At 62.3% G+C, this 56,824-nt stretch carries 49 protein-coding genes and 1 pseudogene; 22 read left to right on the forward strand and 28 right to left on the reverse strand.

The annotated features are described in order from the left end of the window. Window positions 1–3,240: non-ribosomal peptide synthetase (locus BLP82_RS25125; RefSeq protein WP_256576676.1), on the reverse strand; the 3,240-nt coding region annotated here is incomplete at its 3' end. Between the two features lie 361 nt (window positions 3,241–3,601). Between BLP82_RS25125 and BLP82_RS25130 the strand changes: the two genes are divergently transcribed. The 6 genes from BLP82_RS25130 to BLP82_RS25155 all read left to right on the forward strand — a co-directional run bounded on the left by BLP82_RS25130 (window position 3,602) and on the right by BLP82_RS25155 (window position 10,065). Next, window positions 3,602–4,606: a cupin-like domain-containing protein gene (locus BLP82_RS25130; RefSeq protein WP_092174508.1), complete on the forward strand. Its 1,005-nt coding sequence runs from the start codon at window positions 3,602–3,604 to the stop codon at window positions 4,604–4,606. Continuing rightward, window positions 4,603–5,973: an MFS transporter gene (locus BLP82_RS25135; RefSeq protein ID WP_092174513.1), complete on the forward strand. Its 1,371-nt coding sequence runs from the start codon at window positions 4,603–4,605 to the stop codon at window positions 5,971–5,973. The genes BLP82_RS25130 and BLP82_RS25135 overlap by 4 nt, the downstream gene beginning before the upstream one ends. A gap of 155 nt (window positions 5,974–6,128) precedes the next feature. Next, window positions 6,129–6,740 (forward strand): aspartyl/asparaginyl beta-hydroxylase domain-containing protein, encoded by a 612-nt coding sequence (locus BLP82_RS25140; protein WP_060742635.1) that lies wholly within the window; start codon window positions 6,129–6,131, stop codon window positions 6,738–6,740. Window positions 6,741–7,164: 424 nt separating this feature from the next. After that, complete coding sequence (locus BLP82_RS25145; protein ID WP_092174517.1) at window positions 7,165–9,180, forward strand: ribonucleoside triphosphate reductase; 2,016 nt, start codon at window positions 7,165–7,167, stop codon at window positions 9,178–9,180. A gap of 31 nt (window positions 9,181–9,211) precedes the next feature. Further along, on the forward strand, window positions 9,212–9,373 hold the full coding sequence (gene nrdD / locus BLP82_RS25150) for an anaerobic ribonucleoside-triphosphate reductase (RefSeq protein WP_092174522.1): 162 nt from the start codon (window positions 9,212–9,214) through the stop codon (window positions 9,371–9,373). Continuing rightward, a complete protein-coding gene (locus tag BLP82_RS25155) occupies window positions 9,370–10,065 on the forward strand; it encodes an anaerobic ribonucleoside-triphosphate reductase activating protein (RefSeq protein ID WP_256576677.1) in 696 nt (231 codons plus the stop codon). The genes nrdD and BLP82_RS25155 overlap by 4 nt, the downstream gene beginning before the upstream one ends. A 182-nt stretch (window positions 10,066–10,247) precedes the next feature. Here BLP82_RS25155 and BLP82_RS25160 read toward each other — a convergent pair whose 3' ends face one another. From BLP82_RS25160 to BLP82_RS25175, 4 genes are read right to left on the reverse strand one after another with little or no spacing between them, the layout of a single operon-like run. Beyond that, window positions 10,248–11,615, reverse strand: coding sequence for a 4Fe-4S binding protein (locus tag BLP82_RS25160; protein WP_092174531.1), 1,368 nt, complete (start codon window positions 11,613–11,615; stop codon window positions 10,248–10,250). Next, entirely contained in the window at window positions 11,603–12,457 is an 855-nt protein-coding gene (locus tag BLP82_RS25165) for an FTR1 family iron permease (protein ID WP_092174535.1), read from the reverse strand. Before BLP82_RS25165 ends, BLP82_RS25160 begins: the two co-directional genes overlap by 13 nt. Window positions 12,458–12,479: 22 nt before the next feature. Beyond that, window positions 12,480–12,785, reverse strand: coding sequence for a cupredoxin domain-containing protein (locus BLP82_RS25170; RefSeq protein WP_371914152.1), 306 nt, complete (start codon window positions 12,783–12,785; stop codon window positions 12,480–12,482). Window positions 12,786–12,826: 41 nt separating this feature from the next. Further along, entirely contained in the window at window positions 12,827–13,357 is a 531-nt protein-coding gene (locus BLP82_RS25175) for an iron transporter (RefSeq protein WP_092174544.1), read from the reverse strand. Window positions 13,358–13,560: 203 nt separating this feature from the next. Between BLP82_RS25175 and BLP82_RS25180 the strand changes: the two genes are divergently transcribed. Next, window positions 13,561–13,788 carry a DUF3079 domain-containing protein gene (locus BLP82_RS25180; RefSeq protein ID WP_060742110.1) on the forward strand — a complete coding sequence of 76 codons (228 nt, stop codon included), beginning with the start codon at window positions 13,561–13,563 and terminating at the stop codon, window positions 13,786–13,788. A gap of 144 nt (window positions 13,789–13,932) precedes the next feature. On the opposite strand, the gene BLP82_RS25185 is transcribed toward BLP82_RS25180, so the two are convergent. From BLP82_RS25185 to BLP82_RS25195, 3 genes are all read right to left on the reverse strand, one after another. Continuing rightward, a complete protein-coding gene (locus BLP82_RS25185; RefSeq protein WP_092174548.1) occupies window positions 13,933–15,672 on the reverse strand; it encodes a dipeptidase in 1,740 nt (579 codons plus the stop codon). Window positions 15,673–15,975: 303 nt separating this feature from the next. Next, window positions 15,976–17,976: a peptidase U32 family protein gene (locus tag BLP82_RS25190; RefSeq protein WP_092174553.1), complete on the reverse strand. Its 2,001-nt coding sequence runs from the start codon at window positions 17,974–17,976 to the stop codon at window positions 15,976–15,978. Between the two features lie 117 nt (window positions 17,977–18,093). Then, complete coding sequence (locus BLP82_RS25195) at window positions 18,094–19,662, reverse strand: sensor domain-containing diguanylate cyclase (protein ID WP_092174558.1); 1,569 nt, start codon at window positions 19,660–19,662, stop codon at window positions 18,094–18,096. Window positions 19,663–19,789: 127 nt separating this feature from the next. On the opposite strand from BLP82_RS25195, the gene BLP82_RS25200 reads away from it, so the two are divergent. The 4 genes from BLP82_RS25200 (at window position 19,790) to BLP82_RS25215 (ending at window position 21,756) form a co-directional block, all read left to right on the forward strand. Next, window positions 19,790–20,248, forward strand: a complete 459-nt coding sequence (locus BLP82_RS25200; protein ID WP_092174563.1) for a metallophosphoesterase family protein — start codon at window positions 19,790–19,792, stop codon at window positions 20,246–20,248. 103 nt (window positions 20,249–20,351) lie between these two features. Next, window positions 20,352–20,918, forward strand: a complete 567-nt coding sequence (locus BLP82_RS25205) for a chalcone isomerase family protein (protein WP_092174567.1) — start codon at window positions 20,352–20,354, stop codon at window positions 20,916–20,918. After that, window positions 20,915–21,454: a DUF3833 domain-containing protein gene (locus BLP82_RS25210; RefSeq protein ID WP_092174570.1), complete on the forward strand. Its 540-nt coding sequence runs from the start codon at window positions 20,915–20,917 to the stop codon at window positions 21,452–21,454. Before BLP82_RS25205 ends, BLP82_RS25210 begins: the two co-directional genes overlap by 4 nt. Next, window positions 21,451–21,756, forward strand: coding sequence for a DUF6482 family protein (locus BLP82_RS25215; protein ID WP_092174575.1), 306 nt, complete (start codon window positions 21,451–21,453; stop codon window positions 21,754–21,756). The genes BLP82_RS25210 and BLP82_RS25215 overlap by 4 nt, the downstream gene beginning before the upstream one ends. A 21-nt stretch (window positions 21,757–21,777) precedes the next feature. On the opposite strand, the gene BLP82_RS25220 is transcribed toward BLP82_RS25215, so the two are convergent. The 8 genes and pseudogenes from BLP82_RS25220 to BLP82_RS25255 all read right to left on the reverse strand — a co-directional run bounded on the left by BLP82_RS25220 (window position 21,778) and on the right by BLP82_RS25255 (window position 28,913). After that, complete coding sequence (locus tag BLP82_RS25220; RefSeq protein ID WP_092174579.1) at window positions 21,778–22,266, reverse strand: DUF2878 domain-containing protein; 489 nt, start codon at window positions 22,264–22,266, stop codon at window positions 21,778–21,780. Between the two features lie 5 nt (window positions 22,267–22,271). After that, window positions 22,272–23,534 (reverse strand): SAM-dependent methyltransferase, encoded by a 1,263-nt coding sequence (locus BLP82_RS25225; protein WP_092174583.1) that lies wholly within the window; start codon window positions 23,532–23,534, stop codon window positions 22,272–22,274. After that, window positions 23,506–24,321: a DUF1365 domain-containing protein gene (locus BLP82_RS25230; protein ID WP_092174587.1), complete on the reverse strand. Its 816-nt coding sequence runs from the start codon at window positions 24,319–24,321 to the stop codon at window positions 23,506–23,508. Before BLP82_RS25230 ends, BLP82_RS25225 begins: the two co-directional genes overlap by 29 nt. Then, window positions 24,318–25,565: an NAD(P)/FAD-dependent oxidoreductase gene (locus BLP82_RS25235; protein WP_092174592.1), complete on the reverse strand. Its 1,248-nt coding sequence runs from the start codon at window positions 25,563–25,565 to the stop codon at window positions 24,318–24,320. The genes BLP82_RS25230 and BLP82_RS25235 overlap by 4 nt, the downstream gene beginning before the upstream one ends. A gap of 3 nt (window positions 25,566–25,568) precedes the next feature. Beyond that, window positions 25,569–26,324, reverse strand: a complete 756-nt coding sequence (locus tag BLP82_RS25240; protein WP_092174596.1) for an SDR family NAD(P)-dependent oxidoreductase — start codon at window positions 26,322–26,324, stop codon at window positions 25,569–25,571. Further along, window positions 26,321–26,743 carry a nuclear transport factor 2 family protein gene (locus tag BLP82_RS25245; RefSeq protein ID WP_092174601.1) on the reverse strand — a complete coding sequence of 141 codons (423 nt, stop codon included), beginning with the start codon at window positions 26,741–26,743 and terminating at the stop codon, window positions 26,321–26,323. Before BLP82_RS25245 ends, BLP82_RS25240 begins: the two co-directional genes overlap by 4 nt. 179 nt (window positions 26,744–26,922) lie before the next feature. Next, window positions 26,923–28,008, reverse strand: coding sequence for an alkene reductase (locus BLP82_RS25250; RefSeq protein ID WP_092174604.1), 1,086 nt, complete (start codon window positions 28,006–28,008; stop codon window positions 26,923–26,925). 55 nt (window positions 28,009–28,063) lie between these two features. Further along, window positions 28,064–28,913 (reverse strand): annotated as a pseudogene (locus BLP82_RS25255) (pirin family protein). A gap of 120 nt (window positions 28,914–29,033) precedes the next feature. On the opposite strand from BLP82_RS25255, the gene BLP82_RS25260 reads away from it, so the two are divergent. The 6 genes from BLP82_RS25260 to BLP82_RS25285 all read left to right on the forward strand — a co-directional run bounded on the left by BLP82_RS25260 (window position 29,034) and on the right by BLP82_RS25285 (window position 34,998). Next, window positions 29,034–29,948: a LysR family transcriptional regulator gene (locus BLP82_RS25260; protein WP_092174609.1), complete on the forward strand. Its 915-nt coding sequence runs from the start codon at window positions 29,034–29,036 to the stop codon at window positions 29,946–29,948. 245 nt (window positions 29,949–30,193) lie between these two features. Then, on the forward strand, window positions 30,194–31,519 hold the full coding sequence (locus BLP82_RS25265) for a flavin-containing monooxygenase (RefSeq protein ID WP_092174613.1): 1,326 nt from the start codon (window positions 30,194–30,196) through the stop codon (window positions 31,517–31,519). Beyond that, entirely contained in the window at window positions 31,519–31,929 is a 411-nt protein-coding gene (locus tag BLP82_RS25270; RefSeq protein ID WP_003201555.1) for a RidA family protein, read from the forward strand. Before BLP82_RS25265 ends, BLP82_RS25270 begins: the two co-directional genes overlap by 1 nt. Window positions 31,930–31,939: 10 nt before the next feature. Then, window positions 31,940–32,614: a DUF1028 domain-containing protein gene (locus BLP82_RS25275; RefSeq protein ID WP_092174616.1), complete on the forward strand. Its 675-nt coding sequence runs from the start codon at window positions 31,940–31,942 to the stop codon at window positions 32,612–32,614. Then, the gene (gene argE, locus BLP82_RS25280; RefSeq protein WP_092174619.1) at window positions 32,607–33,776 is read left to right on the forward strand and encodes an acetylornithine deacetylase; all 1,170 of its coding nucleotides are present in this window, start codon (window positions 32,607–32,609) and stop codon (window positions 33,774–33,776) included. Before BLP82_RS25275 ends, argE begins: the two co-directional genes overlap by 8 nt. Before the next feature lie 181 nt (window positions 33,777–33,957). Then, window positions 33,958–34,998 (forward strand): ABC transporter substrate-binding protein, encoded by a 1,041-nt coding sequence (locus BLP82_RS25285; RefSeq protein WP_092174623.1) that lies wholly within the window; start codon window positions 33,958–33,960, stop codon window positions 34,996–34,998. 170 nt (window positions 34,999–35,168) lie between these two features. Here BLP82_RS25285 and BLP82_RS25290 read toward each other — a convergent pair whose 3' ends face one another. The 5 genes from BLP82_RS25290 to BLP82_RS25310 form a co-directional block, all read right to left on the reverse strand. Then, window positions 35,169–36,080, reverse strand: a complete 912-nt coding sequence (locus BLP82_RS25290; protein ID WP_092174627.1) for a LysR substrate-binding domain-containing protein — start codon at window positions 36,078–36,080, stop codon at window positions 35,169–35,171. 211 nt (window positions 36,081–36,291) lie between these two features. Beyond that, entirely contained in the window at window positions 36,292–37,494 is a 1,203-nt protein-coding gene (locus tag BLP82_RS25295; protein ID WP_092174631.1) for an NAD(P)/FAD-dependent oxidoreductase, read from the reverse strand. Between the two features lie 236 nt (window positions 37,495–37,730). Further along, window positions 37,731–38,105 (reverse strand): response regulator transcription factor, encoded by a 375-nt coding sequence (locus BLP82_RS25300; RefSeq protein ID WP_092174635.1) that lies wholly within the window; start codon window positions 38,103–38,105, stop codon window positions 37,731–37,733. 126 nt (window positions 38,106–38,231) lie between these two features. Next, window positions 38,232–38,891: a response regulator transcription factor gene (locus BLP82_RS25305; RefSeq protein WP_092174639.1), complete on the reverse strand. Its 660-nt coding sequence runs from the start codon at window positions 38,889–38,891 to the stop codon at window positions 38,232–38,234. Then, window positions 38,888–40,339, reverse strand: coding sequence for a sensor histidine kinase (locus BLP82_RS25310; protein ID WP_092174643.1), 1,452 nt, complete (start codon window positions 40,337–40,339; stop codon window positions 38,888–38,890). The genes BLP82_RS25305 and BLP82_RS25310 overlap by 4 nt, the downstream gene beginning before the upstream one ends. Window positions 40,340–40,753: 414 nt before the next feature. Between BLP82_RS25310 and BLP82_RS25315 the strand changes: the two genes are divergently transcribed. Then, window positions 40,754–41,695, forward strand: coding sequence for a LysR family transcriptional regulator (locus tag BLP82_RS25315; RefSeq protein WP_072404240.1), 942 nt, complete (start codon window positions 40,754–40,756; stop codon window positions 41,693–41,695). A 26-nt stretch (window positions 41,696–41,721) separates the two neighbouring features. Here BLP82_RS25315 and BLP82_RS25320 read toward each other — a convergent pair whose 3' ends face one another. Further along, the gene (locus tag BLP82_RS25320; protein ID WP_092174648.1) at window positions 41,722–42,741 is read right to left on the reverse strand and encodes a GlxA family transcriptional regulator; all 1,020 of its coding nucleotides are present in this window, start codon (window positions 42,739–42,741) and stop codon (window positions 41,722–41,724) included. A gap of 197 nt (window positions 42,742–42,938) precedes the next feature. Between BLP82_RS25320 and BLP82_RS25325 the strand changes: the two genes are divergently transcribed. Beyond that, the gene (locus tag BLP82_RS25325) at window positions 42,939–43,946 is read left to right on the forward strand and encodes an ABC transporter substrate-binding protein (protein ID WP_092174652.1); all 1,008 of its coding nucleotides are present in this window, start codon (window positions 42,939–42,941) and stop codon (window positions 43,944–43,946) included. Between the two features lie 187 nt (window positions 43,947–44,133). Here the strand turns inward: BLP82_RS25325 and BLP82_RS25330 are convergent, their stop codons facing one another. The 6 genes from BLP82_RS25330 to wecB form a co-directional block, all read right to left on the reverse strand. Further along, on the reverse strand, window positions 44,134–44,382 hold the full coding sequence (locus tag BLP82_RS25330) for a phage infection protein (RefSeq protein WP_092174656.1): 249 nt from the start codon (window positions 44,380–44,382) through the stop codon (window positions 44,134–44,136). Between the two features lie 201 nt (window positions 44,383–44,583). Further along, window positions 44,584–45,366 (reverse strand): alpha-amylase family protein, encoded by a 783-nt coding sequence (locus BLP82_RS25335; protein ID WP_092174710.1) that lies wholly within the window; start codon window positions 45,364–45,366, stop codon window positions 44,584–44,586. A 177-nt stretch (window positions 45,367–45,543) separates the two neighbouring features. Continuing rightward, window positions 45,544–47,349: a bacteriophage N4 adsorption protein A gene (locus BLP82_RS25340; RefSeq protein ID WP_092174660.1), complete on the reverse strand. Its 1,806-nt coding sequence runs from the start codon at window positions 47,347–47,349 to the stop codon at window positions 45,544–45,546. Further along, window positions 47,346–49,460 carry a glycosyl transferase family protein gene (locus BLP82_RS25345; RefSeq protein ID WP_092174666.1) on the reverse strand — a complete coding sequence of 705 codons (2,115 nt, stop codon included), beginning with the start codon at window positions 49,458–49,460 and terminating at the stop codon, window positions 47,346–47,348. Before BLP82_RS25345 ends, BLP82_RS25340 begins: the two co-directional genes overlap by 4 nt. Window positions 49,461–49,472: 12 nt before the next feature. Next, window positions 49,473–51,686, reverse strand: a complete 2,214-nt coding sequence (locus tag BLP82_RS25350) for a hypothetical protein (protein WP_092174670.1) — start codon at window positions 51,684–51,686, stop codon at window positions 49,473–49,475. A gap of 36 nt (window positions 51,687–51,722) precedes the next feature. Beyond that, window positions 51,723–52,955, reverse strand: coding sequence for a non-hydrolyzing UDP-N-acetylglucosamine 2-epimerase (gene wecB / locus BLP82_RS25355; protein WP_092174714.1), 1,233 nt, complete (start codon window positions 52,953–52,955; stop codon window positions 51,723–51,725). A 900-nt stretch (window positions 52,956–53,855) separates the two neighbouring features. Between wecB and BLP82_RS25360 the strand changes: the two genes are divergently transcribed. The 3 genes from BLP82_RS25360 to BLP82_RS25370 are packed head-to-tail and all read left to right on the forward strand — an operon-like array spanning window position 53,856 to window position 56,763. Next, the gene (locus tag BLP82_RS25360) at window positions 53,856–54,416 is read left to right on the forward strand and encodes a TRAP transporter small permease (RefSeq protein ID WP_092174675.1); all 561 of its coding nucleotides are present in this window, start codon (window positions 53,856–53,858) and stop codon (window positions 54,414–54,416) included. Beyond that, complete coding sequence (locus BLP82_RS25365) at window positions 54,413–55,693, forward strand: TRAP transporter large permease subunit (RefSeq protein ID WP_092174679.1); 1,281 nt, start codon at window positions 54,413–54,415, stop codon at window positions 55,691–55,693. The genes BLP82_RS25360 and BLP82_RS25365 overlap by 4 nt, the downstream gene beginning before the upstream one ends. Before the next feature lie 50 nt (window positions 55,694–55,743). Next, window positions 55,744–56,763: a TRAP transporter substrate-binding protein gene (locus BLP82_RS25370; RefSeq protein ID WP_092174683.1), complete on the forward strand. Its 1,020-nt coding sequence runs from the start codon at window positions 55,744–55,746 to the stop codon at window positions 56,761–56,763. Window positions 56,764–56,824 lie beyond the last annotated feature (61 nt).

Genomic DNA, 56,824 nt, shown 5'->3' on the forward strand with positions numbered 1-56,824 from the left:
CAGGGACAGCGGCAACGCTTGCTCGCGGGACACCACGTCGATGGGCTGGACGTGGGAGTGACCGGCCTGTTCCACCCGCTGGGCCAGTTCGCTCAGCGAGGTCTGGGCGAAGAGGGTGCGCAGGTCGATCTCGACACCGAGGTCCTGGTGCAGGCGGGCCTGCAACTGCACAGTCAGCAGGGAATGGCCGCCGAGTTCGAGGAAGCCGTCGTGACGGCCGACCCGATCCAGTTGCAGCAGGTCTTTCCAGATCTCGGCGAGGGCGATTTCAGTGTCGCCCTGGGGCGCCTCGTAGGTTTTGCTGGCCAGGGCTTCCAGGCCGGGGGCCGGCAGGGCGCGGCGGTCGAGCTTGCCGTTGGCGGTCAGGGGCAGGGCATCGAGGTGGACGAAGGCGCTGGGCACCATGTATTCGGGCAGGTGCTTGAGCAAGGTGCTGCGCAGTTGTTCGGCCGGGATCGGCTCGCCGCAGACGTAGGCGACCAGGCGCTTGCTTTCCGACTGCCCGGGGTGGTCTTCCCGGGCAATGACCACCACTTCACGGACACCCGGGCACAACGCCAGGGCCGCTTCGACTTCACCGATTTCGATGCGCAAACCACGGATCTTCACTTGGAAGTCGTTGCGGCCCAAGTACTCCAGGGCACCATTGGCGAGCCAGCGGCCGAGGTCGCCGGTCTTGTACAGACGCGCGTTCGGCTCGGTGCTGAACGGATCGGCGATAAAGCGCTCGGCGCTCAATTGCGGTTGGTTCAGGTAACCCCTTGCCACGCCGATACCACCAATGTGGATTTCCCCGGCAACACCCAGCGGTTGTGGTGCGCCACGGCCATCGAGCACGTACATCTGGATATTGGCGATCGGCCGGCCGATGGGCACGCTTTCGCCAGGATCACTGGCGCGGCACTGCCAGGCCGTCACGTCGATGGCCGCTTCGGTCGGGCCATAGAGGTTATGCAGTTCGATCTCTGGCAGCTGCCGTTCGAAACGCCTTTGCAGGCTGCGGGGCAGGGCTTCGCCGCTGCACAACACGCGTCGCAGGTCAGGGAATGCCTGCCCGTCATGGTGTTCGAGGAACAGGTCGAGCATCGACGGCACGAAGTGCAACATCGTGACGCTGGCCTGGCGCATCAGCCGGGCCAGGTAGTCCGGTTCCTGATGGCCGCCCGGGCGCGCCATGACCAGTTCGGCCCCGGCCAGCAGCGGCAGGAAGAATTCCCAGACCGACACATCGAAACCGAACGGGGTCTTTTGCAGCACGCGGTCGGTGGCATCGACGCCGTATTCATCCCGGGCCCACAACAGTCGGTTGACCACGCCGAGGTGTTCATTCATCACCCCCTTGGGGGTACCGGTGGAGCCGGAGGTGTAGAGCACGTAGGCCAAGTGAGTGGGGCTCAGGCCGAGGACTTGCGGGTCCGGGTTGTGTTCGGGTTGAGCGGCCAGTTGTGCATGATCATCGAGGGCCAGCAGCGGCGCACTCGAGGCTGGCAGCAGGCCTTGCAACGCCTGGCTGGTCAGTATGGCCCGAGGGCTGCTGTCGTCGAGCATGAATGCCTGGCGAGCATTCGGCAGGTCCGGGTCGATGGGCACGTAGGCCGCCCCGGCCTTGAGAACCCCCAGCAGGGCGACGACCATGTCCGGTCCCCGCCTCAGGCTCACGGCCACTCGGTCATCCGGTTTCACGCCCAGCTCGATCAGGCGATGGGCCAACCGATTGGCCTGGCGGTTGAGTTGTTCATAGCTGAGCAACGGCCCGGTATCGCCGCGCACGGCACAGGCGTGCGGACGCTGCCGGGCTTGCTGTTCGAACAATTGATGGATCAACACATCCTGCGGATAGTCGCGGGCCGTGGCGTTGAATTCGACTTGCACGCGTTGCCGCTCGACCTGGCTCATGAGCGGGTACTGCCCCACGGGCGTTGCATGCTGCTCCAGCACTGCCTCGAGCATCGAGACGATGCGTTGTTGCAGGTGCCGGGCTTCTTCCAGGCTGAAGTAGGCGGTGTTGAAGTTGAAGTCCAGGTGGACGTCTTCGAACGGATGATAATCGCGCACGAAGATCGCCATGGGCGTCTGCTCGTAGCCGTTGTCCATGGTGATGACCGTGGACGAGGTGCCGCCGAACTGATCGTCGCCGTCCAGGCTTTCGAACGACAGTGACACGTCGAACAGCTGTCGACGCCCGGTCTGTGCCAGGCGCAGGGTGCGGTTGAGTTCGGCGATGGGGAAGCGCTGATGGCGGTAGCAGCGGCGCAGTTGCCCGCCAGCGGCGTGCATCAAGTCCAGCAGCGAGGCGTCGAAGTCGACGGGCAGGCGGATCGGACTGACCGAGGAAAACATGCCCGCGGTTTCTTTCGCCCGGGCAGTGGTGCGGTTATGCACGGGCATGCCGATGACGATTTCATCGACGCCCACGGTGCGGCAGAAATAGGTGGCGACCACGCTGATCAGCACATGGGCGACCGACAAGCTGCGTTCGCTGGAAAATTGCGTCAACGCGTTGTACAGCGCCCGGGGCAGCATCGCCTGGACCTGGGCACTGGGGGCCAGCTCATTGGCCTGGCCTGTCTTGAAATCGGCCCGGCGCTGCAGCAGCGACGGCGGCATCTGTGCGTAGGTTTCCTGCCAGAACTGGCGGTCGCGCTCATAGCGGGACGAGGCCAGGTAGGCCCGGTCATCCTCCAGGAACGACAGGTAGGAGTGCCCTTGGGCGACTTCATCGTTGCCGGCCAGCAGGGCATTGTAGGCCGTCCCCACGGCATGGCCGATCAGGGCTACGCCAATGCCGTCGGTGACCAGGTGGTGGTAGCGGGCGAGCCAGTAATGGCGGTTCGGGCCGCAGCGGACCATGCGTGCCTCCCAGAGTCGGCCCGTCAAGGATTCGAAGGGCTGCCGAAAGGCATTGCGCAGGTAGTCCATGGCCAGGCCGGCCTCGGCGTCGGCCTCGGAGAACTCCACTACCTCCATGTTTACCTTGACCTCGGGCAGCACGCGCTGGCGGCCGGTGCCGCCTTCATGACTGAAGCTCAGGCGCAGGGTGTCGTGCCGGTTGGCGACCAGCTCGATGGCTTTCTCGAACAATGCAATGTCGATCTGGCCCTTGATCTCCAAGGACATGCCGATGTTGTAGTAGGGCAGGTCCGGGTGTGCGAGCTGATCCAGCCAGATGCCCTGCTGGACGGACGCCAGCTCGTGGGACGCGGAGTCTTGGGTAGGCAACATATCGGTCGACGAATCCATTTCGGAGCACCTGCTTGCAGAATCGATTGAGGTTTGTCTCCGTTCGAATGGCAGTGGTGAAGGCCTGGACGACTGCCAGTCGGCGGAATCAATAGCCGTGGAGAAGGACATCGGGGGCGGTGCAAAGCGCTGGGGACGACGGGGCGGCGAGGGCTGCGTTGCGAGCCGTCGAGGGTCCCGTCCTGCCGTTCGGCTGCGCCTGATATCCCTTCACAAAGTGAGAAAAAATTAGAGCATCCGCCTTGGGATGTCTGTCATGGGAAGCAGGGACAACGGCGCGGAACGTGGCTTTGCGGCGCTTGGGCGTGGTCGCGCGAGTCTGTTATACCAACGGCCCTGAGTGTGCTTGCGAGGGTCGAACATGCCATTAACCGCCGAATCGGACCGCCCAGCGACGAAGTTCTGGAGCTTGTCCCGCTTTCCCAATCACCCACAGGCAGGCGCGGTCGACGTGATCGATGCGCTGGCGATTTCCAAAGAGGATTTCACCCGCCGCTACGTCAACCGCAACCGTCCCTGCCTGGTCAAGAATGCGGTACGGCATTGGCCGGCTTTCCAGAAATGGCAACGCCTGGACTACCTCAAGGCGCACTCGCGCAACAGTGCGGTGGTGGTGCGCTCGCAGATCGTTTCCGAGGTCATCGGTTGGTCCAACCCGAAGGTCAAGGCCGAGCTGACCGAGTATGCCAACACGGTCTATCGGGAAATGCCGTTCCACCAGTTTCTCGACGACCTGAACGTGGGTGATTCGCCGTTGGTGGCCGACAGCTGCCGGTTCTCCGAAGGCTCGGCCATCGAGCCGATGAAGGAGGATGTCGGTGGGTTGCCTTTCATGCCGCAGTTGGGCAAGTCCCGGCACTACCCGCCCCATCGCAGTTTCCTGTACCGCAACTCCTATACCGATTGGCACTTCCATGTCGTCGATGAAACGTTCATGGCCCAGGTCGTCGGTGCCAAGGAAGTGTTGCTGTTACCGCCGGACGAAACCAGCTGGCGGGCCTTGCGCCCGGTGATCGAAGAGGCGGGCTACCTGTACGACATCGACACCGGGCGCTTCCCTGGCACTCAAGCATTGCGAGCGCTGCGCACGGTGGTGGAGCCGGGGGATGCGCTGTACATCCCGGTCTACTGGTGGCACGCCGTGCAATCGATGGACGATGAATTCGGCGCAACCGTCGCGGCGACGTTCCCGACGCCCTTGCACGTCAGCGGCAACATCAGTTCGCCCATCGCCAGGCGGGTGTTGCGGACCTATCTGTTTTCCCGTTTTGCGCCGTTGATATTGGGCGCGGTGCTTTATTCCCTGGCCTATCGTCTGCTGGACACGTTGATCGGTGTGGTCACGCCTCGCGATGTGCGCCCATGAGCGTGGGGAGCGGCCGCCGGGGTTTTGACCTGGGGCGCGGTTTCTATTTCCTCTGGTGCGGCGAGTCGCTGGCGGTGGTGGGCACGGCGCTGATGGAATTCGCCCTGGGTGTCTGGGTGTACAACCATACCGGCTCGGCGGTGGCCTTCGCCAACGTGGTACTGGCGGCGACATTGCCGGCGGTGTTGTTCTTGCCCTTGGCGGGTGGGCTGGCCGACCGGATCAGCCACCGGGTGATCATTGTCTGTTGCGATGTGACCCTGGCGGTGCTGCTCCTTGGGGTCATGGCGCTGCTCTGGTTCGAACGCCTGGAGCCGTTGCACCTGTACATTTTCAATTGTCTGGCGTCGATTGTCGGCGCCTTTCGCAAACCGGCCTATCAGGCCGCTGTCAGTACGATTGTCGCCCCTGACAAGTTCACCCGGGCCTCGGGATTGATCAGTATCAGCAAGAACGCGTCGGCCCTGGTGGCACCGTTGTTGGCGGGGGCGATCATGGCCAGTGCCGGGTTGGTGACGATCCTGGCGGTGGACCTGCTGACCTTCTGCTCCGGCACCTTGCTGGTGATCAAGGCGTTCTCCCATGTGCGAGGGGCGCCGGGTCGTCAGGACGGCGGGCCCAAAGGCACGGTGTTTGGCGGGGCGCTGGGAAATGTCGCCGCGGCGCTGAAGTTCTTTGTCGCCGAGCGGCTGATGGCCGGCCTGCTGGTCTACACCATGATGCGCACGGCGCTGCTGTCACTGGCCACCCTGATGATGACGCCGTTGCTGCTGTCGACCCTGGGCAGCCAGGCCTTGGGCATGGCCTACACCTGGGCGGCCCTGGGTGGGCTGGCGGGCGCGGGGCTGCTGATCTCGATGGGCAATCCACGTCGGTTGATGGCGCTGGTGGCGGTGGCCGATCTGTTGTTGGCGGGCTGTGTCGTCGCCTTGGGGCTGGTCTCGCAGACCTTCGCCTACTGCGCACTGGCCTTTGTCGCGATCACCATGGCGAGCATCGCCGACGCCAGCGTGAACTCGCTGTGGATGCGCAGGATCCCCGCTGGCAGCCGTGCCAGCGTGTTTGCATTGATCAGCATGTTGACCATCGCCACCACCAGCCTGGCGGTGATCGTCGGCGGTTTCCTGGTGGACCACTGGTTCCAGCCAGCGCTGATGCCCGGCGGTCTTTATGCCGACTCGATCGGACGTTGGCTGGGCGTGGGGCCGGGGCGTGGAGTGGGGTTGCTGTTCGTGGTGGCCGGCGGGTTGTTCGCGTTCCTGCCATTGAGCGTCTTGCTGTATGGACCGATGCGTCGACTGGACGAGCCCCCGGCGCCGGCGGCGGGGGCGCGGATGATCGAAACACCCCAGGTCGAGCCCCTGTAATGCCGGTCGGCCCCGGTGTACCTGATTCCCGTGACAGACAGGCCAAGCCCGGTGGGTCAACCTTGGCAGGCTCTCCTGCCGCGCCTCTTTCACCCGGCGGACAGGACTATCTGGCATCGCCAGCGGAATCGACAACCTCAATAAAAGGAGTACCTATGCGCCCGTCGTTTTATGACCCCAGCCGTTTTCCGCAACTGAAGAACCTGGCCGACAACTGGGAAGTGATCCGCGAGGAATTTCTGGCCCTCGATGCGCCAACCCTGACGATCAACCGCGTGGGCAAGCAGATCGCCGAGATCGTCGAGGAGATCGACGCTCACATGGCGGCTGGGGGAGAGTATGGCTGGCTCTGGGGATGGGGCGACGACATGGATATCATGCCGGAGTGGACCCAGTACGGCCTGGTGGCCTACGACACCCCGATCCCCTACGCCCGCGACGCCATGCCCGGGACCATCGAGCTGCTGAGCAAGATTCCCGGCATCAAGCTTTGCGCCTTGTTGCGCATGGAACCCAACGTGTTCCTCGGTACGCATTCTCATACCGGCACTTGGGAAGAAGGTCTGCTGCACATGCAATTGACCATCGACGCGCCTACCACGCAGAACTATGCCTACCTTAATGTCAATGGCAGCTTCAACCAGAGCACCAACGGTAATCTGGTGATTTTCGATGGATCCTTGGACCACTTTGCGGTCAATGCGTCCAGGGCTCACCGGACTGTGCTGTACCTTGAGTTTCATCGTGAGAAGCACATGGTGGCTTGATGTGGAACCCTGTCACCGGAAAGATTGTGGGCGGACGTTGAATCATTGGGCACCCAAGTACTCGTGTGGGAGCTGAGCTTGCTCGCGATGACGTTGGCACATTCAATCCCGATGCAAGCTGACCCACCGCTATCGCGAGCAAGCTCAACTCCCACAAGGGATTGTGGGCGGATGCAAAATCTATGGGGCTCCAAGAACCCAGGTGGAGCGAGCTTGCTCGCGAAGGCGGCCTGCCAGCCAACCTGATTCTTCCAGCCATACTCCAATCCCCTTGTGCGAGGCCCATTGCTCCCTTCCAGGCAGGTTGGTCGCCGCCCACGATTCTTGATATCGATCAATTGCAACTCGATCATTTGGCCGTACTCTCCACTGCATATTGTGTTTTCACAAATTAAAAAGCCTATATGTAGTGTCTGGAGCCAAAATGCAGAGCACGTTGATCTCAGTAGGGTGTAACCGCTTGCACAAGCGCGATGGCAGTGTGGTCGCCTTTGATGCGGACAAGATCCGCCAGGCGCTGATCGCCGCCGGCAAGGCCACCGGTGAGTACGCCGAAGCCGAGGCCAAAGGGTTGCTCGAGGCGGTATTGGCGCGGCTGGAAGGGCAGACGCGGTTGAGCGTCGAGCAGATCCAGGACCGCGTCGAGCGGGTTCTGATGGACGCCGGGTATTTCCTGTCCATGCGCGCCTACATCGTCTATCGCGAGCAACACGGACGCCTGCGTCGGGATCGTCGTACGCTGGTGGAAGTCGCCACTTCGATGAACGAATACCTGGATCGCGAAGACTGGCGTGTGCAGGCCAACGCCAACCAGGGCTATTCCCTCGGCGGCCTGATCCTCAATGTATCGGGCAAGGTCACCGCCAATTACTGGCTCGACGAAGTCTACAGCCAGGCCATCGGCGAGGCGCACCGCGAGGCGGACCTGCATATCCACGACCTGGACATGCTCGCCGGCTATTGTGCCGGCTGGTCCTTGCGCACCCTCTTGCACGAAGGCCTCAACGGCGTGCCAGGGCGGGTAGAGGCCGGGCCGCCCAAGCACTTGAGCAGCGCCCTGGGACAGATGGTGAATTTCCTCGGCACCCTGCAAAACGAATGGGCCGGCGCCCAGGCGTTCAGCTCGTTCGATACCTACCTGGCGCCCTATGTGCGCAAGGACCGGCTCAGCTACGACCAGGTTCGCCAGTCGTTGCAGGAGTTCATCTACAACCTCAACGTGCCGTCGCGCTGGGGCACGCAAACCCCGTTCACCAACCTGACGTTCGACTGGGTCTGCCCCCAGGACCTGCGCGAACAGATCCCGGTGATCGGCGGTGAAGAAATGCCGTTCGCCTACGGTGACCTGCAAGCGGAAATGGAACTGATCAACCGCGCCTACATCGAGGTGATGCAGGCCGGCGATGCGAAAGGCCGGGTCTTCACGTTCCCGATCCCGACCTACAACATCACCCATGACTTCCCGTGGGACAGCGAGAACGCCGACCGGCTTTTCGAAATGACCGCCTGCTACGGCTTGCCGTATTTCCAGAACTTCCTCAACTCGGACATGCAACCCAACCAAGTGCGGTCGATGTGCTGCCGCCTGCAACTGGACGTGCGCGAGCTGCTCAAGCGCGGCGGCGGCCTGTTCGGTTCGGCGGAACAGACCGGTTCCCTGGGCGTGGTGACGATCAACTGCGCGCGCCTGGGCTACCTGTACAAAGGCAACACCAGCGGGCTACTGCAACGCATCGATACCCTGATGGAACTGGCGAAAGAGAGCCTGGAGGTCAAGCGCAAGGTCATCCAGCATCACATGGACGCCGGTTTGTACCCCTACACCAAGCGCTACCTCGGCACGTTGCGCAATCACTTCTCCACCATTGGCGTGAACGGCCTGCATGAAATGCTGCGCAATTTCACCGATGACCAGCAAGGCCTGCACACCGAGCAGGGCCGGGCATTCGCTTTGAAACTGCTGGATCACGTGCGGGCCACGTTGCTGCGTTTCCAGGAGGAAACCGGCCACCTCTACAACCTCGAAGCCACACCCGCCGAAGGCACCACGTACCGCTTCGCCAAGGAAGACCTCAAGCGCTACCCGGATATCCTACAGGCTGGCAGCCCGGTCGCGCCGTACTACACCAACTCTTCGCAACTGCCGGTGGGGTTCACCGACGATCCATTCGAAGCCCTGGAGTTGCAGGATGAACTGCAATGCAAATACACCGGCGGCACCGTGTTGCACCTGTACATGGCCGAGCAGATTTCCTCGACCCAGGCCTGCAAGCAACTGGTGCGCAAGGCCCTGGGCCGTTTTCGCCTGCCGTACCTGACCATCACACCGACCTTTTCCATCTGCCCGGTGCACGGCTACCTGGCCGGCGAACACGAGTTTTGCCCCAAATGCGACGAGGCCTTGCTGCTGCAACAGCAGTTGGCAGGCAGCGTTCACTGATCCGATCCATCGACTGCAAGGAGCTTCACCCATGAATGCATCACAAAGCCTTCCACCCGCACAGCGTCAACGTTGCGAAGTCTGGACCCGGGTGATGGGATATCACCGCCCGGTGGCGGCCTTCAACCCCGGTAAGCAATCCGAGCATCGTGAGCGGGTGCACTTCACCGAACGTGCGGCCGGGCGTCCATGAGTCGAGTGCTACGGGTCGGGGGCATGGTGCCCCTGACCACCCTCGATTATCCGGGCCAACTGGCCTGTGTGCTGTTTTGCCAGGGATGTGCCTGGCGGTGTCGTTATTGCCACAACCCGCAACTGATCCCGCCGCGCGGCAGTGAGGAGGTGGAGTGGTGCCGGGTGTTGGCGTTCCTGCAACGCCGTCAGGACCTGCTCGACGCCGTGGTGTTCAGCGGCGGTGAGCCGACCTTGCAGGACGGCCTGGCGCCAGCGATGGAGGATGTGCGGCAAATGGGGTTTCGCATCGGCCTGCACAGCGCCGGTATCAAACCGGCGGCCTTCGCCAAAGTGGTCGGCCTGGCCGACTGGGTCGGCTTCGACATCAAGGCCTTGCCCGAAGATGCCCTGGACGTGACCCGGGTCGAAGGCAGCGGCACCGCCAACTGGCGCAGCCTCGACCACCTGCTGGACAGCGGCGTTGATTATGAATGTCGCACGACGGTGCACTGGCATCTGTTCGACCCGGAGCGGTTGCTGACCCTGGCCCGACGCCTGAGCGAGCGCGGTGTCACCCGGTTTGCTGTGCAACTGGTGCGCACCGCGCGGATGCTCGATCCGCATCTTTCCAGTGTCTCGGCGCAGGCCTTGCAGCCCGAATTATGGGCCGCCATGCGCGAGTTGTTTCCCTCGTTTGTATTACGCAGTTGAACGCACGCTGGGTTGAGTGATTGCCCGCCACCCCCTGTGGGAGCGGGCTTGCTCGCGAAAGCGGTGGGTCAGCTTGCGATGATGTTGGATGTACCAACGCCTTCGCGAGCAAGCCCGCTCCCACAAGGATTTTGTGTTGAGCCCAGATGTTGAGAGCACCCGCTCCCACAGTATTTAGTGTGTCACCACCCCCAAAACTGCAACCACCAACCATACCCCACCCAACCGCTGGCCACTATCAGGCAGGCCATGGCGGGCAGTCGCTGAACGGGCGATGCCTCCATCTGCTCCAGGCGCTTCCAACCCAGCCACAGGCTCCAGGCCATCGCCGCCACCAACAACCCGGCTCGAGCCGGCTGCACCCATTCCAGCAATAGCCCTTCATAGCGCAGCAACTTGACGGTGGTGGCCGATAGACCGAGGAACAGACCGGCACCGCCAAGGGGTGTCAGGGTGAGGGCCAGGGGCAAATATTCTGCGGGATTGCCCGCGAGTCGTGCTGCCAGGCGCATCAGCAGCATCAGCAAAGTCCCCAGCAACAGGGCACTCGTGCCCAGATAGCCGACGATGCAAAAGCCATCGAGCCAGCTGAAGCTGTCGTTGAGTTGCGGGTAGTGCGTCAGCAACCACCAGGGCGCGTTGTCTTGCAGCGCCCATAACAGGTCGTGTGCCACCAGCCATTGCGCCAGTGCCTGCTTCAGGGCGATGAACCAGGGGCTGACGGTCCATTGAAAGGCCCCCATGGCCAGGCCGATGACGCCGAACAACAGCAAGCGCACATCCCAGGGCGAGAGCGTGGTGGGCGTTGACTGAAGGATTTCCTGGTTGCTGGAGCGGGCGATCAGGCGCACCGCATCGCGCTGACCGCTGCAGCGACCACAGGCGTGGCAATCGGTGGCACCGCGCATTCGGCGGATGTCCAGCAAGGGCGCGCAGTTGGGTGCGGGGCGACGCGGCGCAGGGTTTTCCAGCCAGCGTTGTTCGTCTACTTGAAAGTGCATCGGTGCCAGGCGGGCGAGGAGGGCGAAGACGCCACTGACCGGGCACAGATAACGGCACCACACTCGCTTGCCACGGGCGAACAGCAGGCCAACGATCACCGCCGCGACGGTCGAGCCACCCAGGATCAGCAGCGCCGCCTGGGCATAGTCGTAGACGCTGATGAGCTGGCCATACATCGTCGTCAGGCAGAACGCCAGGGTCGGCCAGCCGGCCCAGCGCACGCTTCTCGGCACACCCAGGCCTTTGCCGTAGCGACTGGCCCATTCACTCAAGGCGCCTTCGGGGCACAGCACGCCGCACCAGAGCCGACCGAACAGCACGATCGAGAGCAATACGAACGGCCACCACAGGCCCCAGAACAAAAACTGCGCCAGCAGCGTGAGGTTGTCGAACAGGTGCGCCTGACTGCTGGGCAATGGTAATAGGGCGGGTATCATCAGCAGCACCGCGTAGAACAGCACCACCGCCCATTGCACGGCACGAATGGTCGCGCCGTGGCGCCGCATGCCGTCGCCCAGGCGCTGGAGCCAGGGGTTCAGGTGGGGCATGGCAGGTTTTGCGCCTTGGGTGTCCGCAACCATCCTGCGACGGCCAGCCAATAGCCAAGCCATACCAGCAAGGTCAGCGCGCTGGGACTGGCGCGATACCCGGCGAAGTCGGCGAGGAATCCGCCCAGGCCATGGCCGTCGTCCAGTATCGCGCTACTGTTCCACAGTGCATCGCCAATGCCACGGTACACCGGCTCGGGCCAATCCATCGCGAGCAATTGCCCGCCGATCCGCTCGATGCCGCTGACCAGCAACGCCGCACCCAACAGCAGCAGGATCGCTTCGCTGATGGCGAAGAAACGCGGCCAGGAGATGAACCGACGACTGCCGTGGAGCAAGGAAACGCTCAACAGCGCCAGCACCAGGCCAGCGACTGCACCCACGGCGAACAGGCCCAGTGACGGCCCTTGCAAACGGGCTCCGGCGCCGTACAGGAAGACCACGGTTTCACTGCCTTCGCGGCTGACCGCCAGCAATGCCAGCACCATCAGGCCCAGGCCACCCTGACGGCTCAGGCGCTGGTCGGCTTGGCGCGACAGGACCTGTTTCAGTGTCCCCGCGTTGCGGTGCATCCAGCCGACCATTTGCACGATCAACAGACTCGCGATCAACGCCAACGAAGCCTGGAACCATTCATTGGCGCTACCACTCATGGCTTCGCCGGCCAGCAGGATCAAACCCGCCAGCACGCCCGACAACAGCAAGCCCAGGAGTGCGCCGCTCCATAGGTACCGCAACAGATGGCTGGCCTGTTGTTGCCGGCTGACCCAGGCCTGGAGGATACCGATCACCAACAACGCCTCGACGCTTTCGCGCCAGACAATAAACATCGATTGAGTCATGCAAACGCCTCCTTCTGGACGATCATTGGGCGAGAATCCCGCCCTCGGGCAGTTGCGGGTTGAATTCATCGAAAAACGGATAGTGCCCGGGGCGCAGCGGATGGATGACCACGAAGGTCGTGACGCCGGGCGAGAGCACTTTTTCGACGCGCAATGGCGTGCTTTCGAATTCCGCCGGGCCCTGGCCGACATTCTTCAGCACGATCTTGAAGCGTTTCCCGGCCGGCACTTCCAGCTGCGGCGGCGTGAAATGCCCGTCGCGCATGCTCAACTCATAGGTGGGCAGTTCGGCCTGGGCGAGCGACGGCAGCAGCAGAACGGTCAGCATCAGCCAGGCCAGGCATGACGGCCAGGATCGGCGGCTCATGCTCAGTACCCGCCTTTTTTACCGATCCCGGCGTAAACGAATTCGTAATGCAGCTCGCAACGTTCGAACCACGGCGCCACGCCGGTTTCCTTGTCGGTATGACGACCGAGGGACGCGTGGTCAGCCGGTGGCAGGACGGTGAAGGTCAATTGGTATTTGCCAGGGCCGAGCAGCTTGACGTTGTCACCGTAGTGCGGCCCGTCATTGGCGACCATGGCGTGGAAGTCGCCCTTGAGCTCGGTGTCGTTGCCTTGTTTCTTCAGCTGGAACGACACGTTGAGATAGGGTACGAAACTGCCTTCCTGAAAGCCTTGCTGGTTGTCCGCCGTGGCGCGGATGTCAGCTTCCAGGTGCACATCCGAATCTGCGGTGGCGCGCATCATGCCGGTGGGGGCCATTTCGATCGGTTGCAGGTACACCGCACCGACTTCCAGCCCCGGGCACAGTTGCGGTTCGCCGATGGGGTATTCCTTGGCTTGGGCCAGCGGTGCGAGCAACAGCAGGGTGAGGGACAACGGAGCAACGGGGCGCATGATGACTTCCTGGCTAGCTAAATGATGGCGCCGAGTCTAGGAAGCTTAGCTGCGAATAATAATGATTCTTGTCAATTTTCAGTGCGAAATTTTGCTCGGGGAGCATCTGTTGCTCTCGCGCGGCTGTTCTTGATCGGGATCAAGGGTGGCGCTGTCCCGACGGGGTAGGGTACGGGCACACCCATCTGTTATGCGGGGTCGCCATGGCAAAGCCTTTTCCCATCAGTCCCAAACATCCCGAGCGCATTTGCTGGGGTTGTGATCGTTACTGTCCGACCACTGCGTTGGCCTGTGGCAACGGTGCCGATCGAACCATGCACCCGGCCGAGATGATTGGGGACGATTGGTACCTGCATGGGGATTGGGGGCTGGAACTGGTCGACATTACCGCCAAGGTCATCGATCCAAGCGCCACTCACATGAAGGAATGAAGCAACCCTGTGGCGAGGGGATTTATCCCCGCTGGACTGCGCAGCAGTCCCACGATTTTGCGGTTGCTGCGCAACCGAGCGGGGATAAATCCCCTCGCCACATTAGAACCGGCAAACCTCACTGGCTTTCCCGAGCAGGGATATTTACAACTTCGGCAACTGCCCGATCCGCCCCATCATCTCGGTCACGATCTGCAAGTCCAACAGGAACTGCTCCACCGTCTTGAACTCGTTGTCGTTGTGGCCGGTGTATTTGACGTCGGGCATCGCCAGGCCGAATTGCACGCCGTTGGGCAGGTCATGGACCGACGTGGCGCCGGCGGAGGTGCCGTATTTGTGTTCCATGCCCAGGTTCTCACTGGCCACGGCCAACAGCGCCTTGACCCATTCACCCTCGGGGTTGCGGTACATCGGCTCGTCGATGGAATAGTCGAAGGCCACCGCGACCTGGGACTTCTTGCTCCAGGCGGCCAGTTTGTCGGCAATGTCAGTCTTGAGGGCTTGCGTGGTCTTGCCGACCGGCACCCGCAGGTTCACCGCCAGTTTGAAGGTCTTCTCATCCATCCCGACGAACGTCAGGGACGCGGTCAGCGGGCCCATGAAGGCATCGGAAAAGCCAATCCCCAGTTTGTTGCCCAGATAGTCCAGGCCCCAGTTGTCGGCGGCGTAGCGGGCGGCGTCGGTGATGTGGTTGTGTTTGAGCGCGACCTTGCCGTCCAGGCCATTGATGAAGTCCAGCATCCGCGCGACCGGGTTGACGCCTGACTCGGGCTCGGAGGAGTGGGCGGATACGCCGGTGAAGGTCAGTTCCACGTCCTTGCCGACGACCTGGGTGCCCACTTCGAAATTGCCGCCGTTGCGCTTGGCATACTCGGTAGCGGCCTTGAGCAGATCGGCGGCCAGTTCGGCAGGCTTGTCGGTGGCAAAGGTGGCCACGGACGTCGACGGGATCTGATTGGTCGCCAGGCCGCCGGTCAATGCGGTGATTTGCGCGCCCTTGCCCTGTGCGGTACGCCGGGCGAAGTTCGCCATGACGGTGCCGTAGCCTTTCTCGGCAATCACCACCGGGTAGCCGCCATCCAGCGCCAGGTTGTAGTTGGGCGTCGGGTTGCGCTCGAAATAATAGGGAATGGCGTCGCCGGTGGTTTCTTCGGTGGTGTCGACCAGCAGCTTGAAGTTGCGCGCCAGTGGCAGTTTTTCTTCCTTGATGACCTTCATGGCGTAGAGCGCCACGACGATGCCGTTCTTGTCATCTTCGGTGCCCCGGCCATACATGCGGTCGCCCACCAGGGTGACCTTGAACGGATCGAGGCGGGTGCCATCTTTCAACACCCAGTTTTGCGGCGTGACCGGCACCACGTCGGCATGGGCATGGATACCGACGACTTCGTCACCGCTGCCTTCGAGGGAAATCTCATAGACGCGGTTGTCGATGTTGCGGAAGTTCAGCTTGAACGCTTCGGCCAGGCTTTTGATCTTGTCGGCGATCTTGAGGAATTCCGGGTTCTCGTGCTGGGCTACACCGTCCTTGCGAAAGGTCGGGATGGCGACCAGTTCCTTCAGCGTCTCGGTGGCGGCTGTGCCGTACTTCACACGGGCGTAGAGGCCCAGCAGGCGATGGATTTCGTTCTGTTGGTCAGCCGACAGGGTTTTGTTGTCCTGGAAGGCGCTGATGGCCGGGCCGAGGTTCGCGGTCTTGGCGAGGTCGCTTTTGGCTACTTCTGCGAGGAACTGCCGGAAATCGGTGACGGAGGTGTCGGAGAAGGTTTTGACGAGGGTCGCGCTTTGTTGTGCAGTGATATTGGCGTTGGCCGACATCGCGAATGACGACAGGCTGGAGAGTATGAGGGTGGCAACGGCAAGACGCTTGAACGGGAAGTTCATGGTGGCAGGCATTCCTTTGCAGGGGAGAAGTGTCGTGTGATGAAACAATCACTTACAACCTAACACCATGAACCCGCGGCGGGGGAGCCCTTGAACAGAATTTGTCGCCCGGAAAAGCGAAAACGGCGCAGAAATGAAAAGTGGCGGTGGGATATTTTGGCCATTCCTCCACCGCAGATCCAGTGTGGGAGCGGGCTTGCTCGCGAAGGCGGTGGGTCAGTTACATTGATGTCGACTGTCACACCGCCTTCGCGAGCAAGCCCGCTCCCACAGGGATCTGCGCGGGTAGCAGGCCTTGCGGACTCAGTGCGGTGAGCGCGCAATTGTCTTGAGCAGGTCTTCAGGGCTGATATGACCTACCACAGGCTGCGCCGTGCTGCCGGGCAATGGCAGGTCAAGGATGTGCCCCTTGATCTTGCCGACCACATGCATCTCGCAGGGTTTGCAGTCGAACTTCAGCGTCAGCACTTCATCGCCATGTATCAGTTGCATCGGCGCGACCTTGGTACGCACGCCGGTGACACCCTTGGCCTGCTTGGGGCAGAGGTTGAACGAGAAGCGCAGGCAGTGCTTGGTGATCATCACCGGCACTTCGCCGGTTTCCTCGTGGGCCTCGAACGCCGCATCGATCAGCTTGACCCCATGGCGATGATAGAAGTCCCGGGCCTTCTGGTTGTAGACGTTGGCCAGGAACGACAGGTGTGACTCCGGGTACACCGGCGGCGGGCTGGTCTCGGCCTTGCGGCCACCCCGTGGATGAGCCGCCACACGAGCAGCGGTCAGGGCCTCGATGGCTTCGCGGCGCAAGGCCTTGAGCTGCGAGTTGGGGATGAAGAACGCCTGGGGCGCATCCAGCTCGATGGCGGTGGCGTGGTATTCGGTGGTGCCCAGTTGGCCAAGCAGGTCGTGCAATTGCTCCAGGGCCTGTTCCGGCTTGTTGGCCAGGCCGAACGGCCCGTCCAGGACGATGCTGGCGCTGAGGCCTTCCTCGCTGGTGGCGGTCAGCTCCAGGCGCTCTTCCCGCAGGCGCGCGACCCAGGCCAGGCCGACGCGGCGCTCCGAGGAGGTCTTGAGCAACGCTTGCTGCCAGTTGTGATCCAGGTTGCGGCTCAACGGGTGGTTGGGACGCAGCTGGTGCATGCCGGCCGGCATTTCGTTGGGCTCGACGCGGTAGCGGTAGCGCTTCTGGCCGTCCTCTTCGAATTCGCCCTTGGGCTCGGCGATGTTGGCGCGGAAACCGACGACTTCGCGCTTGACCAGTACGTTGAGACCGTCGCCGTTGGACAGCGGATCGAAGGTCACCACTTGCAGGTCGCGCTTGCCGACTTTTTCCACCACGCCCACCGGCACGCCGGTAAAGGTTGGCGAATCAAAGGCACCGATGTCGATCTTGCGCTCGCTGACGAAATAGTCGGTGCTGCCACGGTGGAAGGTCTTGTCCGGGTCGGGGACGAAGAAGTGTGCGGTACGGCCGCTGGACGCGCGGGCCAGGTCCGGGCGGTCTTCGAGGACATCGTCCAGGCGCTGGCGGTAATAGGCGGTGATGTTCTTCACATAGCCCATGTCCTTGTAGCGCCCTTCGATCTTGAACGAACGTACGCCGGCTTCGACCAGGGCACGGATGTTGGCGCTCTGGTTGTTGTCTTTCATCGACAGCAGGTGTTTTTCATAGGCGACCACCCGACCCTGGTCATCCTTGAGGGTGTAGGGCAGGCGACAGGCCTGGGAGCAGTCGCCACGGTTGGCGCTGCGGCCGTTCTGGGCGTGGGAGATGTTGCACTGGCCGGAAAAGGCCACGCACAGCGCACCGTGGATGAAGAACTCGATGGCCGCTTCGGTCTCGTCGGCGATGGCACGGATTTCCTGCAGGTTCAGCTCACGGGCCAGGACCAGTTGCGAGAAACCGGCCTGGTCGAGAAACTTTGCCCGGGCCAGGGTGCGGATGTCGGTCTGGGTGCTGGCGTGCAACTCGATGGGCGGGATATCCAGCTCCATGACCCCCAGGTCCTGGACGATCAACGCGTCGACGCCGGCGTCGTACAACTGGTGGATCAGCTGGCGGGCCGGCTCCAGTTCGTTGTCGTGCAGGATGGTGTTGATGGTGGTGAACACACGGGCGTGGTAGCGGTGGGCGAACTCCACCAGCCGGGCAATATCGCCCACCTCGTTGCAGGCGTTGTGACGCGCGCCGAAACTCGGGCCACCGATGTACACGGCGTCGGCGCCATGCAGGATGGCCTCGCGGGCGATGGTCACGTCGCGGGCGGGGCTGAGCAATTCCAGATGATGTTTGGGCAAGGACATTTGTTTTTAGTCAGGCTGGTCACGGTCGAAGCGCGCATTGTAGCCGCCAGGCGCCTCGCCGGCACCTGTGGACTTGGGTTTGCACGATTCTGACCGATGCGCGGCACTCCCGCGGGTTCACCCCGGCGTCGAGTCGGCGCTGCACCAGCGGTTTCGCCCGGTGTTCTTGGCCAGGTACAAGAAGGCATCGGCGGCCCTGATCAGCATGGCCGGGGTGACGTCCTCGCCGCTCGGCTGGCAGGTGGTGATGCCCGCGCTGATGGTCACGATGCCCAAGGGATGGTCGCCATGTTCAATGTTCAAGGCCCTGACCGCTTCGAGGATTTGCTGCGCGACCTTGGTGGCGCCGGCGCTGTCGGTGTTTGGCAGCAGCACGGTGAACTCCTCACCGCCGTAGCGGACCGCCAGGTCGCCCGGCCGTTTGATGGTCTGCCTGAGTGCGGCTGCAATCGCCCGCAGGCAATCGTCCCCGGCGGCATGGCCGTATCTGTCGTTGAAACGCTTGAAGTAATCGACGTCGAGCATGATCAGGGCCAGGGACGAACCCTGGCGCCTGGCCAGGCGGATCTCATCGGCCAGGGCAATGTCCAGCCGCCTGCGGTTGCCCAGTCCGGTCAGGCTGTCGGTCAGCGCCATGTCGCGCATGGCCTGGTGGGCGCTGCGAATCTGCTTCTCCATGGCCATGCGGTAGCGCAGCTGGCTCAACACGATGAGCCCGAAGCCCACCAGGATCGCGATCAGGAAAATCAGCACCAGACCGGTCTTGAGCAGGTCGCGGCGCCAGGGCGCGATGATCGATTCGCGGGACAAGCCGGCTTCCACCACCAAGGGGTAAGTGGTCAGGGCCCGGTAGCCGTACAGGCGCTCGGTGTCGTCGACGACGGCCTTGGCTTCGGCAACCCCTTGGTTGGAGGTGGGTAAATGTTCCCTGAAAATCACGCTGTTGACGAGGCTCTTGCCAATCACCGAAGCGACGAGGGGACGTCGGACCAGGATCGTTCCGCTGCGCTTGGCCAGGACCAGCGCGCCTTTGCCATCGATTTTGAAGTCGCCGTAGTAGTCGACGAAATAGCTGACCTTCACGGTCCCCAGCAATACGCCGGCAAACGAGCCATCAGGGTTGTTCAGGCGGCGGGAAATGGGAATGATCAGGTCGTTGGTGGAGCGGCTATTGACGACGTCACCGATGCGCACGCCTTGATCCTCGTGGGTGCGGTGGTATTGGAAGTAGTCGCGGTCGGCGTTGTTCGCCATTTCCGGGATCGCCTCCTTGTCCGTCACCAGCCATTGGCCGTCCGGGCCATAGATAAACAACCCGTGCAGTTGCGGCATGATGGCAGCCTGCTGCACCAGTAGCTTATGGATGCGTGGGATGTCCATGTTCTGCAGGCCATCGCCCTCCACCCGTTCGGCGAGGGCGGCGGTGACCACATCCACTTGTCGAATGGTATCTTCAGCGTGCTGGGCCGTCGCCCGCGCCAGGTTCGTCACTGAATCCCGGGCAGATGCAAAAGCGGCACGATAGTCGCGCCACGTCCGCCAGCCTTCGACGGCCAGGAAGGCCAAAACCACCACCAGCATGAAGCTTACGGTGAGCCGCAACGCCGCTCCGGCCTGGGCGGTCTGGGGAGAGAAGGCCTCATCCGGGCTTTCGATCTTGGGCTCCGGCTGCTTGCGTCCGAGCATTGACGTATCCTTTCCATGACGGGTCTGCACTTTTCACGGCGCAGCCTATCCTATTCGAATTCAGCATGTTAGCTGACTGCGACGAGGCAGGTACGAGCGGCGACACACGATTGGGGAGAAAGGTTTCATGAAAGTCGGCGTCATTTCCGATACCCACGGCCTGTTGCGTCCCGAAGCACTTGCCGCGCTGCAAGGCTGTGAGCGGATCATTCATGCCGGCGACATCGGCAGCCCCGATATCCTGGCGCAATTGGCATGCCTCGCTCCGTTGTACGTGGTGCGGGGCAATAACGACCTGGGTGCCGAGTGGGCGGGGGAGCTTGCCGATCGCCTGCAATTCGACCTGGACGGCTGGCCAGTCCTGTTGGTGCATGACATCGCCGATGTCCAGGCTGCGCTGGACCCGGCCGTGAAGTGGGTGATCACCGGCCATTCCCACAAGCCGAGCATCGAATGGCGCGGCGAACGGCTTTACCTCAACCCCGGCAGCGCTGGTCGGCGGCGTTTCAAGCTGCCGGTGACACTGGCGTTGGTTGAGGTGGAGGCCGCAGTGATCGAGCCGCGGATCGTTCAGTTGCTGGAATGACCGGCGTGTAGCCCTCGTCTTTTCTCATTGGCATAGAAAAGCTGTACAAATACATATCTCTGTACAATTATTGGGGCGTCCTTGAGAAACCGGTGGCGTGCCCATGATCAGGTCGTTCGCGTTCAGGAAAAGCCTGGCCCGATGCATGGTTGGCCTGCTTGTGCTGTATTGCGCCCACGCCTGGTCCGATTGGCGGCTCGCACTGCCGGGCACACGGCTGGTCGGGCAGGCCGATTTCACCTGGTTCGGGTTCGAGGTGTATCAGGCGCGATTATGGAGCGCAGCCTTGCTACCCGGCCTTGAAACGGCGTTTGCCTTGGAACTCGATTACCGGCGCACCATCAGCGCGCAAACCCTGGTCGAGACCAGCCTTGCAGAAATGCAACGCATCAGGGGAGCGCCCTTGGATGCTGGGCGTCTGGATGCATGGCGAGGTCACATGCGGCAGGCCTTTGTCGACGTAAAGCCGGGAAGTCGCATTACCGGCGTCAATCTGCCGGGGCGCGGTTGTCGTTTCTATGTGAATGGGCAGCTGTCCCACGAGGTGATGGACCCGGCATTCGCCCGAGCCTTCTTCGCCATCTGGCTGGACCCGGGCACCAAGGATAAAAAACTCAGGAATCAACTGCTTGGGCTTCAAAGTTCACGTGACACAGGAGTTCAACCATGACCCGTTTTCTATTGGCGTTGCTGGTGATATTGGGTCTGACCAGTTGCGGTAATGTCGATGTCGACCACTACGCCGACCAGCAACCCCGGTTGGACCTGGAGCGTTTTTTCAGTCAGCCCGTCAAGGCCTGGGGCATTTATCAAAAACGCTCGGGTGAAGTGATCAAGCGTTTCGAGGTGGACATCTCCAGCCGCCACGAGGGGGATCGATTGATCCTGGATGAGCGTTTCCTCTACAGCGACGGCACGCGTCAGCGGCGGGTCTGGACGTTGACCCCCGAGGGGGCCGGACGCTGGCGCGGGCGTGCCGACGACGTGATCGGCGAAGCCCGGGGAGAAGTGGCCGGCAATGCACTGCGCTGGCAGTATCGGTTGAATTTGCCGGTGGACGGTTCGACCTATGAAGTGACCTTCGATGATTGGATGTACCTGATGGATGACGACACGCTGATCAACCGTTCGAGCATGAGCAAGCTGGGTGTCGAACTGGGTCAGGTCACGTTGTTTTTCCGGCGTCAGGCCGGGGGCATGCCATGACTTTGCAGGACTTGACCGACCTGGCCGTTGATGGCCGGATCCACGAACTGGAACTCTTGTCCCTGGAAGGCGGGCTCTACGTATTGCGCGCTCGGCTGGACAGCGGATGGCATACGCTGCTTGACGCATCGGACAAGACATTGCCGGTACGCTCCACCACCCACCTGCGGGAACTGCTGCGTTTCGTGCCGCGCCTGCCGTGCATGTTGGTGCAGCAGGTGGTTCATGATGAGATGTGTGGTCAGCGTGAGGGCGTCGTCGAGCCGTTGCGCATCCCGCTGTTTCTGGACGAGCCCTGGTAGCGTCTCGCTGGCGTCCTGTGGTCAGCGCGATTCGGCCAGGCGCAACGCCAGCGGCAGCCATAAGCCCCACAGTGGCGCCAGGAGCAGCGCGGTTGCGAGTGAGCCGAGGGGGAGCGTCACCCCGGCCAGCGGTGCGCCCGCGCAATAGGCCAGCGGCCCGCCAACCATCCCCACCAGCACACCGCGCCAGGCCGGTCTTGTGGCCCAGGCCAGGCTATGACGCAAACCAGTGGCGAAGACCAGCCAGAGCAGCGCCAGCCAAAGTGGCAACGGACCTCGCTCGAACACGAACACGCCCAGCGCACCCAGGCTCCAGTCCAGCAACATGCCGCAGAGGCCGACGCTAATCACCGCGTGGCACTCGGATTTGGGCGCCGGGCTGAATGTCAGGTGGGCGAGCAGGCCGCCGGCTACCGCCAGCAGCCAGCCCGGCTGATGGGCACCGGCCATGCAGCCCCACCAGCCCAGTTGCAGCCAGAGCGCGTTGATCAGCAAGCCGCTGCGGCTCATCGGACTTACCGTTGTTCCGGCAGGAACGACGGGCGGGCGGCGGGACCGGCGAACAACAACTGGGCAACGCCGATGGCACGCTCCTGGAATCCCCCTTCGCAGTAGCACAGGTAGAACTCCCACAGGCGCTGGAAGGTTTCGTCATAGCCCAACTCCGACAAAGCCTGGCGCGATTGGCGGAAGTTCTCGTGCCAGTGCAGCAGCGTACGGGCGTAGTGTGCACCGAAATCCTCGAGGTGCAGCAGGTTGAGTGACGTCTGTGTGCTGGCGGTGTTCAACAGGATCGACAGCGATGGCAGGGCCCCGCCGGGAAAGACATGGCGTTGGATAAAATCCACCGAGCGCCGGGCTTGGGCATAGCGCTGGTCACGGATGGTGATCGATTGCAGCAACATCAAACCATCATCCTTGAGTCGTGCGGCGCAGCAGCGGAAATACTCAGGCAGGTAGCGATGGCCGACCGCCTCGATCATTTCGATGGACACCAGCTTGTCGTAGCGTCCCTGCAAATCGCGGTAGTCCTGGCACAGCACCTGGACACGCGCTTGCAGGCCCAGCGCCTCGACACGCTGCAGCGTATGGCGGTACTGCTCGTCGGACAAGGTCGTGGTGGTGACCTTGCAACCGTAGTGTGTCGCCGCATGGATGGCGAGGCTGCCCCAGCCCGTACCGATTTCCAGCAAGTGGTCGCCGGGACGCAGGTCAAGCTTGCGACAAATGCGTTCCAGTTTGTTGCGCTGGGCGTCTTCCAGGCTTTGTTCGGGGCTTTCGAACAGCGCGGCGGAATACATCATGGTGGGATCGAGCAGTCGCTCGAACAGCTCATTGCCCAAGTCGTAGTGAGCCATGATATTGCGCCGCGAGCCTTTGCGATTGTTGCGGTTGAGCCAGTGCAAGCCACGCATCAGCGGGCGGCTGAGGCGAGCCAAGCCGCTGTCCATGGCGTCGAGCACTTCCAGGTTGGCCACGAACAAGCGTGTCACGGCGGTCAGGTCGGTGCTGCGCCAGTAGCCGCGGATATAAGCCTCGCCAGCACCGATGGAGCCATTGCCGGCGACCATGCCCCAGGCGGCGGCGTCGAGAATCTCGACCTCGGCCACCAACGGGCTGGCGAGGTCGCCGAAGCTCAACGGCGCGCCATCGACCGTCAGGCGCAGGTGGCCGTGACGCAGGCGGCGCAATTGGCCGAGCACGGCCTGCTTGAAGAAGCCGCCGTTGAACAGGCAGGAGCTGCTGGCCTTAGTGACGCTCAGGGTGGGTTCGGGCATGGTCGGAGTCCTTGTGGGCGGTTTCGCCAATACTCAGGTCGCCTTGGCTGGCCTGGTGTGCGTGCAGGGGTGTGCGTTTGAACAGCAGGCGCAGGGCCTGCCAATAGATGGCGCTGACGGTGCGCAGGCTCATCCATGGGAAGGCCAGGACATGACGGCGCAGCGACCGGCTATCGAGAGGCTGGCGCTCGAGCGCGAGGTGGGCCTCGAACACTTTGTGCCCGGCGCGCCAGTTCTCCATGTGCACACGGATACTGGCGTCCTGGACCCGGAAACGCATGCGATAGTCCATGTCCCGGGGCAGGAACGGTGAAACATGGAACGCCTTGGCCACCCGGAACGCCTGGGGTTCGCCCGGACGCACGGGCAGCACATAGTGGTAACGTTCGCGCCATGGGGTATTACGCACTTCGCAGAGGATCGCCGACAGGCGTCCGTCGGTTTCGTGGCAGAAATAAAAACTCACCGGGTTGAACGACAGGCCCCAACTGCGTGGCTGGGTCAGCAGGTGGATCGCACCTTGCGGAGCCGTGCCCAGGCTTTCGGCGAGGATCTCGCGCACGGCGTCGACCAGAGGCACGCCCAGATGGGTGCGCGCCGGCAGGTAATCGCGCTCGCGCCAGCACAGCGGCGCCAGGGTCCATGGCCGCAGCAGGCGCGACAGGCCCAGCACGTGCTGCTGTTCGGCGAGGTCCAGGTACAGCATGCCGATCGGATAACGAAAGGCGTGGACGCGCGGGGCATGACGCCGATGGTCGATCCAGCCGCGACACAGGCTGCTGTTCACAGGTGCTCTCCGAAATGCTCCGCGACGTGGAGTGCGCTGACCACACCGTCTTCATGAAAGCCGTTGGCCCAATAGGCACCGCAGAAATAGCTGTGCCGCTGCCCTTGCAACTCACCCTGGCGGGCCTGTGCGGCGACGCCGGCGAGGCTGTATTGGGGATGGGCGTAATCGAAGCGTGCAAGCACCAGGGCCGGGTCGACCGCATCGCTCTGGTTCAGGCTCACGCAAAAGGTCACCGGCGCGTCCAGGCCCTGGAGGATGTTCATGTTGTACGTCAGCGCGGCCGGTGCCTGGGGTGGTCCACCGAGGCGGTAGTTCCAGCTTGCCCAGGCCTGGCGCCGCCGTGGCAGTAGTCGGGTATCGGTGTGCAGCAGCACTTCGTTGCTGGCGTAGGCCAAGGCGCCGAGGACCTCGGTCTCTTCGGCGCTGGGAGCCTCGAGCAGGGCGAGGGCCTGGTCGCTGTGGCAGGCGAACACCACTTTATCGAAGCGCTCGATGCCAGCTGCGCTGGTCACGCTGACCCCGCTGGCGTCCCGGTTGACGCGTTGCACCGGGCAGTCGAGTCGGATGTGCTGGCGGAACCCGGCGCACAACGGGGTGATATAACCGCAAGAGCCGCCTTCGATCACGCGCCATTGCGGACGGTGGTTGACTGACAGCAGACCGTGGTTGTGGCAGAAGCGCACGAAGAACTGCAGCGGAAACTCCAGCATCCTGGCCGGCGACATCGACCAGATCGCCGAACCCATAGGCACGATGTAGTGATCGATGAAGCGCTGGCCGTAACCGTGGCTGTGCAGGTAGTCACCGAGCCGCGTGGCAGCGTCGATGCGTTGCGCCTGCAGATCGGCCGTCGCCTGCCGGTTGAACCGCAGGATATCTCGCAGCATGCCCCAGAAACCGGGTGACAGCAGGTTGCGCCGGCGGGCGAACAGGCTGCGCAAGGTGTGGCCCTTGTATTCTTGCCCGGTGGCCGGTTCATGCACCGAGAAACTCATTTCCGTAGGGCGCGAAGCGACACCCAATTGGTCCAGCAGGCGAATGAAGTTCGGGTAGGTCCAGTCGTTGTACACGATGAAACCGGTATCCACGCCATAGCGTCGGCCTTGCCAATCGACCTCCACGGTATGGGTGTGGCCCCCGATCCGGTCGTCGGCCTCGAAGAGGGTGATCTGATGGCGACGGTTCAACAGGTAGGCGCAGGTCAACCCGGAAATGCCACTGCCGATGATTGCGATGCGCATGTCTCAAGATTCCTTATTGGGGCGTGCCAGGCGCCGGCCCAGGGCCAGCCGCCAGCGGGCGGGCAACTGTCCGAGCAGGCGCAGAACGGCGGTGAAGGCCCAGGGAAATGCGATGTCCAGCGGCCGTGCCGGCAAGCGCCGGGCGATATGCCGTGCGGCCCGTTGCGCTGACCAGCGCATGGGCATGGGGAAGTCGTTGCGCCGGGTCAGCGGGGTATCGACGAAACCGGGGCTCACCAGTGTGACGTCGATGCCTTCGGCGGCCAGGTCGATGCGCAGGGATTCCACCAGGTAGCGCAATGCCGCCTTCGAGGCACCGTAAGCCCCGGCACGCGGCAGGGCCAGCCAGGTGACCGCGCTGCCCACCACCACCAGGTGCGGGCGCTGGCCCCGGCGCAGCAAGGGCAAGGCCGCCTCCAGGCAATGGCTGGTACCGAGCAGGTTGGTGGTGATGACACGCTCGACGAGGTGGGTGTCGAAATGCCCGGACTCCAGATATTCACAGGTCCCGGCATTGAGGATCACCACGTCCAGCGTCAACCATTCACGCTCGATCTGCTGGCAGACCAGGGCGACCTGGCGCGGGTCGGTCAGGTCGCCCGGCAGTGCCAGCACCTGGTCTGGATAGCGGGCCGCCAACGCCTGCAAGGGTTCTGCCTGGCGCGCGCTCAATGCCAGGTGATGGCCTTGTTCCAGCAACTGTGCCGCGAGGGCCGCGCCGATGCCGCTGCTGGCCCCGGTCAGCCAGATGCGGCTCATGCCAGCCTCCGCTTGAGCCAGCGGACCGCCGGTCCCAGCAACGGCAGGTGTTCGTAGAGCAGGGCGCCGGCGTCGAAGAAATCCTGGTGATGGTGGACCCGGTCCGTCCAGCGCAAATGGCTGCAACCCTGCAAGGCAATGGGGGCGCCGCTTGCCAGGCGTGGGTGCCGAAAGTGCAAGGTCCAGCGCAGATAACCTTCACCGGGAGCGACCTCGTCGAACGCGTGGAAGTCGTAGCGCACGTCACTGGTGTTGGCATACAACTGCGCAAAGTACTCGCGTAAGGCGGTCAGGCCTTCGATCCGGTGCAAGGGGTCTTGGAAATGGATGTCGACGCTATAGAGCTCATCGAGCTCGCCGAGGCGACTGGCATCCAGCTTGGCGAAAGCCTGGGCGAAACGCTGGAGATAGGCGGACATGCTAGGCTCCGAAATATTGTACAGAAAACTGTTTCTGTACAAGTTTTGAAGCCTACTTCAGGAGTTATACGTTTGGAAGTTTTTTGTACAAGAAAATGTGAATTTGTACAATTCCAGTCGGGGCAAGAGCAGGGCATCGCAAGCCCTGCTTTGCGTCTTGCTGGCTCACGTCTCCTGGATCATTGCGCCCGGGCTTCGGCCAGGGTCGGATAATCCGTGTAGCCCCGTTCTTCGCCTTGGTAGAAGGTCGCTGCGTCGGGTGTGTTCAACGCCTCACCCTGTTTGAAACGCTCCACCAGGTCCGGGTTCGCCAGGAATGGCGTTCCGAACGCGACCAGGTCCGCGTCGCCACGACCGATGGCATCGCCTGCACGCTCCGCGCTGTAACCGCCGTTGGCAATGTAGGGCCCACCGAAGCGGCGCTTGAGTTCGAGGAAGTCGAACGGGCCTTCACCCAGTTCCACGATGTGCAGGTAGGCCAGGCCATAACGGCTGAGCATCCGGGCTGCGTATTCGAAAGTCGCCTGCGGGTTGCTGTCGCTCATCGAGAAATAACTGAAGATCGGCGACAGGCGCACGCCAACGCGGCTGGCCCCGAAGACTTCGATTACCGACTCGACCACCTCCTTGAGGAAACGCGCGCGGTTCTCGATCGAGCCACCATAGGCATCGGTGCGCTGGTTGGTGCCGTCTCGCAGGAACTGGTCGATCAGGTAGCCATTGGCGCCATGGATTTCCACGCCGTCGAAGCCGGCCAGCTTCGCGTTGACAGCGGCCTGGTGGAAGTCGGCCACCACTTCGCTAATTTCATCGAGGGCCAAGGCCCGTGGCAGTTCGTAGGGCTTGAGGCCTTCGGCGGTGTAGATCTCGCCATCGGCCTTGATCGCCGAGGGCGCTACCGGCAGTGCGCCCTCCTGCTGCACCAGCGGATGGGAGAGCCGGCCCACGTGCCACAGCTGGAGGAACATCTGTCCGCCTTGGGCGTGGACCGCGTCGGTCACTTGCTTCCAACCGGCGACTTGTTCGCTGGTGAAGATGCCGGGCGTTCGCAGATAGCCCTTGCCCTGGGCCGAGACCTGGGAGCCTTCGCTAACGATCAGGCCGGCGCTGGCGCGTTGGCTGTAGTACTCGGCCATGAGGGGGGTGGCCACGTCACCCGCACCTGCACGGCTGCGGGTCATCGGCGCCATGATCAGGCGGTTTTTCAGGGACAGCTTGCCGACCTGGGCGGGGGACAGCAGAAGGTCGAGACCGATGTTGGTCATGGATGTTCACCTCTATGGGATTCGGACAGTGGATCAGGATTGAGTCGAGGGGCGGCTAGGCCAGCCGACCCTCTTGCTGCAAAACGGTGCCGATGCGCTGGATTTCCTTCTCGCCTTTTTCCAGTGCGGCTTTGCTGGTGTGCACGGAGTAGTAGCCCATCACCAGGTCGTGGGGATGCTTCACCGCGGAGCCGAGAACGAAGGACGTCGCGCCTTGGGCAACGATGTCGATGGCCCCGCCGGACTCCTCGAAGACCACCATTTCCCCGGCATTGACGGTGTCGCCAGCGGTGAGACGGCCGCTGCTGACCGCCAGCCAAGCGACGGTGTGTCCGGCCGGTGGGGTATAGCGCCAGCGCGCCTGGTCGTTCAGGTGGACGGCAAGGTAATTCATGTCCCCTGGGGTCACCACGTTGCTGCGGGCCGTACCGTATTGGCCGAGTAACACCAGCGCCGGGCCCTCCCGGGGGATCGCGGAGGGCGCCAGGTAGAGGCTGTGGGCCGGGGCATTTTCTTCGGCGGCCGGCAGCGCGACCCAAAGCTGGAAGCCGTGGATCGGCGCCCCACTGACCGGTCGGCCGTCATGCCACACGCCGTTACCGGCTTGCATCCATTCCATACCGCCGGAAGGCAGCACGCCAGACTGGCCGGTACTGTCTTCGTAAGTCACCTGGCCTTCGAGCAGGTACGTCAGGGTGGCGATCCCGGAGTGGGGGTGCATGCCGAAACCACTTGGCATGACGCCGTCCTTGAAGGAGAAGAGATCGAGAAACACGAAGGGCTTGCAGAGTTGCCCCAGGTCTCCCGGGCTCATGAGACGCGTGATAGGCCCGTGGCGGTGGCCGGCGGTGGCCGGCGGTGCGATGGACGATGGCCCGCGGTGGGGCGGTGACGATGCTGTTCATGGTATCCCTCACTGGTTGGGCATCGGGCTTCGATGGGCGAAGGATAAGCACCTGGAAATCGATTGATTAGTCGATACAATCGGATTGAACTCGTCCATAAAACGAAGGAATGCCAGTCCCATGCTCGATCTGAATGATGTCGCACTGTTTGTCCAGGTGGTGCGCAGCGGCAGCTTTGCCGAAGCAGCCAGGCGGCTGGGCATGCCTTCCAATACCGTGAGCCGGCGGGTCCAGCAGTTGGAGGCGCAATTGGGGAAGCGACTGTTGCAACGCTCCACTCGCAAACTCACGCTGACTCAGGTGGGGCAGGGGTTCTATGAACGCTGCGTCAGCGCCGTGGATGGGCTGACCGAGGCGGGGCAGGAACTGATGAAGGGCAGCGACGAGCCCAGTGGACGGGTGCGTATCGCGGCGATGGCGGATTTCTTCGACTTTTTCCCGATGCAATGGGTGGCCGATTTCCTCGTTGCCCATCCGCGAGTGCAATTGGATTTCGTCCTCAGCGATGACCGTGTCGACCTGATTGCCGACCGCATCGACGTGGCCTTTCGCGGTGGCCCGCTACAGGACTCCGGGTATGTCGGTCGCCAACTGCTGAGCAACGAAGGCGACGGCATGGTCGCCAGCCCTGCCTACCTCGCCGCACGGGGGATGCCGGCAGCGTTGCAGGACCTGGTTCACCACGACAGCGTGAGCTTCGCCCACCCCAGCGGCTTGAGTCACTGGCGCCTCATCGGCCCGGACGGCGCCGAAGAGGAGGTGCAGGTCCCCAGCCGTTTCAACGCCAACACCGCTCAAGCCTTGCGCAAGGCGGCGGTGGCGGGCCTGGGCATCGCCGTGCTGCCCTCGGCGGTGAGCAGCGTCGACCTGGAGGCCGGAAGGCTGGTACGTGTGCTGCCACAGTACCGGCGCATCGGTTTTGGCCTGAATGTGCTTTATCCCAGTCGGCGGCAATTGCCGCTGGCGGTCTCGGCGTTCATTGGGCTGGTGATGGAAAAGCTGGAGCTCAAGGCGTTTCCGGCGCGGTTGGAGTAGGCCGGTCAGTCAACATCCATTCCCTTCAGATATTGACCCCTCTTGAAATGCCTGATCCCTCATCGGGCGTTCATCCAGTTTTTTCCTTCCCAGCAACGATAAAAACCCTCGTTTCGCAAATTCCCGCCTGCCAACACAATCGCCTCGACACCGCCCATCGATAGTCGCAACCGCAGAACAACAATCAGAACCCGAGGCGGCGCCATGCCGACCTGAACCGAACCTACTGCCGGAAGTGCACAGATATGCCTTTTGAAACAACTCACATCGATACGCTTGTCATCGGCGCCGGCCAAGCCGGCGTGGCCATGAGTGAGCACTTGAGCCGGCAAGGCGTGCCTCATCTTGTCGTGGAGCGCAGCCGCATTGCCGAGGCCTGGCGCACGGCGCGTTGGGATTCGCTGGTGGCCAACGGGCCGGCCTGGCACGACCGCTTTCCGGGTTTGGAGTTCGAAGGGCTCGACCCGGATGCCTTCGCGACCAAGGACCAGGTGGCCGATTACTTCGAAGCCTATGCCCGCCAGTTCAACGCACCAATCCGTACTGGCGTGGAGGTCCGGGGTGTCGAGCGCAATATCGGGCGTCCGGGCTTCACCGTGGAAACCTCCGAAGGCCTGATCGAAGCGATCCACGTGGTCGTCGCCACCGGGCCCTTCCAGCGGCCGGTGATTCCACCGATTGCGCCGGACATGGCGACGGTCACCCAGCTTCACTCGGCTCAGTATCGCAACCCCGGGCAATTGCCCGAGGGGGCTGTGTTGGTGGTGGGCGCCGGGTCGTCGGGGGTGCAGATCGCCGATGAACTGCAGCGCGCCGGCAAGCAGGTCTATCTCTCGGTGGGGGCCCACGATCGTCCGCCCCGGGCCTATCGCAACCGCGATTTCTGCTGGTGGCTCGGCGTGCTGGGCGAGTGGGATGCGGAGGCCGTCAAGCCGGGCAAGGAGCACGTCACCATCGCGGTGAGCGGTGCCCGTGGCGGCCATACCGTGGATTTTCGCCGGTTGGCCCACGAGGGCATCACCCTGGTGGGGCTGACGAAATCGTTCAATGGCAGCGTGGTGACCTTTGAAGCGAATCTGGCCGAAAACATCGCCCGCGGCGACGAAAACTACCTGGCGCTGCTGGATGCCGCCGACGCCTACATCGCCCGCAACGGCCTGGACCTGCCGCTCGAACCGGAGGCTCGCCACCGGCTGCCTGATCCGCAATGCCTGACCCAGCCGATCCTGGAACTGGACCTGGTCGCCGCCGGCGTGACCAGTGTCATCTGGGCCACCGGCTACTCGGTGGATTACAGCTGGCTGAAGGTCGACGCCCTCGGCGCCAATGGCAAGCCTCGGCATCAGCGTGGCGTTTCCAGTGAACCGGGCCTGTATTTCGTCGGCTTGCCCTGGCTGTCGCGACGGGGCTCGGCGTTCATCTGGGGTGTCTGGCATGACGCCCGGCATATTGCCGACCACATCGTGAAACAACGCATTTACCTCGCCTATCAAGATGCTGCCCAGCGCCAGGCCCCGGCATTCGATAGCGATTCACACCGTTCGAAAACCAGTCTCACGGGAGTTCGTTGATGCCTACTCACACACGCATTCGCATGTTCAATACCAAGGACACCTACCCGAACCAGACGCTGGACAACGACCTGTGCCAGGCCGTGCGCGCCGGCAACACCGTCTACGTGCGCGGCCAGGTCGGCACCGACTTCAACGGTCAACTGGTAGGCCTCGGCGATCCTCGCGCCCAGGCCGAGCAGGCCATGCGCAACGTCAAGCAATTGCTGGAAGAGGCCGGCAGCGACCTGAGCCACATCGTCAAGACCACGACGTACCTGATCGACCCGCGCTATCGCGAGCCGGTGTACCAGGAGGTCGGCAAGTGGCTCAAGGGCGTTTTCCCGATCTCCACCGGCTTGGTGGTCAGTGCCCTGGGCCAGCCGCAGTGGTTGATGGAAATCGACGTGATCGCGGTGATCCCTGAATAAGGAACGGAACATGACCTTTTCCATCGTTGGACGCTGTGTCGAAACCGGCCAGTTGGGCATCGCCATCAGTTCCTCGAGCATTGCCGTCGGTGCACGTTGCCCCTGGTTGCGCGCGGGCGTCGGCGCGGTGTCGAGCCAGAACATTACCCTGCCGGCCCTGGGCCCGCAGGTTCTCGATGAACTGGCGGGAGGCCTGGCGGCGCAAGCGGCGCTGGAGCGGACCCTGGCGCGCAACGGCTACAGCCAATACCGGCAGGTGGCAGTGATCGATGCCGAGGGCCGCACGGCGATTTTCAGCGGCGAGCATACCCTGGGCACCCACAACGCCGTGGCCGGTGAGCAATGCGTGGCGGCCGGCAATCTGTTGGCCAACGCTGGGGTGATCGAGGCCATGGTCACGGCCTTCGAGCAGGGCGTTGGTTGTCTTTCGTCACGCTTGATGAGCGCGTTGCAGGCCGGGCAGGTGGCGGGCGGGGAGGCCGGGGCGGTGCATTCGGCGGCGCTGTCGGTGGTTGATGACCTCACTTGGCCCATCGTCGATCTGCGGGTGGATTGGGCCGAGGAAAATCCCATCGGCGAGCTGGAAAAACTCTGGCTCGCCTATCAGCCGCAATTGCAGGATTACCTGACCCGCGCGCTCAATCCGACCCTGGCGCCGAGTTATGGAGTGCCGGGCGATGAGTGAGCTGCGCAGTCGCGCGCTGCTTGCCGAGCTGGTGAGCTTTGCCACGGTCAGCCGCGATTCGAACCTGGCCTTGATCGAGTTCGTGCGCGACTACTTGCAAGGGCTGGGCGTGAACAGCGAGCTGATCTACAACGCCGAGCTAACCAAGGCCAACCTGCTGGCGAGCATTGGCCCGGCGCTGCCCGGTGGCGTGGTGTTGTCCGGGCACACCGATGTGGTGCCGGTGGACGGGCAGGCCTGGACGGTCGAGCCGTTCCGCCTGACCGAGATGGACGGTAAATGGTTCGGGCGCGGCACGGCGGACATGAAGGGATACATCGCCTCGGTGCTCGCGGCGGTGCCGGTGTTCTTGTCGAGCCCGCTTCGGCGACCGGTGCACCTGGCGTTTTCCTATGACGAAGAAGTGGGTTGCCTGGGCGTTCACAGCTTGCTGGAGGTGTTGGTGCGGCGGATTGCGCAACCGGCCCTGTGCCTGATTGGCGAACCCACCCAACTCCGACCGGTGCTGGGGCACAAAGGCAAGCTGGCGATGCGTTGCCATGTCCGAGGGGCTGCTTGTCATTCGGCCTATGCCCCTTACGGGGTCAACGCCATCGAGCAGGCGGCGCGCCTGATCGGGCGGTTGGGCGAGATCGGCGCGCAGCTGGCCGAACCCTCGCGGCACGACCCGCGCTTCGACCCGGCGTTTTCCACCGTGCAGGTCGGGGTGGTCCACGGCGGCACGGCGCTGAACATCGTCCCGGCGGACTGTCGTTTCGATTTCGAGGTGCGCGCCTTGCCGGATTTCGATCCCCTCGTGGTGGCTGAGCAATTGCAAGGTTATGCCGAGCAGACCCTGCTGCCGGCCATGCAGGCGGTGGCGGGGGATACAGCGATCCGCTTCGAACCGTTGTCGGCCTACCCGGGCCTGGCCACTTCGCCGGACAGCGCGGCCGCCCAACTGGTTGCACGGCTGTGCGGCAGCGACGCTTTCAGCACCGTCGCCTTTGGCACCGAAGGCGGCCTGTTCCATCAGGCCGGGGTGCCGACGGTGGTCTGTGGGCCCGGCAGCATGGACCAGGGGCACAAGCCCGACGAATACGTGAGCGTTGAACAAATGGCCGCCTGCGACCGCTTGATGGATCGGCTGGCGAGTTATCTCTGTGAACCCAATGATTGCTGACCGCAAGGTGCCTGAGGAGGACGATTTCAATGGAAGGAGATTCCTCGCGGTCAGCCAGGCGACACCCATGAACAGGCCGACAAGAGCCTTTGCTGTAGACCTTGCCGCCCGTATTTACGGTCACTTTTGAGTCCCGTCACCGGCTCGTGCGGGCGAGCCGGTATTTTCGAGGAACCGCTTCATGTCCAGATCCTTGCGTTGCAATATTGCGTGTGCCCTGGCGTTGCTGAGTACCAGTGTCCTGGCCGCGCCACAGAGCCTGACCGTGATTTCCTTCGGCGGCGCCACCAAGCAGGCCCAGGACAAGGCCTACTTCCAACCTTTCAATGCCAGCGGCGCGGGAAACATCGTGGCCGGCGAATACAACGGTGAATTGTCGAAGATCAAGGCCATGGTCGCCGCCGGCCACACCAGCTGGGACGTGGTCGAAGTGGAGAGCCCCGAGCTGTTGCGTGGTTGTGAGGAGGGGCTGTTCGAGAAGCTTGACCTGGAGCGCCTGGGCGACCCGGCGAACTATGTGCCGGGAGCGCTCAATGAATGTGGGGTCGCCACCTACGTCTGGTCGATGGTCCTGGCTTATGACCAGAGCAAGCTCGCCAAGGCACCCAAGTCCTGGGCGGACTTCTGGAACGTTGCCGAGTACCCGGGCAAGCGCGGCCTGCGCAAGGGCGCCAAGTACACCTTGGAAATCGCCTTGCTGGCCGACGGAGTCAAGGCACAGGACGTGTACAAGGTGCTGAACACCCCGGAAGGCGTGTCCCGGGCATTCGCCAAGCTCGACCAGATCAAGCCGAACATCCAATGGTGGGAAGCCGGCGCGCAACCGGCGCAATGGTTGGTGGCGGGGGACGTGGCGATGAGTGCGGCCTACAACGGGCGCATCGCGTCGGCGCAAAAGGAAGGCATGAAGCTGAGCATCGTCTGGCCGCAGAGCCTCTACGACCCGGAGTACTGGGCCGTGGTCAAGGGCACGCCGAACAAGGCCCTGGCCGAGCAGTTCATTGCCTTTGCCAGCCAGCCGCAGACTCAGAAAGTGTTTTCGGAAAACATCCCTTATGGGCCGGTGCACCGCAAGACACTGGCGCTGTTGCCGACGGCGGTACAGGAACAGTTGCCCACCGCCGAGGCCAACCTGGCTGAAGCCCAAGCCGTGGATGCGGAGTTCTGGGTCGACCATGGCGAGGAACTGGAACAACGCTTCAACGCCTGGGCCGCTCGCTAGACATACACCTGTGGCGAGGGGATTTATCCCCGCTGGGCTGCGCAGCAGCCCCAATGCAGCCAACTCCATATCACCTGATATCTTGGATGTTAGGTTTTGGGGGCGCTGCGCACCCCAGCGGGGATAAATCCCCTCGCCACAAAAGTAGTGTTGCGTTCATATCCCTTGGCTCAAGGCAGCCATTGCTTGAACTGCTCCTTGCAATAGTCGACAAACAACTGCGCCGGCTTGGTGAGGTGCGCACGCTTGAGCCAGCCTGCCACCAGTGCCGACCCCGTCACGTCCTCGGCGATGTCGACGCACACCAAGTGTTGCCCATCGTAGGTGCAGGTGGACTGCGGCCGGGTCACCAGCACGGCAAAGCCGAATGCCTGGCCGACCATGCCCCGCACCATCTCGATGGACGGCGAGCTGAAGACAATATTGGGCGTCAGGCCAAGCTCCTCGAAGATGCTCACGAAATAGGTGCGGCTGGGCTGCACATCCAGCAGGATCATCGGTTCGAGGGCCAGGTCGCGCAGCGATACCTGGGCCTGATCGGCGAAGCGATGCCCCGCCGGCAATAACGCATAGGGGCGTTGCGGCGCCGTCAGTGCTTCGGTCTCGATGGTACTGTCGAGGTCGTGTTCATAGAAAATCGCCAGGTCGAAACGCCCTCCCGTGAGGCCTTGCACCAGCTCCTGTTGCTCGCCGTCCTGCACGCGGATTTCCACCCCCGGGAAGCGCTCGCGAAAGCCCGCGATCAGCCGCGGCAGGTAGAGCGGGGCGACGGTTTCGAAGCAGCCGATGTCGATCTGCCCGCTGACCACATCGTTATCGGCCAGCGCGTTCTGCTCGAACTCCCGAGCCATGCGCAACAGCTCCTGGGCCTTGCGATAGAAGCGCGCACCACCGGGCGTCAGCGATACTCCCTGGGCGTGATGACGAATGAGCAATTGCACACCGAAACTGTCTTCCAAGCCCTTGATGGCGGAGGCGATCGACGGTTGGGCGATGTACAGCTTGCGAGAGGCTTCGGCGACGCTGCCACATTCGACGGTGGTGACGAAGTACTTCAGCTGACGCAAGGAATAGGACGCCACGGCACACCTCGATCCGGATGATTTCTGCCTACCTTACCTTGTGCACGGAAGGCGGTGGGCGGGCATTGATACGGATTTTGCTGGGCAGTGACGATATTCAGGCTGGCTTGGGGACGAGCGCCGGAAAAAAACGCCTGCCCAAGGATCGTTGGCAGGCGTCTGGGAAAGACCGGCGCACAAAGGAGGGACTGGCCGGGGGCGGAAACGGGTTTCAGGCCACCGGAATCAACGGGTCGGCGGCGGCCAGGGCGGTTGCGCGATCAGCCGCGGGCGGGTAGATCCACACCGTGTTGATCTGGGTCTTGAGGTCTTTGGCTTCTTGCCCGACCAACTTGAGCTGGCGATCCCAGCCTTCGGTGTACACCGCGCCCCAGGCACCCAGGTCCAGGCAGGTCACATACTTGGGTTGGCTGTAGGCCATCGGCGCGACGCCCAGCAAGTCGGCCGCGACGTTGTTGCCGGCATAGCGGCCCAGGGCGATGGCGTGCTGGCAGGACATCACCGCATAGTTGCCCAGCGTGTCGGTGGCGGCGTAGGCCACGTCACCGCTGGCGAATATGTCGTTCTGGCCCAGGACTTTCAGGTTGGCATCGACGTGCAGGCGACCCTGGCGATCGCGGGTGCCGGGTACCTGTTCGGTCAATGGACTGGCGCGGAACCCCACGGTCCAGATCACGGTATGGGACTCGATACGCTGGCCGCTCGACAGGGTGACACCCCTGGCGTCCACCGATTCGACCGAGGCGTTGAGGATCCACTCGATACCCAGGTGCTCGGACGCTTCGACAATGGATGGACGTATGCCGTCGCCCAATGCTGCGCCGATCTGCGGCCCGCGATCCACGACGATGACCCGGATGACCGCGTCCTCGCCGAGGACGGCGCGCAGGCGTGCGGGCATTTCGGTGGCGGTTTCGATCCCGGTAAAGCCGCCACCGGCCACCACCACGGTGTTGCGGGCCGGGCTGTCCGGCAGACTTTTCAGCGACTTGATATGGGCTTCGAGACGGGTGGCCTGTTCGATTTCATCAACGTCGAAGGCATGCTCGATCATGCCTTCAAGGTCGGGGCGAACCAACTGGCTGCCCGCCGCGAGTACCAGTCGGTCATAGCCCAGGGTGCCCTGGGCACCGAACCCATCCACATAGCCCACCCGTTTGTTGTCGACATCGATACTGCTCGCAGAGCCTTGTACGAATTTCACGCCCACGGCGTCGAACAGACTACCCAGCGCCGCCGCCATGGTGTGGACGTCCGGCTCGTAGAAACGGGGACGAATGCGCAGTTCGGCCTGGGGGGCCAGGACGCTGATCTCCACGTCATGACGGTCGTGTTGGTCCAGCAGCCGGGCCGCGCTCAATGCGCTCCAGACCCCGCCGAAACCTGCGCCGACAACCAGAATACGTTGTTTCATGGTGAGCTCCCGAAGACAAAATCGATACGTTGAATGGTTTAACTGTTTCAGCGTGACCGTGTCGCGAAGTACTCCAAAATCGCCTGGCTGCAATGAGTTGCCATCGAGCACATTCAGTTTCGGTTCGCTGTAGGGAAGCTTATTGGCAGGACCTGTGTTTAACACTTCTACATAAGGTCATCGCGCCTATGCCTGGGTAGGGGGGGGCTATACGAAGGTATAGGGGCGCGACGCAGTCAAGCAGGCCGGGCCAGTACCGATTCGATGCAGGCGATCAATTCGGCGCAGTCGAAGGGTTTCGGGAAAAACGCCACCGGCTCGGGCGTACCGGCGCTGATACGAGGAGGCACGCCAGGGTATCCGGTGATGAAGATGATCGGGGGATGAATGCCCAGGGCCGATAATCGATCGTACATCTGAATGCCCGTCATGCCAGGCATTTGAATATCCGATATCAGGCACGCCGTGTTTTCAAGTTCGCAGGAAGATAAAAAATCCAAGGCGCTGGCGTATGTTTTAACCCGATATCCGTGGGAACGTAACAAACCATCCAATGCAATTCGAACTGACTCATCGTCATCAATGATTGAAATGATTGCAGTGTTGGACATGTCGATACCTGGAGTTGATATCAGGTAGCCATAAAGGCGCCCGTGTCACTGCAAGATACGCCGTCCAATGGCCCCGCCAAGTATACGTGTGTATGAAAGGGTTCCTGTGCCGAAACGCTCGATTGACTATCGGCCTGTGTCAGCCAGACGCCATTCCAGCACCTGGGCCATGCGTACCAGATCGGCAAACGAGTGTGCGCACATCTTGCGCATGGCCTGGCCACGGTGGATCTTGACCGTGATTTCACTCAAGCCCAGTTCCCCGGCGATCTGCTTGTTCATCAGGCCTGACACCGCCAGTGCCATGACCTGCTGCTCCCGGGGCGTCAAGGTGGCGTAGCGGTCAAGCACTTGCTGATGGCCGCGTTCGGCGTCGCGCCGCTGGCGGTCCTGGTGATGGGCGGCGGTCACGGCGTCGATAAGGTCTTGTTCGCGGAACGGTTTGGCGAGGAAATCCACGGCCCCGGCCTTCATCGCCCGCACGGTCATGGCGATGTCACCGTGACCGGTCATGAACACAATCGGCAGTTGAGCGTTGGCCGCGACCAGCTCCCGTTGGCAATCCAGGCCACTGGTGCCTTGCAGCCGCACATCCAGGACCAGGCAACTGGGCTGATCGGGCCTGGGATGGTTCATGAACTGCGCGACCGAACCGAACAGATGGACCTGCAAGCCGATGGAGCGCAGCAGGCTGCCGAGGGATTGGCACAGCGGTGCGTCGTCATCAACGATATAGACGATGGGGGCGTTGTCGATGATCGAGTTTGAGGACTGTCTGGAGCTCATTGCGCGCTTCCCGACAGAGCGGTGCCCGTGAGCCGCGGCAGCGCGAACCTGAACGAGGTGCCTTGGCCGGCCTCGCTGGTGGCCCAGATCCTGCCGTCATGGAAGTCGATGATGGACCGGCAGATGGAAAGGCCCATGCCCAGGCCGTTTTCCTTGGTGGTAAAAAACGCATTGAACAAGGATGGCAGGACCTCGGGGGCAATGCCGGTTCCGTGGTCAGTCACCTCCAGCAGCACTTCGTCACTCTCCGTCCAGGTGCGTATGCGCAGGGTTCGTGCGTGTACCTTGACCCCGTCCATGGCGTGGCAGGCATTGATGATCAGGTTGATGATCACTTGCTGCAGTTGCACCCGGTCGGCGCTGACCTGGTCGTCGGTCGCTGCCAGGTCCACTTTGGCCCGGACTTTATGATGAGCCAGTTGCTGCTGGACCAGGTTCAAGGTCTCGCGGACGATGTCGTCCAGTCGCTCGGGCTGACGCAACGGGTCGCACTTGCGCGACAGCGCCCTGATACCGTTGATGACCTCGCTGGCGCGACAGCCGTTGGCGACGATTCGGTCGAGGCAATCCAAGGCTTCCCCTAGATTGGGTTCCGGGCGCTTGAGCCACCGGCGACAGGCCTCGCCGCTGCTGGTGATGGCCGTCAGTGGCTGATTGACCTCGTGGGCAATGGACGCGGCCATTTCCCCCAGTGAGGTCAAGCGAGTGACGTGGGCCAGTTGGCTCTGGGTGCGAAACAACGCTTCTTCGGCCTGCTTGCTGGCCGTCACGTCCATGAGTGCGCCGAGATACTGGAAACGGCCATGCTGGACGAGCAGGGGGCTGGCGATCATGTGGATGTGCTTGATGCGGCCATCAGGCATCAGCAGCCGCAGCTTGACCTCGATCTGCGGTTCGCCAGCGGCGGCCTGCTGGAAAACCCCGCGTGCCAACTCCAGGTCTTCAGGATGGGTGCGTTCCAGCATCATCGACACCGTTGGTGTCTTGCTGGGCGGGTACTCGAAAATCCGTGCCGATTCCTCCGACCAGGACAACGCTTGTCGATCACCGCGAAAGCCCATGCTGCCGGTCTGGCTCAGGCGCTGGGCGCCGGTCAGGTAAGCCTCGTTGCGCCGCAGGCTGTCGGAAGCCTGCTTGCTGCGCAGGGCCAGGAAAGCAATGGCGGACAGCGCGGTCAGGCAGCGGAAGAAGCCGGTGGTCGATTCCCAGCGGTGATAGCCGCCGTTGTACAAGAACATCGCGGTGAGCAAGCCCATGCACATCAGCGCGACGGTGATCACCAGATTGATGGAGAACAGGTTGGCCGCCATCAACAACAAGGTGATGTACAGCAGGGTCGGCGCCAGGTCGGAATGGGTTTCGGAGTTGATGATGACAATCCCGCAGGCCACCACCAGGCCCACCGCCCAGCCGAGGGCGTTGACCAGTGGGTGGGTGCTGATTCCCATCGACGGCCTAGGCCCGCTCTGGCTTGGGCTGTATCGAAGGCTGTCATAGACATTCTTGAGCATCGCGGAGGGTAGGGGCACGCTGGCAGACCTTTTGTTTTTACGTGGTCTCGCTCTGGATGTCGGGGCGACAGAGCATCGGTTTCTATCTTAGAAGCGCCGCTTTGCCTGAGGTAGGACATAAAACCCTGAAATCCCGCCAAGCTGTGCCAACACCTCTTTGTGGGCCTGGATATATACCGAAGTATCGATGACGTTGCCCAAAGGGTGAGTCGGGTGTCCCCACGTACAACAGACTTGGCGTGCTTCGAGGATTACGCTTTCAACACCTCGTCGCCGCAGGCCTTGATGGAGGGCGCAGGCGACGATCTTGTCCACTCCTGACTCAATGGCCTGGCGCCTGGGGCGACGACTATGATGAACAGAAATGACCTGCGTCGTGCTGACATCAATCTGCTGGTGGTCTTCGAAACCATGATGCACGAGCGAAACGTGACCCGTGTCAGCGAAAAGCTGTTTCTCGGCCAGCCAACGATCAGCAGTGCCCTGGCGCGCTTGCGGTTGATGTTCGATGATCCCTTGTTCATCCGTTCGGGACGGTTGATGGAACCGACCTCCCGGGCGCGGGAAATCTTCTCCAACCTGTCACCGGCCCTGGATGGTATCGCCGCCGCCTTGGGCCGCTGCCAGGCGTTCGAACCGGCCACCAGCGAGGCGACCTTCCATATCGGCCTTTGCGATGACGTCGAGTACGCTCTACTGCCGGAGCTGTTGCGTCGCCTGCGGGTCGAGGCACCGGGCACCACATTGGTGGTGCGCCGGACCGATCAATGGCAGGTCTCCCAACTGTTGGTCAGTGGCGAGATTTCCCTGGGCATCAGCCCGACGCTGGAACTGCCGGCCAATGCCCGGCGCAAGACACTGCGGCCGATTCGACCGATGTTGTTGCGCGCCGATTCGCAGCCCGGCGAGCTGACCCTGGATGAATTCTGCCGTCGGCCCCATGCCGTCGTATCGTCCATGGGCAATGTCATCGATGATTCGGACCGCGCGTTATGCCTGATGGGCCGACAGCGGCGGGTGGTGTTGACCGTGCCGCAGTTCAGCGCCTTGCCCGTGCTGCTGGCCCAGAGCGACATGATTGCCATTGTGCCGGATTACGTTGCCCAGGCGATGGCGGTGGCGACCGGCATGCGGGTGCAAGCGGCCCCGATCTGCTTGCCCCAACATGAGCTTTCCATGGTCTGGCGCGGCGCTACGCACAACGATCCGGGGGAGCGTTGGTTGCGTTCCCGTTGCAGCGCGCTCCTGGCTGAGCAGGCCGGCCCGCAGGAGCAATCCAGGCGAGTGGCCTGACGGACAGTGGCGCAAGGGTTTCGCCCTCAGCGAGAAAACCGGCTGCGATACTCCCGGGGGGATATCGAGAGATGGCGCTGAAACGTGTGGCGCATTCGTTCCTCGTCACCGAAACCGCAGGATCGGGCGATCTGGTCGATGTTGCGCGGGGAGTCTTCGAGCAATCGACGCGCGGCTTCAAGGCGGAACATCTCGATGGCTTTGGCCGGGGTTCGGCCGGTCTGGCGTTTGTAGACCCTGGCAAAATTGCGCGGGCTCATCCTGGCCTGCCGGGCCAGCCGCTCGACGGTGAGGTTGTTGTCGTCCAGGTGCTCGGAAATCCACACGTGCAGTTCGTCGAACCCGGCGCTCTCTTGCATCTGCAATTGCAGCAGTTGGCTGAACTGCGCCTGCCCGCCGGGGCGCTTGAGAAACACCACCAGCTCACGGGCCACCTGCAGGGCCACATCGCGACCACAGTCGGCTTCGACCAATGCCAGGGCCATGTCGATGCCGGCGCTGACACCAGCCGAAGTCCACACATTGCCCTGCTGGATGAAGATTGCATCGAGGTCCACCTCAACCGACGGGAAACCGCTCTTGAGCATCTCGCACATGGCCCAATGGGTGGCGGCCCGACGTCCGTCCAGCAAGCCGGCCTGGGCCATGAGGAAGGTGCCGCTGCACACCGATGCCGTGCGCCTGGCCTGGACCGAGGCCTTGCGCAGCCAGTGCACCAGGTCGACACAGTCGATCATCGCCTGCCGAATGTCCGGTGCGCCGGGCACGATCAGCGTGTCGATGAGCGTCCCGTCGAGCTCATGCAGGGCACGGGTGTCCACGACCAGGCCTTCGGCGCTCTGCATCAGCCCGCCGGCCAGGCTCGCGGTGTGCATGGCGTAGCCGGGCAGGCCGCGCTCGGTCATGGCTTTGGTGGCGGCCCAGAACACGGTCTGGGCCCCGGTCAGGTCCAGCAAACCCATCTGCGGGTAGGCCAGGAATACCAGGGTGCGCGGTTGGGAAACGGACTCGGTGGCGATGCCGATATCCAGGGACACTTCGTTCATGTTTGCTTCGCGCCGGGTGTTCGTCAGGGGAGGTCTGCAAGGTTATCAAGTGATCGTGCCCGTGGGTGCGGCTTCATGGGCTCGGATACCGAATATTTAGGTGCTATTGATATGCTATTAAGGTATTTAAATTAATATTTTTATAGCTTTAAAGTCGTGATCTTCAGTCTTTCACCTACTGTGAGGTTCACCAGACCATGGCTTTCAAGCGTCCTGCGCTCACCTTGTTGGTTTCCCTGGCGGCCACTGCGCTGCTCAATCCCTTGGCCCACGCCGAGGGCAAGATCAGCATCGCCCAGCAATTCGGTATCGGCTACCTGATCCTGGATGTGGTGCGTGACCAGCAGCTCATCGAGAAGCATGGCAAGACCCAGGGCCTGGATATCAAAGTGGACTGGAACAGCATTTCCGGCGCGACGGCGATGAACGAGGCCTTGCTGACCGGCGCTCTGGATGTGGTGTCGGCGGGCGTTCCGCCGATGCTGACGATCTGGGATCGGACCCGCGGCAAGCAGAACGTCAAGGCCATCGCCTCGCTGGGGTCGATGCCTAATTACCTGCTGACCAACAACCCGAACGTGAAGAGCCTCAAGGACTTCACCGACAAGGACCGGATCGCTGTCCCGGCGGCGGGTGTCGGGTTCCAGTCGCGCACGTTGCAGATCGAAACCGCCAAGGTGTTCGGCAACGATCACTTCAAGAAATTCGACGACATCTCGGTCAGCCTTCCGCACCCGGATGCGACGGCGGCGCTGATCGCCGGCCAGTCGGAGATCAACTCGCACTTCTCCAGCCCACCGTTCCAGTACCAGGCACTGCAAAGCCCCAATGTGCACAAGGTGCTCAGTTCCTATGATGTGCTGGGCGGCCCGGCGACGTTCAACGTGCTCTACACCACGGAAAAATTCCACGACGAAAACCCCAAGACCTACAAGGCCTTCTACGATGCCTTGGTGGAGGCGCAAGGCATCATCAAGGCCGACAAGCCGGCCGCTGCCCAGACCTACATCCGCGTAGAACAGTCCAAGTTGCCGCTGGCGCTGGTGGAAAAAATCGTCACCGACCCCGAAATCGACTTCACCGTCGTTCCGCAACGCACCTACATCTATGCCGAAAAACTGCATGAACTGGGCGTGTTGAAAAACAAGGCCGACAGCTGGAAGGACTATTTCTTCGAAGAGGCCCATGCCGACGCCGGCAGCTGAATCCGGGCCGGCCCATGGATCGTCGACGTGGCCGATTGGCGAGGGAGCCTGCTCCCGCGGGTGGACACCCGTAGGAGCTGTCGAGCGAAGCGAGGCTGCGATCTTTGCGCTGCCAATCAAAATCAAAAGATCGCAGGCTTCGCCAGCTCCTACAGCGTCCGGCGAGATCTCTGGCCACAAAATCGCCTCACACCGCGCTGCGTTCACGCAACGCCTGCAACCGATCAGCCCCGCCTTCAGCCACGCGATTGTCGATCAAGCGATCAGAGCCGCCCTCGGCCACGCGATTCTGGATCAAACGATCGGACCCGCCTTCAGCCAGTTGATGCGCAGCCTGGGCCGGGGCGTTCTTTGCCGAGGCCACGTTCGACAGGCCGACGCCGCCAACCAGTGTCAGGGCGATTGCCATAGACGAAAGTTTCGAGAAGTTGAACATGGTGATTCTCCTTGCGCTTGATTGAGTGGGCCGGTGGCAATGAATGTGTTGCTGTCCGGTGATCACAGTTAAACGCGCGGATGTATCGACGATGTGTGCGAGGAGGGGGCGAAATCCATCATTTCGTATCAGCCCGCATTTGATATACAGACCGATACAAACTCGGTAAGCGAGGGCGAGCGGATAGGTTCAGATGCCTGATCAGGGCTGGGCCAGGGCTTGCTTCAGCTGGTCCACCAATGCAGGCGCCATGTAGTGCGGGCCATCGAACAGGTAGAGCGGGTAGCCCGAATAGGCCGCCAGTTGTGGCTTGAGCTCGGCGACGGTGGCGGCGCGGAAACCACCGCCGTATTGGGGGCGGAAGGCTTCGACGATGATCCGCACGCGGTCCTTGCCAAGCCGATCGCGCAGGGCATCGGCGTAGTTGCGGGCCACCGGGGCGGTGCGGGCGTAGACGCCGACGCCGTCCTGGAAAAACACGCCGATATCGTTTGGCAGCCATTGCTTGAGCCAGTCTGCGGTGGCGGCGGGGCCGATGTTGGCACCGTCGTAGACGCTGATCCACAGCGGCCGCGGCAGCTTGGCGAGCAGGGCCGGTAATTCCGTGGCGCCTGACCAACTGGGGTCGACTTCAGCCGGAAAGTACCAACCGGTGACATGCAATGGCGTGGGCAGCCCAGCGATGCGCTCCGACAGCGCCGCCAGTTGCTCGATATCGTCCCGAGAGCGGTTCTCGCTGAAATAACCGGCCAACCCGAGGATGACATCCTGGGCCCAGGGCGCCTTGGCGATGCGCGCCCAATCCGGCAGTACCGGCACGCTGGTCAGGCCGGTGCCGGGCACGAAGGCCTGGTCGTCCACCACCGTCCATTGCACCAGCAGCTCGTGCACGCCCAGTTTTTCCCAATTGCCGCTGATGCCGACGGTCTGGTTGTCCGGCTGCCAGACAATGCCGACGATGTTCGGTGCAGCGCGGGTGGTCATGTAGTACGTCCCTGTACCTGCGGCGAGGAGCGCGGCCAGTAACAGTGCCGCGACAGTCTTGCGATGGATGAACGTTGCGAAGCTTTTCAAACAAGTTCCTTCTGGATGCAGTGTAGTCGCGGCTCGGCAAGACGAGCCGCTTTTCGTAGCGATGGACCGACTGGCACACCCAGCGGATCAATAGGAGTAGGTCAAGCGCGCGAACACCCCTTTGGCGCGATCCTCGCCGAACACCCTGGCGCGGTATTGCAGGGAAAAATCCACATAGGAACGTGGCGCGTTGTAGGCGTCTTCCCGGAACCAGTAGCGTACGTTGTTTCCTATCCCGATGCCTCCGGCGTCGCCGGAAGAAAAGCCGCCACCGGCTTCGCTCTTCATCTTCGAATCGTAGTCGATCGCCGCGACGACATGGGGGAAGGTCACCCAGCGCGAACCGGTCCCGCCGATGGCGTAGCTGCGGCCTACTTGCCATTCGCTGTTGAAGTAGTTGCGCGAGTCGTTGATGTAATGGCCGACCTCGGCATACAACTGCGAGGTCCACCAGCTCGGCACATCGACCCGCAGGTCGGTACCGATGCTCGAACCGTAGCCCAGGCGCACCAGCCAGTCGCCGTCGACATTGGAAGAGCCGAGAGGGAACGTGCGTTCAAGGGCGGCCATGATGTTGATGGAACTGAAGGGCTTGACCCGTACGCCAACGGCGCCCTGCAGGGCATCGGCACCGGTGTCCGAGTCGCTGTTCTTGCTCCACAGGGTGTCGGTGATACGCCCGTAGAGTTCGACAAAGCGGGCGTTGCGATAACCCAATGGGCGCCAGGACAGTTCGGTGCTGTTTTGCAGCAGGTCGTTGCTTTCGCTGCCGCCGCTGTTATTGGTGCTCGGCGCTCCGCTCAGGCCACTGGAGCCGCGATAGCTGGTGGTGCTGGTCAGGCCCATCCTGCGCGAAACGTCACCCACGGCGCGGCGGGTATCGAACAGTTGTTGCGCGGACATGGGCGCTTCTGCAGTTTTTTGCCCATCGATCACGCGCTTGAAGTACGCGACGGATTCGTCGTCCTCATGGACGCGCATGGCGTTGTAGGCGGCGTCCTGGGCTGCCGCCGGCTTCAGTGGCTCAGTGGCGTCGGCCTTGCGGAACGCGGCGTGGGCCGCCTCGTCATCGCCGCTGCGGACCGAATCATAAGCAAGCTGCAGATCGCTCACCGGTGCCCGCTCATAGGTGTTAACCGGCCGGGTGGCGCACGTCAGGCCGAAGGCGCTTTCCTGACACTCCAGGACCGGTGCGTCGGAATCATTGGCATCGAGCAATGCACTATCGAGCAGTTGCTGGTTGGCGGCGATTTCCGGAGCCCAGGCTACGGCTTTGCGGGCCTTTTCCACAGCCAGGGCGCGGTTGCCTTGCTGCAGGGCGCGGTAGCCCTGGACCGCCAGCGGTGCTGCCAGTTGGCGGCGAATTTCTTTGCGCCGCATCAGCAACGAGGTGTCATTGGTGAAAACCCCTAGCGCATCGGTAACGGCTTGGTCGGCTTCTTCCAGGTGTTGCTGGCGTTGCAGGGCGTCGACCAGTAACAACCGGTATTCCCGGCGTCGGGGTGCCTGGGTGATGGCCTTGCGGGCCGATTGTGCGGCCAGGCCGAATTGTTCGCGATCGTAGGCTTTGAAGCCCTGGGACGCGGCGGCGAAGCCCGGTGCTGCCGCCACGGCGCGGGATGATCTGGCTGTCCGCGGCTGGTCGCGCAGTTTCTTGTCCCGTTCGGCCAGCTCGATCAGTGTGTTCAAGCGCGTCATGTCGGCGCGCTGGCGCAGGGCTTCGCGCGCCTTGGCGATGGCCAGGTCGTAGTCCTTGCGCTCGTAGGCGCTGTAGGCCTCGTTGGCGGCGGTGTAGGCCGGCCCCGTCAACGGCAGCGGCAATGTCTCGGCAGACGCGAGCACGGGAATCAGGCTCAGCCCCGCGGCCAAGAGGGTCAGAAGGGGGCGGTTCATGCCGGAAGCTCCATGGGGTAGAGGCTGTGCTGGCGTGCCACCACCTGTTCGATCGTCGCCCGGGGCAATACGCCGCTGTCGACCAGGTAGTCGCCGATCCGGCCGTGATGCTGCGGACGATACTGCAGCATGGCGCGACTGAACTGATCGCGATCGAGCAGGCCCATTTCGATCAGCAGGTCGCCCAGCAGCGGCGCGCTGGCATTCGGTACGGCATGACCGTTGTTCGCCGGCAATTGGCGCAACAACGCGAGAATTTCACTCTCCCGGGCGATCAGTTGCACCGGTTCGCTGCCCAGTTCGGCGCTGACCTGTTGCAGACCTTCATCGGAAAGCGGGTTGGCGACGGCGATCTGTTCACATCCTTCGCCATTGCGCCCCAGGGGAATGACCCGCCAGCGCAAGGCAAACTCGCTGGCCAGCGACGAGGTTGAGGCTGCGGCTTTTTCGGCCACATCGAAGACCCGCGGCAAGTCATTCTGGAACGCGATGGCTTCGGCCAGGGTTTCGTCGTCCAGCCAGCCGTTATTGAGCAGAATCCGACCCAGCGGGACATTGCGCGATTGTTGTTCGTCGAGGGCGCTTTGCAGGTGGGTGTCGGTAATGGCTTGCCAGGACAGCAATACACTGCCCAGGCGGCGTGGTGCGGTGGCGACCAGGTCGGTGGACGGGAAGTCATGCATGGTCTTGTCCCAGACCAGCTTGCGGTTCATGACCTTGCCCACCAGGAACATGCGCCAAGCGCGAGAGGCGGCCATGAAGTTGACGAAGTTGCCCACCAGCATGCGCGGGATCGACAGCAAACCGTGCTGCCAGCCGTACAGTACGGTGGTGAAGTAATAGCGGTGCAGGATGCGCCAGGCCAGGGCAACGCCGTTGGCCAGTAACAGGTATTTGATCACGTCGTTGGTTTCAAAGGGCGTAGGGAAACTGACGTCCCACAAGCCGCTGTTGCGCAGAATGATCAGGCCCAGCAGTTGCACCAGGATCACATAGGCAATGATGCTGATGAACGCTGTCACGACGCCCTTGCGGTCGCGAAACAGCAGGTATCGGTTGGCCAGCGAGCCATTCCAGCCCATCTGTTCCCAGCCTTGCAGGCCGATGCCCAGGGTCCAGCGCGCCTTTTGCCGGAAGGCGGTGCGGAAGGTGTCGGGGAAAAACTCACGCACGCACAACGGCATCGTCAGGGTCGATTCATAGGGCTTGCGGAACCAGGATTTGCGCAGCACCCGGAACTGCACCGGGAAGCGTACGAAGATCGCGTTCATGCCGACCTTGGCCAATCGTGCGCCAACGTCGTAGTCCTCGGTGAGGCTGTCGGTGTTGAACGGTTGGTTTTCGGTTTCACCGGCCAGCACCCGCAGGGCACGATGGGAGAAACAGGTGCCGACGCCGGCCGAGGGCACGGTGTCGGTCATGCTTTCACGCACCACCAGGTCCTTGCCGTGCCATTCGGCAAACTCGTCCATGTAGACGCCCGCCACCCATTCGTACCAGTTGCGTTCCAGCGAGACCACCGGCAACTGGATCATGTCCTTGCGCGGCAACAGGTAGTTGAACAGGCGCAATTCCAGCGGATGCAGCACGTCTTCGCTGTCGTGCAACACGACGCCGGCGAAGGTCATGCCATGAGTTTTCTCGTGCAGGAAAATCGCTTGGATCACCCAGTTCAAACAGTCAGCCTTGCAGGTCGGCCCTGCATGGGGCACTTCCACGCGGTGCAACTGCTTGTAGCGCCGGCGCATCCGCTCGACTTCGTCGATGGTGCGCTGGTCGTTGATATAGGTGCCGACGAAGACCACGTAGTTCTGGTAGTCGAGCGTCGACACCATGTTTTCGATCATCGGCGCGATGACGTCGTATTCCAGCCAGGCCGGGACCATGATCGCCAGGGGTTGCTCGTCCCGGGCCAGCAATTGCTCGACGGTCAGTGGCCGATAGCGGCGATCTACAGTGAATTTGCGGTACAGGCGACGAGACCAGTACCACACGTCAATGATCAGATCGTCCAGGCTGGAGATCAGGATCAGTACCGCGACCACAATGGTCGCGGCTTCCAGGTAGTTGTAGTAGTGGGCCAGCCAATAGGGCCAATAAAGCGACGTCATCAAAGGTTACCGTTACTGGCGATTGCGACGGGCGCTACGGCCTGCCAGCAACAAGATAAGGAACAAGGCAATGCCACCCGGGATCAGCCAAAGCAGTGAAGGTTTGCGCCAGGCATCCAGGCCCTTGGGCTCTTCCTCGCCGATCAATTGGCTGCCGTTGGGATCCTGGGTATCGAAGACCACCACGGCACCGTTGTCGCCCAGGATCGCCACATCGCCACGGGTCAGTACGACCGGCTTGGCCAGGCTTGGGGGCTGGTCGCCCAGGGCCCGATAGACCAGGCCGTGCTGGCCCGAGGTCTGCACCACTTGCAACGATGCCAACTGGTTGAGGCGCTGCACATCCAGCATCACCTGGTCCTTGTGGTTGATCCGCAGGTGACCTTGCTCGTCGACCTGGACCGACTCCTTGCTGTCCTTGAGCGGCAGTTCGAAAGCCAGGAACGCTTTGTCCGGGCTGACGGCGGCTTTCGGATCGGTGCTGACTTTCAACTGTGCGCGCAGCGGCGAGACACCCGAGGCGTCGGCCACCGGGATCACTAGGGCCAGGCTGCTGGCCGGGTGGTCAAGATAGGCCTGGGGAACGAGCACTTGGGTGTCGACGGCGAAGCGTGCGGCGATGCCGGCGAAATCGTCACCCAGTGAGGTTTTGTCCAGCACGATATGGCTGGTAGGCAGTACGGACACCGGGAACGCCTGAGGCGTTTCGAGGCAACGGTCGCTGACCGGTTGGCGCTGGAACGAGACGCGCAGTACGTTTTTCGAACCCAGGGCGTAGCGTGGGATGTGAGCCTGGATGCGTTGTGGTTCGCCATCGGTGGTCAGTTGCTGGGCACCGATCAGGAAGTCATTGAAAAACAGCGAGGCCACGGGCGCGGTGTCCGAAGCGCCGGGTGCGGCGGAGACGTCGACCACGGCGGTGACAGGCAGGCGACCGTCATACGCCACGCTGCCCAGAGGGAACGAAGTGCTCCAGTCGAATCGCGAGGCCACGTCGAAGTTACCGGGAGCGCCGCCCAGTCGCGACAGGGCCACGCGGCCATCTTCGCTCAACGGCGTTTGCGCTTCGTTCACGGTCAACTGGCGGCTGCGTGCCAGTTTGTTCCAGGCAGAGCCGAGCAAGGACAGGGCTTTGCCGGTCGCATCCGGGGCGATCGTCAGCACCGGGCGAGTGCCCAGCAGCGCCAGGCGCACGTTGTCAGTGCCGGTGCCCACCAGGGCGGCGTTTACGTGCGCATTGCGCCATTGGGTCAAGGCCGCTGCCGCCGTGGCGTCGACGCCTTGGACCTGGTTCTGCAAGGCATCCAGGGACTGGTTGATGGCTTGGAGCAGTTGCGGGTCGCTGATGGCCAGGTCGGCCTGCAGGTTCGGCACTTGGCCAAGCATCAGCAGTGCACCGATTTCGGCTGGGTTGGCCAAGGTATGCAGGCCCTTGCCATTGAGGCTGGCGAAGGCGGGAATGTTCAACAGTTCGGCCGGGACGCGCAGGTTGCTCAGGTCGACGCTGTCCTGCAGGGCAGGGAAGGGCAGGATACGGGCATGCTTGCCGATCCGCTCCAGGGCCACGCCCAATCGCCAGGCGGCATCATAGCTGCCGGCCGACAACGAGCCCGGTGCGACCAGAATGCCAGGGTTGGCCGGCAGTGTCGTCCAGGCGGCGCCGACATCCTTCAGTTGGCTGGCATCGTAGCTGTAGTTCAGGCGGGTATCGGGCTGAATGCGCAGCACGTTGCCGATGACCCGGTCGTCTTCGCACAGCGGCCGGGAGACCACCGACGACCAGGCAATGCCCAGGCGTACCAGACCGTTGTCCCGCGGGGCCTGGTCTACGCCCAGCTTGACGCTGGCATCGCCCTGCGCCTCGCTGAGGCCTTCGGCGCGCACCGGGTAGCCATCGAGCGACAGCAGCATGGTATTGCGGCCGCCTTCGCCATTGAGATAGCTGGCGTCCAGTTGCAGTGTCGCATCGCTCAGGGTCACGCCGGCGGGTACCGGCAAATACAGTTCGCGTCGAGCGTCGCTGGCACCCAGCAGGATTGGTGCGGTGATGCCCAGGTCGCTCAAGCGGATCTCACGCTCCTGGCGAGTATCGGCGTTGAGTCGGTTGATTGCCTGGGTGAGCGGGCTATCCGCAGCCAGGGCAAAGTTTGGCATGAGCGCGAGCAGGCTCAGGCCACAGGCAAGGGCGCTGAGCGCGCCCGTAGGAATGGCAACGGAAGGCTTCATTCAGGCAAATCTCGATCTGATAAGGGTGGGTAGCAGTTATGAGGTGAAATCGGCGAGCAATTCGCGTGGCTCGGACAGCGGCGTGTGTGACGGCTCGTGGGCCGCTTGCACCTGACCCACGACAAAGTCGTCGACCGCGCGTCCCATCAGGGTGTCGACGATGCGCTGGCTGGCCTTGCCATCGCCGTAGGGATTGACCGCCTGAGAGGCACGACGCCACAAGGCCGCGTCGTCGAACAGCGCGTTCACGCCAGCAATGATCGAGGCCGGGGACGTGCCCACCAGGCGCACGGTACCAGCGGCCACGGCTTCGGGGCGCTCGGTGACGTCGCGCATCACCAGGACAGGTTTGCCCAGGGACGGCGCCTCCTCCTGCACACCGCCGGAGTCAGTGAGGATGACGTGGGCATGTTGCATCAGGCGCACGAACGCCAGGTAATCCAGGGGCTTGATCAAGTGCACGTTGAGCAGGTCGCCCAGTTGTTCGGTCACCGGCCCCAATACGTTGGGATTGAGATGCACCGGGTAGACAATCTGGATATCAGTGCGCTGGGCCAGCTCGCGCAAGGCCTTGCAGATGTCCAGGAAACCCTCACCGAAGTTTTCCCGACGATGACCGGTCACCAGTAGCAGCTTGCGTCCGGTTTGCAGGAACGGGAACTGTTGGTCCAGATCACCGCGCAACCGGGCATCGCCATTGATGCGTTGCGCAGTCAGTTGCAGTGCATCGATCACCGTATTGCCGGTCACCAGGCAGCGACCTTGCAGGCGTTCGCCCAGCAGGTTGTCCCGTGATTGGCCGGTAGGGGCAAAGAGCAGGTCGGCACTGAGATCGATGCAGCGACGGTTCATTTCTTCCGGCCATGGGCTGTAGATATCACCGGTGCGCAGCCCGGCTTCGACATGGCCTACGGGGATGCGCCGGTGGAAGGCGGCCATCGAGGCCACCATGGCCGAAGTCGTGTCGCCATGGACCAGCACCCGATCCGGCCGGGTCTGTTCCAGGACCGGGTCGATGGCGCTATAGAGGGCGGCAGTCAGGGAGTTGAGCGTCTGGTGCGGCGTCATCACGTCAAGGGTGAAATCAGCCTTGAGATCGAACAGATCCAACACCTGCGTGAGCATGCTTTGATGCTGGCCGGTGACGCAGATCAGCGATTCAATGCCTGGTTCGGCGGCGAGGGCCTTGACCAAAGGAGCCATCTTGATGGCTTCGGGACGGGTGCCGAAGATCGACAGGATCTTGATTCGTGGGACTTGAGTAGCGATGACGCCCTTCCTCGCGCAGTTTGCTGCGCCGCACAACAGTTCGCCCAAGTGCGGGTACGCACTTGAGTAAGTGATTTAAGTTAAGTGTGGTTCCAATATCCGAAAGGGGTTGTGCGCGTAAAGAAAGTTACGTGGTGGCACCTTGGTTTTTGGCTCGGCAGATTAATAGCATCAAAGAGCGTGGGCGCAAAGTTTTTTATAGGAAGTTTTATTAATATTTTTTAATAGCTCTCATTGAGGGTGGGGGAATGGCTGTTAATTTTCAGGGTTAATATTATTTGTTGTTGATTTTAAAGGGTTTTATTTTTGTTTTTTGTTGTGGTGGTGAAAGGTGTTCCGTTGTTAATTATTGGCGCCTGAAAAAACAAGGTGGAATTTTTGCATGTCGTTAGACTGGCGCCGGAATGTTGTCATTGGCTCGTAGTTGGTGGGCTTGAGTTAACTGTGTGCAAGGTGCTGTGACTGAGTTTTGTTCATTTTATTTTTATTTATTATGACGAACGGTTGGTAAATAACTTTTTAATCGGGCGTGCTGCTGTTCTTCAACCAAGGAAAGTTTGTGCCTGGTTTCGCAGGTGCGGGGGGCGGGCAGACCTGTGAACGCATAGCCGATAATCGCCCGCTTTGTCATGGGTTGGTGCCTGGGATATTGACCGAACTAACCGGTTGGTACATTTTAAGCGCCACATACGTCTTGCGACGCATTGCCAAGACCATAATAAAAAATAGAGGAACACCTCATGCGAACCTTTCTGCAAACGCCCGACACCTTTCCCTCGGTCTGGCGCTCCTGGCCTCAAGCCCCTCGGAACATCTCCATTTGGATTCGATAGCGGACACCGTCGCCGTTCTATCACCCCGGTTGGAACCCGGCACTCGACAATCCGAGAGGTCTTCAAGATGGCAAAAGTCGTCGATTTGTATTTCAAGCTGCTGAAGCTGCTGATCGTGCTGTGCATGCTCGCAATGATCGTGCTGGTGTTCGGCAATGTGGTGCTGCGCTATGCCTTCAACTCCGGCATCAGTGTGTCGGAGGAGCTGTCGCGCTGGTTCTTCGTCTGGATGATTTTTCTCGGTGCCCTGGTGGCGCTCAAGGACCGTGCCCACCTGGGCATGGACAGCCTGGTCAAGCGCTTGCCGTCGGCAGGCAAGCGGATCTGCCTGGTCATCGGGCATCTGCTGATGTTGTACATCTGCTGGCTGATCTTCAGTGGCAGTTGGCAACAGGCGGCGATCAACCTGAGCGTAGTCGCCCCGGCATCGGGATTGTCCATGGCGCTGTTCTATGGCGCCGGCCTGGTGTTCGGCGCCAGTGCCGCACCGATCCTGCTCTACGAGCTCTACCTGGCGTTGTTCGGCAAGCTCGGGGATGACGAACTGATGATGGTCAAGGACAACGACGGCGAGGCGATCACTCATCACCCCAGCACCTCTGATTCCATCAAGAGTACCCGCCCATGACGCTGGTTATTTTTCTCGGGTCCTTGATCGGCAGCATGGCACTGGGCATGCCCATCGCGTTTGCCTTGCTGGTGGTCAGCGTGGCGTTGATGGTTTACCTGGATCTGTTCGATGCGCAAATCATTGCCCAGAACCTGCTCAACGGCGCGGACAGTTTTCCGCTGATGGCCGTGCCGTTCTTCATGCTGGCCGGCGAAATCATGAACGTCGGTGGCCTGTCCAAGCGCATCGTCAACATCGCCATGGCGCTGGTAGGGCACAAGCGCGGTGGCCTCGGTTACGTGGCGATCATCGCTTCCTGCCTGCTGGCATCGTTGTCCGGTTCGGCCGTGGCCGATGCGGCGGCGCTGGCGGCGTTGCTGGTACCAATGATGGTCTTGGCCGGGCACAACCGAGGGCGCTCGGCCGGGTTGATCGCCGCCGGCAGCATCATCGCGCCGGTCATTCCGCCGAGCATTGGTTTCATCGTCTTTGGTGTGGCATCCGGGGTGTCGATTTCCAAGCTGTTCCTGGCCGGGATCGTACCGGGGTTGATGCTGGGGGCTTCGCTGGCCGTTGCCTGGTGGTACATCTCCCGCAGCGAGAACGTCGAGACACCGTCCAAACGTTCCCGTACCGAAGTGCTGCGCACGTTGCTCGATGGCAGTTGGGCGATGGGCCTGCCGTTGATCATCATCCTGGGCCTGAAATTCGGCATCTTCACGCCCACGGAAGCGGCGGTGGTCGCGGCGGTCTATTCGCTGTTCGTGTCCCTGGTGATCTACCGGGAAATGAAGGTCAGCCAGTTGTACGAAGTGATCCTGTCCTCGGCCAAGACCACTTCGGTGGTGATGCTGCTGGTGGCGGCGGCCATGGTTTCATCGTGGCTGGTGACCATCGCCGACCTGCCGGGCCAACTGGCGGAGCTGCTGGCGCCGTTCATGGACAACCAGACCGTTCTGTTGCTGGTGATGATGGTGCTGATCATCCTGGTAGGGACGGTGATGGACATGACCCCGACCATCCTCATCCTCACCCCGGTGCTGATGCCGGCCGTCATCCAGGCGGGGATCGACCCGGTGTACTTCGGCGTGCTGTTCCTGATCAACACGGCCATCGGCCTGATCACGCCGCCCGTGGGGACGGTGCTCAATGTGGTTTGCGGGGTGGCCAAGCTGGACTTCGAGGAAATCGTGCGCGGGGTATGGCCGTTCATGTTTGCGCAGTTTGTGGTGCTGTTGCTGTTGGTCCTGTTCCCGCAATTGGTCCTGGGGCCGTTGAAATTCTTCACCGGATAACACCGGTGCTGTTAGCTCGACCTAAAAAACAATAACGATCGGAGAGTGACATGGGAAAACTGATGAAAACCCTGCTGGCCGGAGCGTGCGCGACGGGCTTGCTGTTGACCGGCGTGGCCAGCCACGCGGACGAGATCCGCGAGCGGACCTTGCGATTCGCCTTCCAGAACGTCAAGGAGCACCCCCAGGGGCAGGGGGCGCAAAAGTTCGCCGACCTGCTCAGCGAAAAGAGCGGCGGCAAGATCAAGGTCCGCCTGTTCCCCGGCGGCACGTTGGGCGGCGATGTGCAAACGGTGTCGGCGTTGCAGGGCGGCACACTGGACATCACGGTGCTCAACTCCGGCATCCTGGCCGCCCAGGCACCGGATTACGCCATGCTCGATTTCCCGTTCCTGTTCAACAACGTCGAGGAGGCCCATGCGGTCATCGATGGGCCGGTCGGGCAGAAGCTGGCGGCGCAACTGGACAGCAAAGGACTGGTAGGGCTGGGTTATTGGGACCTGGGTTTTCGCAACCTGACCAACAGCAAGCATCCCGTGACCAAGCTTGAAGACATGCAGGGCCTGAAGATTCGCGTCATCCAGTCGCCGATCTACCTGGAGACCTTCTCCGCCCTGGGCGCCAACCCCGTGCCAATGGCGTTCCCCGAGGTCTACACCGGCCTTGAGCAGCACACCATCGACGGCCAGGAAAACCCTTTCACGGTGATTGAGGGCAACAAGTTCTACGAAGTGCAGAAGTACCTTTCCGTCACGGGGCACATCTTCAATCCGCAATCGTTGATCATCAGCCAGAAAACCTGGAACCGTCTCAACGACGATGAAAAAGCGATGATTCGCGCGGCTGCGGCCGAGGCGCAAACATTCCAGCGTGAAGTCACGGCGGCGAGCATGGACAAGGCCAAGGCCACGTTGGCCGCTGCGATGACCGTCAATGAAATCACCCCAGCCGAGAAAGATCGCTTGCGTGAGCGGGTGAAACCGGTGGTCGACAAGTTCGCCAAATCCTTGGATGGCGACCTGGTGAAGATGATGTACGAGGAAATCGCCAAGGTGCGCGCGGCACAGTGAGGTGAATGGGCCTGTCCGGAGCAGACCCCATCACAGATCCCCGTGGGGCGGCCCCAGGATT

It is taken from the genome of Pseudomonas sp. NFACC37-1, from assembly GCF_900101575.1.
Taxonomy (GTDB): Bacteria; Pseudomonadota; Gammaproteobacteria; order Pseudomonadales; family Pseudomonadaceae; genus Aquipseudomonas; species Aquipseudomonas fluorescens_AA.

Excerpts from the sequence above, each read along its gene's own strand:
- BLP82_RS25130 (WP_092174508.1), top strand. The coding sequence starts at position 3,602 with ATGCCATTAACCGCCGAATCGGACCGCCCAGCGACGAAGTTCTGGAGC.
- BLP82_RS25135 (WP_092174513.1), top strand. The coding sequence starts at position 4,603 with ATGAGCGTGGGGAGCGGCCGCCGGGGTTTTGACCTGGGGCGCGGTTTC.
- BLP82_RS25140 (WP_060742635.1), top strand. The coding sequence starts at position 6,129 with ATGCGCCCGTCGTTTTATGACCCCAGCCGTTTTCCGCAACTGAAGAAC.
- BLP82_RS25145 (WP_092174517.1), top strand. The coding sequence starts at position 7,165 with ATGCAGAGCACGTTGATCTCAGTAGGGTGTAACCGCTTGCACAAGCGC.
- nrdD (WP_092174522.1), top strand. The coding sequence starts at position 9,212 with ATGAATGCATCACAAAGCCTTCCACCCGCACAGCGTCAACGTTGCGAA.
- BLP82_RS25155 (WP_256576677.1), top strand. The coding sequence starts at position 9,370 with ATGAGTCGAGTGCTACGGGTCGGGGGCATGGTGCCCCTGACCACCCTC.
- BLP82_RS25160 (WP_092174531.1), bottom strand. The coding sequence starts at position 11,615 with ATGCCCCACCTGAACCCCTGGCTCCAGCGCCTGGGCGACGGCATGCGG.
- BLP82_RS25165 (WP_092174535.1), bottom strand. The coding sequence starts at position 12,457 with ATGACTCAATCGATGTTTATTGTCTGGCGCGAAAGCGTCGAGGCGTTG.
- BLP82_RS25170 (WP_371914152.1), bottom strand. The coding sequence starts at position 12,785 with ATGCTGACCGTTCTGCTGCTGCCGTCGCTCGCCCAGGCCGAACTGCCC.
- BLP82_RS25175 (WP_092174544.1), bottom strand. The coding sequence starts at position 13,357 with ATGCGCCCCGTTGCTCCGTTGTCCCTCACCCTGCTGTTGCTCGCACCG.
- BLP82_RS25180 (WP_060742110.1), top strand. The coding sequence starts at position 13,561 with ATGGCAAAGCCTTTTCCCATCAGTCCCAAACATCCCGAGCGCATTTGC.
- BLP82_RS25185 (WP_092174548.1), bottom strand. The coding sequence starts at position 15,672 with ATGAACTTCCCGTTCAAGCGTCTTGCCGTTGCCACCCTCATACTCTCC.
- BLP82_RS25190 (WP_092174553.1), bottom strand. The coding sequence starts at position 17,976 with ATGTCCTTGCCCAAACATCATCTGGAATTGCTCAGCCCCGCCCGCGAC.
- BLP82_RS25195 (WP_092174558.1), bottom strand. The coding sequence starts at position 19,662 with ATGCTCGGACGCAAGCAGCCGGAGCCCAAGATCGAAAGCCCGGATGAG.
- BLP82_RS25200 (WP_092174563.1), top strand. The coding sequence starts at position 19,790 with ATGAAAGTCGGCGTCATTTCCGATACCCACGGCCTGTTGCGTCCCGAA.
- BLP82_RS25205 (WP_092174567.1), top strand. The coding sequence starts at position 20,352 with ATGATCAGGTCGTTCGCGTTCAGGAAAAGCCTGGCCCGATGCATGGTT.
- BLP82_RS25210 (WP_092174570.1), top strand. The coding sequence starts at position 20,915 with ATGACCCGTTTTCTATTGGCGTTGCTGGTGATATTGGGTCTGACCAGT.
- BLP82_RS25215 (WP_092174575.1), top strand. The coding sequence starts at position 21,451 with ATGACTTTGCAGGACTTGACCGACCTGGCCGTTGATGGCCGGATCCAC.
- BLP82_RS25220 (WP_092174579.1), bottom strand. The coding sequence starts at position 22,266 with ATGAGCCGCAGCGGCTTGCTGATCAACGCGCTCTGGCTGCAACTGGGC.
- BLP82_RS25225 (WP_092174583.1), bottom strand. The coding sequence starts at position 23,534 with ATGCCCGAACCCACCCTGAGCGTCACTAAGGCCAGCAGCTCCTGCCTG.
- BLP82_RS25235 (WP_092174592.1), bottom strand. The coding sequence starts at position 25,565 with ATGCGCATCGCAATCATCGGCAGTGGCATTTCCGGGTTGACCTGCGCC.
- BLP82_RS25240 (WP_092174596.1), bottom strand. The coding sequence starts at position 26,324 with ATGAGCCGCATCTGGCTGACCGGGGCCAGCAGCGGCATCGGCGCGGCC.
- BLP82_RS25245 (WP_092174601.1), bottom strand. The coding sequence starts at position 26,743 with ATGTCCGCCTATCTCCAGCGTTTCGCCCAGGCTTTCGCCAAGCTGGAT.
- BLP82_RS25250 (WP_092174604.1), bottom strand. The coding sequence starts at position 28,008 with ATGACCAACATCGGTCTCGACCTTCTGCTGTCCCCCGCCCAGGTCGGC.
- BLP82_RS25260 (WP_092174609.1), top strand. The coding sequence starts at position 29,034 with ATGCTCGATCTGAATGATGTCGCACTGTTTGTCCAGGTGGTGCGCAGC.
- BLP82_RS25265 (WP_092174613.1), top strand. The coding sequence starts at position 30,194 with ATGCCTTTTGAAACAACTCACATCGATACGCTTGTCATCGGCGCCGGC.
- BLP82_RS25270 (WP_003201555.1), top strand. The coding sequence starts at position 31,519 with ATGCCTACTCACACACGCATTCGCATGTTCAATACCAAGGACACCTAC.
- BLP82_RS25275 (WP_092174616.1), top strand. The coding sequence starts at position 31,940 with ATGACCTTTTCCATCGTTGGACGCTGTGTCGAAACCGGCCAGTTGGGC.
- argE (WP_092174619.1), top strand. The coding sequence starts at position 32,607 with ATGAGTGAGCTGCGCAGTCGCGCGCTGCTTGCCGAGCTGGTGAGCTTT.
- BLP82_RS25285 (WP_092174623.1), top strand. The coding sequence starts at position 33,958 with ATGTCCAGATCCTTGCGTTGCAATATTGCGTGTGCCCTGGCGTTGCTG.
- BLP82_RS25295 (WP_092174631.1), bottom strand. The coding sequence starts at position 37,494 with ATGAAACAACGTATTCTGGTTGTCGGCGCAGGTTTCGGCGGGGTCTGG.
- BLP82_RS25300 (WP_092174635.1), bottom strand. The coding sequence starts at position 38,105 with ATGTCCAACACTGCAATCATTTCAATCATTGATGACGATGAGTCAGTT.
- BLP82_RS25305 (WP_092174639.1), bottom strand. The coding sequence starts at position 38,891 with ATGAGCTCCAGACAGTCCTCAAACTCGATCATCGACAACGCCCCCATC.
- BLP82_RS25310 (WP_092174643.1), bottom strand. The coding sequence starts at position 40,339 with ATGGGAATCAGCACCCACCCACTGGTCAACGCCCTCGGCTGGGCGGTG.
- BLP82_RS25315 (WP_072404240.1), top strand. The coding sequence starts at position 40,754 with ATGATGAACAGAAATGACCTGCGTCGTGCTGACATCAATCTGCTGGTG.
- BLP82_RS25320 (WP_092174648.1), bottom strand. The coding sequence starts at position 42,741 with ATGAACGAAGTGTCCCTGGATATCGGCATCGCCACCGAGTCCGTTTCC.
- BLP82_RS25325 (WP_092174652.1), top strand. The coding sequence starts at position 42,939 with ATGGCTTTCAAGCGTCCTGCGCTCACCTTGTTGGTTTCCCTGGCGGCC.
- BLP82_RS25330 (WP_092174656.1), bottom strand. The coding sequence starts at position 44,382 with ATGTTCAACTTCTCGAAACTTTCGTCTATGGCAATCGCCCTGACACTG.
- BLP82_RS25335 (WP_092174710.1), bottom strand. The coding sequence starts at position 45,366 with ATGACCACCCGCGCTGCACCGAACATCGTCGGCATTGTCTGGCAGCCG.
- BLP82_RS25340 (WP_092174660.1), bottom strand. The coding sequence starts at position 47,349 with ATGAACCGCCCCCTTCTGACCCTCTTGGCCGCGGGGCTGAGCCTGATT.
- BLP82_RS25345 (WP_092174666.1), bottom strand. The coding sequence starts at position 49,460 with ATGACGTCGCTTTATTGGCCCTATTGGCTGGCCCACTACTACAACTAC.
- BLP82_RS25350 (WP_092174670.1), bottom strand. The coding sequence starts at position 51,686 with ATGAAGCCTTCCGTTGCCATTCCTACGGGCGCGCTCAGCGCCCTTGCC.
- BLP82_RS25360 (WP_092174675.1), top strand. The coding sequence starts at position 53,856 with ATGGCAAAAGTCGTCGATTTGTATTTCAAGCTGCTGAAGCTGCTGATC.
- BLP82_RS25365 (WP_092174679.1), top strand. The coding sequence starts at position 54,413 with ATGACGCTGGTTATTTTTCTCGGGTCCTTGATCGGCAGCATGGCACTG.
- BLP82_RS25370 (WP_092174683.1), top strand. The coding sequence starts at position 55,744 with ATGGGAAAACTGATGAAAACCCTGCTGGCCGGAGCGTGCGCGACGGGC.